This is a genomic window from Stenotrophomonas sp. Y-13, assembly GCF_046267925.1.
Lineage (GTDB): Bacteria > Pseudomonadota > Gammaproteobacteria > Xanthomonadales > Xanthomonadaceae > Stenotrophomonas > Stenotrophomonas acidaminiphila_A.
In genome coordinates this window covers 527,501-585,171 of record NZ_CP176501.1, presented here as the reverse complement: position 1 = coordinate 585,171, position 57,671 = coordinate 527,501, and the positions used below count along the sequence as shown (strand labels likewise).

Here is a 57,671-nt window from a genome sequence, read left to right as displayed (position 1 = left end):
CCGATCTTCGAAGTGGCCGACATCGGCCTGGTGGGCGACCTGTTCACCCTCCTGCCGGAGCTGGAAGCGGCGCTCTGACGCCGCGCGTGGCGGCAACCGGAAGCGGTTGCCGCCACCGTCATGCCGCCGGATCGCGCGGGCGCCTATACTTTCGCGTCGCTGGGTCCGTCTGCGCACGGACGAGGGCATCGCGCCCCCAGGTCCGACCTCCCTGATAGATGGCGCCGAGGCCTTATATTCCATGACCGCTGCCCCAGTCCCCATCACGCCGCCAATCGAACTGTCGGTCGTGGTTCCCGTCTATGGCTGCGTGGGCTGCCTGGAGGAACTGGCCGACCAGGTCCAGGCGGCGGTGGGAGGCATGGATATCGCGTTCGAGCTGATCCTGGTCGACGACGCCAGCCCGGATGGCGCCTGGCGGCGCATCCAAGAACTGGCGGCCACCAGGACATGGCTCACCGGTCTGCGGTTGTCGCGCAACTTCGGCCAGCATTCGGCCATCTCCGCCGGCATCGAGCATGCACGCGGACACTGGACCGTGGTGATGGACTGCGACCTGCAGGACGTGCCGGCGGAAATCCCGCGGCTGTACCGCAAGGCCCTGGACGGGAACTACGAAGTCGTGTTCGCCCAGCGCGTGGAACGCCAGGACACACCGCTCAAGCGGCTGTCGTCGTGGGGCTTTTTCGCCACCTTGGGCTGGCTTACCGGCGTGCCGCAGGATCCATCCACCGCCAATTTCGGCATTTTCCACCGCAAGGTGATCGATGCGGTCTGCACGATGCCCGAGCGGGACCGTTCGTTCCCGTTGATGGTGAAGTGGGCCGGCTTCCGCACCGCCAAGCTGCCCGTCCGCCACCAGCAGCGCGCGCAGGGCGAGTCGTCCTACACCCTGCGCCGGCTGCTGCGGCTGGCCATGAACATCGCGCTGGGCTATTCCGAAAAACCGCTGCGCATGGTGGCCGGCACGGGCATATTCTGCGCGCTGGTCGCCTTCGTGATGGTCGCCATCAGCGTGCTGCGCTGGTGGGACGGCGACATCCAAGTGGCGGGATACACCTCCATCATCGCCGCCATCTGGCTGATCGGGGGCCTGATGATGTTCTCCATGGGGGTGGTCGGGCTGTATGTCGGCCAGGTGTTCCGCAACGTGCAGCGGCGACCCTATTACATCGTCGCCGATACCACCGCGGAGACCGGGCGTGACTGAGCTTTCACTCCGGCACGAGGACGCATGCCTGCAGGCGCGGCTGACCCCATGGGACGAGCGTGCACTGGGCTTTGCCACCGCCGAGATCACCAGCTTCGAGGCGCGCAGCGCCCATAGTGCGTCGCGTCTGCTCGCCCAGGCGGAACAGTGGGCCCATGGCCTGGGCGTGCGCTACCTGTTCGGCCGCGTCGATGGCAATGCGCATCTGCTGCGCGGCGTGTTGCTCGCGGGTGACTTCCAGTTCGTGGAAACGTCATTGACGGTCTCGCGCAGTGGCATGGGCAACCTGCCGCCGGTTCCACGCGGCATGCTGCCGACGTTGCGCCCCGCCGTCGCCGACGACATCCCGCTGCTGCGCGGCATCGCCCACGACGATTTCGGCCATGGCCGCTTCCTCGAGGATCCGGCGATCGACCCGGCGCACGCGCGGAAACGCACCGCCAACTGGATCGAAGACCTGGTCAACGGCGGCCTCGCCTATACCGCCGAGTCGCGCGGCCGCGTCATCGGCTTCCACGCCGAACGCGTGCACGCCAGCGAGCATCGCGCCGAACTGCTGCTCACGGGCGCGGCAGCCCCCTATGCGATGCTTGCGATGCCGCTTTGGGTAACGGCGCTCGAATCACTGGCCGCGCGCGATGTCCAGCGCTGCACCACGCTGGTGTCTGCCGCCAACACCGGCATCATCAACCTGTATGCGCGGCTTGGCTTCCAGTTCAACACTTCCCTCACTGGTTTCCGGAAATTCCTATGAACAACCCCTCCCACGAAGACCAGGTCGTCGCCGTTTTCGCCCGCGTGCTGGGCATCGATGCCGCCCAGGTCACCGACGAGCTGCGCTACAACACCATCCCGCAGTGGGATTCGATCGCCCACATGTCGGTGGTCGCCGCGCTGGAAGAGGCCTTCGGCGTGATGATCGACATGGACGACGTGATCGACATGAGCTCGGTCGGGAAAGCGCGCGAGATCCTGCGCAAGCACGGCGCCGCGCTCTGACGATGGGTACCGCCGATGCCCCCGTCATCCTGGTCACCGGCGCTTCGCGCGGCATAGGCAGGGCCATCTGCGAACGGCTCGCGGCACAGGGCGCGCAGCTGGTGATGGTGGCGCGCGATGGCGAAGCGCTGCAGACGCTGGCGACGGAGCTGGCCGCCCACGGCGCGCCGGAGCCCATGAGCGCAGCGCTCGACCTGGCCGACGCCGACGCGGTGGCGGGGCTGTTCAAGCAGGTGTTCAGCCGTTTCGCCCGCCTCGACGGCCTGGTCAACAATGCCGGCGTCTTGCACGAAGGCCTGCTCGGCATGATCCGCGCCGACGATATCGACCGCGTGCTGGCGGTAAACGTGAAGGCACCACTGATGGCGATGCAGTACGCGGCGCGGCTGATGTCGCGCACGCAGCGCGGCAGCATCGTCAACCTGGTGTCCATCATGGGCGTCAACGGCGCCGCGGGCCTGAGCCTCTATGCCGCCAGCAAGGCCGCCCTGGTCGGGGCGACGCGTTCGGCCGCCAAGGAACTGGCCGCCAAGGGGATCCGCGTCAACGCGGTCTCGCCCGGGTTCATCGACACCGACATGACCCGCACCATGGCCGAAGCCGCCCATGCCAGGCGCGTGGCGTCGATCGGCATGGGCCGCGCCGGCACACCGCAGGAGGTGGCGGAACTGGTCGCGTTCCTGCTCGGCGATCAATCGACCTACGTCACTGGCCAGATCATCGGCATCGACGGGCAGATGGTGGTCTAAGTGCGCTTCTGGCAGTTGCCCCACGGAGAACGCACGGCCCTGGTCGAAGGGGCGCGCACCCTCAGTTACCGTGAGCTGGCCGGACTGGCCGACGACCTGGCCAGCCTGCTCCCGCCCGGCCGCGGCATGGGCATTCTGGCGATGCCCAGCACGACCGAGGCCGTGGCACTTTACCTAGGTGCGCTGCGCAGCGGGCGCCAGGTTCCGTTGCTGGTGCAGGCAGATACCGATCCGGAACTGCTGGCAACGCTGGTCGCGCGTTACACGCCCGAGTGGCTCGCATTGCCCGGCCCGGCCCCGTACGGCTACACGACCGTGCATGCCGGCCAGCGCCTGTGCCTCCATATCCGCGACGCAGACACCGCCGCCGCCGCGCCGCACCCGGACCTGGCCGTGTTGTTGAGCACGTCCGGCAGCACCGGCTCGTCGAAGCTGGTGCGGCTGTCCGCACAGGGGCTGGCCAGCAACGCCGCCTCGATCGTCGCCTACCTCGGCCTGAGCGCCGACGACCGCGCCATCACCACCTTGCCGCTGGCCTACTCCTTCGGCATGTCGATCCTCAACAGCCACCTCGCATGCGGCGGCTGCGTGGTGCTTAGCGAGGACAGCCTGATGACGCGCGAGTTCTGGGAAGCCGCGCGTGGCAACGCCGTCACCTCGCTCTCTGGGGTGCCGGCCACCTACGAAATCCTGCGGCGCATGGGCCTGGCGCGACTGCAGCTGCCGAGCCTGCGCATGCTGACCCAGGCCGGCGGGCGACTGCGCGACGAACTGGTGCGGCATTTCGCCGAGTCCGCCCGCGACCACGGCCTGCGATTCTTCGTGATGTACGGGCAGACCGAGGCCTCCCCGCGGATCAGCTACGTGCCACCGGACCGCCTGCTGGACAAGGTCGGCAGCATCGGCATCCCGATTCCCGGCGGGCGCATGCGCATCGACGGCGACAGCGGCGAGCTGGTGTACGAGGGTCCCAACGTGATGATGGGCTATGCCACTTCGCGCGCTGGACTGGCCGCTGCCGATGAACAGCACGGCGTGCTGCGCACCGGCGACCTGGCCCGGGTCGACGCCGACGGCTTCCACTACATCACCGGCCGTGCCAAGCGCTTCCTGAAGATCTCCGGCAACCGCGTCAACCTGGACGAAGTCGAAGCAATGTTGTCGGCGGCGCTGGGCCGGCAGATCGCCTGCTCCGGCAGCGATGACGACCTGGTGGTATTCAGCCACGGGGGCGACGCCGCGCCGCAGGAGGAGGTCCGCCGCCTGGTACAGGCGCGCTACAAACTGTTTGGCGGATTGGTGCGCTGCATCCATCTGCAGGCCCTGCCACTGCTGTCCAATGGCAAGACCGATTACCCGTCGCTCCGGCAACTGGCCGGGGAAGGAGCCGGAAAGTGAACATGGCACCCACGACGCCACTGGCCGCGGCCGCACTGGACGTCGATGTCTTCGGCCTGGATCGCCGGGCCAAGCGCGAATGGCTGCTGCACGGGCTGCAGTCGCTCACCCGCCACCACCACGCGCATTGCGCGCCCTACGCGGCGATGCTCGACGCGCTCTGGCAGGGCGGCGCAGCCGACAGCCTCGAGGCGCTGCCGTGGTTGCCCGTGCGGCTGTTCAAGCAGCTGGACCTGAAGAGCGTCCCCGACGACCAAGTGCTGCGCACGCTGGTGTCCAGCGGTACGACCGGCGCGGCGGTATCGCGCATTTTCCTCGACGCCGAGACCGCACGCGCGCAGACGCGCGCCCTGACGCGGATCTTCTCCCACTTCGCCGGCAACCGCCGCCTGCGCATGCTGGTGGTCGACGACGACAGCTTCCTGCGCGACCGCAGCCGCTTCAACGCGCGCGCGGCCGGCATCCTGGGCTTCTCCAACTTCGGCCGCGATCATCTTTACCTGCTCGATGAACAGCTGCAGCCCGACTGGGACGCGCTGGCGCAGTGGTTGTCCAGGGCGCCCGAGGAACCGGTACTGCTGTTCGGATTCACCTTCATCGTCTGGCAGTCGTTCGTCCAGGCCGCGCGGCGCGACGGGGTGGAGCTGCGCTTCCCGGCCGGCAGCATGCTGGTGCATGGCGGCGGCTGGAAGAAGATGGACGAACAGAAGGTCGACAACGCCGCCTACAAGGCCGCGCTGTCCGCCGCGTTCGGCATCGAACGGGTGCACAACTACTACGGCATGGTCGAACAGGTCGGATCGATCTTCTTCGAATGCGAGCACGGGCACCTGCACGCACCGGCCTACGCCGACGTCATCGTCCGCGACCTGCAGGATCTTGCCCCGGTCGAGAACGGCACCATCGGCGCGATCCAGGTATTGAGCCTGCTGCCCGGCAGCTATCCCGGGCACAGCCTGCTCACCGAGGACCTGGGCGTGATCCACGGCGAGGACGACTGCCGGTGCGGGCGCCCGGGCAAGCATTTCGGCGTGCTCGGCCGCATCAGGAACGTCGAAGTACGTGGCTGCAGCGACACAAGGACGGTACCGACCGCATGACCCGCATCCTGTTCTCCGTCGACGGCAACGCGCCGCTCGATGCGCAGCTGGCACGTATTGCCGGCCTGGCACCATTGCCCCCATTCAGCACGCAGGCGCGCGCCTTCGTGGCCGACTTCGCGCGCCGGGTATTTGCCCTGCCGGTACTGCGCGACCATCCGGAACTCGCCACCCTGGCCCACTGGTTCCGGCCAGCGGCGCAGGAACATCTTTCCCGCCGCCTGCAGGCGCCGGCCAACGAGCACTTGCTCGCGCGCGGCCTGGTTTTCCATCTTGCGCCGGCCAATGTCGACGTGCTGTTCGCCTACGCCTGGCTGATGTCGGTGCTTGCCGGCAACCGCAACGTCGCGCGCCTGTCGCAGAAGCCCAGTGCACAGCGCGAGGCGCTCGTCTCGATCCTGCACGCGATGCAGGCCGAAGGCCTGCACGGCGAAGTCCTGCAGCGCAGCGTGCTGTTGACCTATCCGCACGACGATGCGGTGACCACGCTGCTGTCGCGCCATTGCCACGCGCGCATCATCTGGGGCGGCGACGCGACAGTGGCCAAGATCCGCTCGCTGCCGCTGGCGCCGCTGGCGCTGGAACTGGCCTTCCCCGACCGGTTCGGGGTGGCAGCCATTGACGCGGCGGCGGTCGCCGCGGCCGAGGACGTCGAACTGCAGCAGCTCGCGCACCGCTTCATCAACGACGTGCTCTGGTTCGGCCAACAGGCCTGTTCCTCGCCGCGCACGCTGTACTGGGTCGGCACGGCGGACACGGTGGACGCCGCGCGCGCGCGCTTCTGGCCGGCCGTGCGCGCGCAGTCCGGGCAGGTCGCGGACGAACCCGCCGCGCTGATGGCACGGGTCACCGACGCACATCTGATGGCGGCGCTCACCCCGGGCCTGCACGCCAGTAGCGCGCTGGGCAACTACCCGCTGACCCTGGAGGCCGGGCACGCCGATGGACGGCTGCGCGAACTGCAGAGCGGGCACGGGCTGGTGGTGGAAGTCCGGCTCGATTCACTCCCGGATCTCGCCCCGCAGTTGGACGACCGCGACCAGACCCTGGCCCAGCACGGCTTCTCCCGCGACGCCCTGGTGGCCCTGCTGGACCAGCTTGGCAACCGCGCGCTGGACCGCATCGTGCCGTTCGGCCGGGCATTGGATTTCCATCCGGTCTGGGACGGCACCGACCTGCTGGACGTGCTCACCCGCAAGATCACCCTGCCTGGAAACTGACCCGATGAGCTATGTATTCATCGCCCTGACCATCATGTTGACCGTCTACGGCCAACTGATCCTGAAATGGCAGGTCGGCGTGCATGGGCACCTGCTGGCGGCCCCGCTGCAGCCATTGAACCTGGTGCAGCTGCTGCTCAAGCCGTGGGTGATTTCCGCCTTCGCCGCGGCGTTCGGCGCCTCGTTGTGCTGGATGGCGGCGATCAGCAAGCTGCCGATCAGCCGCGCCTATCCGTACATGGCGATCAACTTCTTCCTGGTCGCGCTGCTGGCGGTGGCGATCTTCCATGAGCAACTGGATGGCTACAAGATCGCCGGCACGCTGATCATCATGCTTGGCGTGGTCGTACTTTCGCGATCGGTCGCCTGAACCACCTCAACGCACTCCGCGAGGCCACCCTTGATTCCCTTCAACAAGCCTTTCATGACCGGCCGCGAGCTGTGGCACATCGCCCAGGCGCATGCCAACGGCCATCTGTCCGGCGACGGCCAGTTCACCAAGCGCAGCCATGCATGGCTGGAGCAGCGTACCGGTGCCCAGCGCGCGCTGCTCACCCACAGCTGCACCGCGGCACTGGAGATGGCGGCACTGTTGCTCGACCTGCAACCCGGTGATGAAGTGATCATGCCGTCCTACACCTTCGTCTCCACCGCCAATGCCTTCGTGCTGCGCGGTGCGGTCCCGGTGTTCGTGGACGTGCGCGAGGACACCCTGAACCTGGACGAGCGCCTGGTCGAGGCCGCGATCACCCCGCGTACCCGCGCCATCTGCGTGGTCCACTATGCAGGCGTGGCGTGCGAGATGGATACGCTGATGGACATCGCCGCCCGCCACGGCCTGGTGGTGGTCGAGGATGCGGCACAGGCCATCATGTCCACCTACAGGGGACGCCCGCTGGGCACCATCGGCGAACTGGGCGCGCTGAGTTTCCACGAGACCAAGAACATCATCTCCGGCGAAGGCGGTGCACTGCTGTGCCGCGACGCGCGCTTCGGCGAGCGTGCCGAGATCCTGCGCGAGAAGGGCACCAACCGCAGCCGCTTCTTCCGCGGCCAGGTCGACAAGTACACCTGGGTGGACGTGGGCTCGTCGTTCCTGCCCGGTGAGATCACCGCGGCATTTCTGTGCGCGCAGATCGAGGAGGCCGAGCAGATCACCGCGCGGCGCCTGGCCATCTGGGAACGCTACCACCAGTGGGCGGAGCCGCACGAGAAGGCGGGCCGGCTGCGTCGCCCGGTGGTGCCGACCGACTGCGAACACAACGCGCACATGTACTACATGCTGTTGCCCGACCTCGAGACGCGGACCCGCTTCATCGCGGAAATGAAGGCCCGCGGCGTGCAGACGGTGTTCCACTACATCCCGCTGCATTCAGCGCCGGCGGGCCTGCAGACCGCGCGCAGCCATGGCGAACTGCGCAATACCGACACGCTCAGCGAGCGCCTGGTGCGGATGCCATTGTGGATCGGGGTGGAAGAGCATCTCGATGCTATTCTTGCCGCGGCCGACCAGGCGTTGGGTACTGTCGGATGAAGGCACTGCTTGAGTACCCCGGCAGCACCAAGTGGGTAACCAACGTTGCCTTCCTCCTGATCATATTCGTCTGCGGCAATGCGGTGCTGTTCAGCCTCGCAGCCGCGACGCCGCTGATCCAGGCCGATGGCTGGTACTTTCTCGAGTACTTCCTGCCGCGATATTTCGATGGATCGCTGGACATTCTCGACCTGTTCATGAAGCGGAACGGCGTCGACCATGCACAACCGCTGCAGAAGCTCGTATTGCTTTTCCATACGCGATTCTTCGATATGGACTTCCGCATCGAAGGGTTGATTGGCGTCCTGATCGGCATTCTATGGTGCGCGATCATCGCCAGGGAGCTCTACCGCCAGCCGGTCGGGTCTCTCGGGGAGCGCGCTGCCACCGCCTTGGGCGCGCTGCTGGTCTTCGCACTGGGTCTGTCACTGAATAGCACCAACGTATTCACTTGGCCTCTGGTAACGCTCGGCTACATCGCCCTACTGCTGGGCACGGCATATTTCGCGTTCGCCATGACCAGCTACAGCCGCCCGCGGCCATTGCTGGCCCTGGCGTCCACCGCAGTTCTGGGCATATGCATCGATTCTCAGGCGATCGTGACTTTGCTGGCGACCCTGATGGCATTGGCGCCGATGCGGACCGGCAACAGGCGCGCAGCATGGCTACAGGTCGCAGCGGCATTAGCCGGCCTCCTGGTCGCGCGCCTCTGCCTTTGGCTGATTGCCCGGCATGCTGGCTTGGAAGGAGGCTCAGGCGTCGACATACGCGCCTTTGCTTCCGCCTTCGCGGAGCCTGATGCGATCACTGGATTGCTGATTCCCTTTTCCGACAGCCTGATCCACGTCGAGCATCTCGCCAGACATTTCCCTGAAACATATCCGCGCTTGATGATCATCTGCGCGGCCATCGTCGTCTTGCTGCATGCATGGTTCTGGATCCGTGCCTACCTTGCTTGGCGCAGCGATCGGTATGACCGGGTCATCGCCATGTCGGTTTTCCTCATGCTGCTGGCCTACGGCATGACCGCTGCCATCATCATCGGCCGGGTGCCGATGTTCGACTGGAACTATCTCCACCAGCCACGCTACGTCCATTCCTATCAGGTATCCCTCGTCGCTCTCGCAATCATGCTGCAAGCCACGATCCGCGAACCACGCCCCATCCGCTTCCCACGCCTGCTCGAGCTCACCGCCAGCATCATCGTATGCATTGGTCTGCTGTCCGTGCAGTTCATGGTTTCGCGTGACTCCTGGATACTCCCGCATTACCTGACCCCCTACTGGCAGAATGCCGCACTGGTCATGCAACGCTTGGCCAACGCACCGCAAGCCGATCCTGGGCAATGCCCCGACATCATGGTGGTATGCGAGTACGCGCCGGATCGCCGCAAGCAGGTTATGGATATGCTGGTGCAACGCAAACTCAATGTGTTCTCTCGGGACTTCCAGATGCGCAACCGGCTCTATCCCGAACTGGCTGCCATTCCAGGATTCAGTGGCGGCGATGCTGCACAGGCTCCTGATGAAACCATCCTCGATGCGGAGCATCCGGCAATACTGAGCATCAGCCACAGAGACCGCTGCGCGATCCGCGGAACCCCATTGGATGTATCCATCGAAATCCAGACCGCCGGACTGGCCACCAACGGTATCCAGCTATGGGCGGAGACTATCGGCGGTCACAGGCAACTGCTGGACACCATCGCACCGAATCCTGCGGCCTCGCTGCGCCTAGACAAGCAGTTGCCCAACCGCTCGCATCTGACCCTGGTGCGCAATGGCGACGATAGCATCTTGGCACAGGCGGACCTGGATCTGGCCGACTGTACTGCGACAGCTCCGTGATGGACTGCGGCTGCCCGGCCAGATGGGCCTGGCAGCCTTCCTTTACGTCACTCAGGCAAAACGACATAGGCCCGCAGCACAGCCGCTTCTACTCTTCAGCGATCCGCCTGCAGCTGTGCCTCCAGCACCTGCCATAGCGCCTGCACCGAATAATTGCCGGCAATGAAGTCCGTTGAAGCCCGCGATACCTGTCGCCAGTATCTGTCGTCCGCCAGCAGCCGGCAGATCTCATCGGCCAGCGTCGCGGCATCGTCCGAGTGCGGCAGGAACGTGGCTGCCGCCAGGCCCTGCACGCCCACCGGCGTAGTAACCATGGGCAGGCCATGGCGCATGCTCTCCAGCACCTTGCCCTTCATGCCACCACCAAAACGTAGTGGCGCCACGGCAACCCGGCAGCGCGCATAGTAGTCCTCGAGCACCTCGTCACTGACGTATCCGGTGACGTGCACGTCCGCCCCCGCCAGTTCCCATACATCGGCCGTCGGATTGGAGCCCACCAAGTACATATGCACCCCGGGGTGCCGCTCACGCACCCGCGGCAGGATGTCATGCACCAGCCAACGGGCCGCGTCCACGTTCGGCGAGTGGGCGAAGCCGGCCACAAACAGCATGTCGCGGCGTCCGTCGGGCCCAGCCCGGTGGGCCTGCACCACATCCGAGTAACCATACAGGGGCACGGTCAACGCCTGGGCATGACCCGCGTTGGCCCTCAGCCATTCCTTTACATGTGCGGTTTCATCTTCGGAGGGATACAACACCGCGTCGGCGTCACGCCACAAACCCCACTCCTGTCGGCGCACCTGTTCCATTTCCCGCTGGAGGCCCGCGTCGGCAGCAAGCCGCAGCTGCTGCTCGAGGCGAAGATGGTGGATGTCATGGCCGTAGTACAGCACGCGGGCCTTGCTGTGTTCGCGCAGCGCACGCAGGTAATTCACTGCGATATGCGGACGGTTGAGGATGGCTGCGTCGAGATACCCACCATTTTCGCTCACCCAGTCCTCAAAGCACCCTGCGTATTCCGCCCCGTGCATCACCTCCACTCCCAGCGCCTGCAGGGCGGGAGCATATGCCGGGTCATAATTGAGGTTGTCGGGCCAGAACTTGACGTTGCAGCCTTTAGCGACAAGCAGCTCCATTACCTGCCAGGTCGCACGTGAACCCGCATCCCGGTCCGGCTGCGGTACGTAGTGATCCACGACCAGCACGGTCGAACGGCGGAACTGGCCTCTATCACGCGCAAGGAACACGTGCTGGCCATTGTCGAAGTGCCCCTGCTCGAGCACCGCGCGCCAGCGTTCCAGGAACTTCCGGCCGTTGCTGACCTGATGGGCCTTTATGCCGCTGCCTTCGTCCGTGCCGTTGGAGATGCCCTCGAAATGCATCACCACCGATGACGGCTGCAGGTAGACCTGCAATCCCGCTTCCCGCACCCTGAACGCGATATCCGTATCTTCGTAGTACGCAGGCACGTAACGCTCGTCGAAGCCTCCCAGCTTCTCCCATAGCGTACGCGGCAGCATGATCGAAGCGCCGGAAACATAGTCGACGGTTTTCAGGTAGCCATACTGTGCCCTGGCCGGATCATCCAGTCGCCCATGATTCCAGGCACTGCCATCCCTCCAGACGATGCCGCCGGCCTCCTGCAGGCGGCCATCGGGATAGACGAGCCTGGATCCAACCAGGCCGGCATCGGGCTTGCGCAAGAACACATCCAACAGCGCGTCCAGCCAACCCGCGGTGACCTGCGTATCGTTGTTGAGCAGATAGACGTATCGCCCCTTTGCAAGCCTGGCGGCCGCATTGCAGGAACGCACGAAGCCCAGGTTGGACGGATGGCGCCGATAGACCAGCCCCGGGACCTGCGCAAGGCGATCGATCTCCGTATCGCCGGAAGCATCCTCGGCAACGATCACCTCCACTGCCGCCGATGGCAGGTTGTCGGCAATGGAGCGCAGGCAGGCCGCCGTATAGGGAAGATTGCCGTAGGCGGGGATGATGATCGACACCTCTGGATCGGCGACGTCCGGGAACGACAACCCCGTCAGGTCCACGTCCATGGCAGGCGGCGGCACATTCACCTGCCCGCACGCAGGCGGGTGATCCTGCACCAGAATCCGCCGGCCGAGCGGACGCAGGAGCGCCATCCCCGGCAGTCGCGCCAGGCGACTCTGGCGGAATACCCGCGCCAACGATTGCCAGTCACCACGCAACAGCCGCGCCACGCCGCGCAGTGGCCGGGTCAAGCGCCACGAGCGCGAGCCCAGCACCTGCGCAAGCAGCCGTTCCTGGTGCTCGATATGCCGTTGTTGCACCTGAATCGTGCGCACCGATTGCGCTTCGTTTTCCGCACTGCGCAACTCCAGCGCCGCGTGCGTGGCGCGCAGCGATTGCAGGTCCGCATCCAGTTTCCTGGCCCAGTCCGTGCGCGCTTCCAGTTCGCGGTTGACCCGGTCAAGTTCCGTGCCTGCCGTTGCCATCGCCGATTCGAGCTCGTCCACGCGATGGCCATATTGCTCGCAGCGTGATGCGTACTGCTCGCATTGCATCTGCAGCCGTCGCGTCTGCTCGTCCGCCTCCGCCAATGCGCGCCGCTGCGCCGCGTGCAAGCCGGCGTATTCAGCCAGCGCACCGGCCAAAGGCCGGCTCTCCATCGCGATGGCCGATGCGGCCGCCTGGAGTTCGTCCCAAGGCGCCGGCTGCCGCAGCATCAACTGGTAGAGGGCTACCGCTGCCTGCCATTCCGGCGCGGGATCGGCTTCGGCCTGGTGATGCCGATCATCGCCACTGATGAAATCACGGATCCGTGCGGCGTGGCCTTCCGCCGGTGCCGGTGCCGGCAGCCGCAACGTATCGACCAGCGCTTCGATCTCCCCAGCCGGATCGGCCAGCAGCCGCGGGTAGGCCAATATGCGCCTCGCCAGCGGTGCACTGTCGGCGATCGCATCGGAGAGATGCCGCACCCACAGTTCACGCGAAAGCGCTCCTGGCCAACGATTGCGCGCCCAGAGCGAGGCGGCGACTTCACGCGGATCCCGCGCCACCACCACCGCACTGGCACCGATTCCCAGTTCAGCCAGCAACGGCAACCACAACGGCAACAACCGGCACAGGCGAGGGTCTTTCATCGCCCACAATGGCTGTCCGCCAAACTCGGCCAGCAACAGGTCGCGCAGTTGTCCACGGGCCATCGCGGTTGCCGGCGCATCCAGCCACCCCTCCGGCAGCGGACGCGGATCGTCCCAGCTGCGTTCGAGTGCATCAAGCAGGCGTTCGTGGATATCCACCACACCGGCGTGCTCCCAGAACCCCTTGGGGTTGTCCGGACCGGGGGGCATCAGGTCCTGCCCCAGGAACACGCCCCGTAGTGCCAGCGCTCCCGTGACCGCAGATGTGCCGCTGCGATGCATGCCCAGCACCAGCAGAGCGTGCGAATTGCGTCGATTCATTTCCTGTCCTTCATGCATGCCGGGGCCATCATCGATGGCGGAACAGCCCCATCAACCTGTTGCTTCCTGCACCTTTATTCCGGGCGATATGCCGAAATCCACCATGCCCGTAGCCAGTGAACTCCGCTTCGCCAGAACCCGGAACATCACCGCATCGACGATGCGGGCAAGATATTTTTCCTCGTCTCCGAGAATGGTGACCACGCCGGCATTGAGGAAGTAGACGCCCGCCTCCATGGCTGCACGGAAGCGGAAGCGGACCTCCACCACGCTGCCGCGCACGAAAAATTCGTGGGATGCGCCCGCCGGCATCGAGACGCCGCCTCCCAGATCCAGGCCACGCATGGTGCGGATCATCATGCCGAAGCGGACGGCAGCGGCCGCAGCCTCGAAATGAACCTCGTAGGCATAGACGTATTCTCCTCCGCCTGCCAGCACATTGACCTTGCGCCCATCCAGGCGCAGCAGACGCGGCGAAAGTATCCGGCAATCAAGCGAGGGGTAGTCCACCGCGGTGGTCGATACCAAGCCCGGATCCCAGAAGGCCTCGTCATCGACGGCAATCTCGGGCATGACGACGGCATCGCCGCTCCCGGCGACTTCCTCCGCATCGGTTGCGGCAACCGGACCCACCTCGCCCTCCAGCTTCGCTGCGGCGTGGATCATACGGTGGTAGGTGGAAACGATCTTCTTCGGCTCGCCTTCACAGACCAGCCGACCCTTGTCGATCAGCAGCGCGCGGTTGCATACCTCGATCACATGACTCGCCGAGTGCGAAACGAACAGCACCGTGGCACCCGCGTCCCGCAGCGATTGGATCTTGAGATTGCACTTGCGCTGGAAAGCCTCGTCGCCCACCGACAGGGCTTCATCGACCACCAGGATTTCCGGATCGACATGCGCGGCCACCGCAAACGCCAGCCGCATGTACATGCCGCTTGAATAATTCTTCACCGGCTGGCTGATGAACTCGCCGATATCGGCGAATGCCAATATCCGCTCGTATCGCTGTTCCATCTGCTGCCGGTCCAGGCCCAGTACGGCTCCGTTGAGGAACACGTTCTCGGCTCCACTCAACTCGGGGTTGAAGCCCGCGCCGAGCTCAAGCAGCGCCGCCACCCGGCCATTGACCCGCACACTGCCTTCGGTCGCCGCCAGCGTGCCGCAGATGATCTGCAGCAGGGTCGACTTGCCCGCGCCATTGCGACCGACGATTCCTACCTGGTCACCCCGGCGCACCTGGAAGCCGACGTCGCGCAACGCCCAGAATTCGCGGAAGTAGCGGCGTTCGGCCATCCCCGCCAGCGAGGCCAGGCGCGGCAGTACGAACTGTTTGAGGCGGTCGGAAGGATGGCCATAGAGGTGATAGCACTTGCCCACCCCTTCCACGGAAACGGCGTAATCGTCACAGGACATCGGCGAACCCCTTGCGGGTGCTCTGGAACCACCAGAAGCCCACCCAGGCCAACAACACGCTCGCGGACAAGGCCAGCAGGTAACCGGTCAGGTCCGGCAAGGTGCCGAACACCATCACGCCCCGCGCCATATCGACCATGTAGCCCACGGGGTTCAGCCGTATCAGGCCGCGCACGCTTTCCGGCACCGCATCGATCGGGTAGAAGATCGGCGAAAGGAACAGCAGGCCGGTCACCGCCACACCGACCATCTGCCCGACGTCGCGCAGGTATACCCCCAGCGCGGACAGCAGCCAGCCCAGTCCCAGCGTACCGATCAGAAGGGGCAGCAGCACCAGCGGCAGCAGCAATGCCGTCAGCGGCGGCGGCCCGATCAGAAGCCACGACGCCACCACCCAGACCAGCATGCTGGCCACGAAATGGAACAGCGCCCCGCACAGCGTGATGACTGGCAGCAGCTCAAGCGGGAACACCACGCGCTTGACGTAGTTGGCATTGGCCACGATCAGGCCCGGCGCCCGGTTGACGCACTCGGCGAACAGATTGAACACAGCCAAACCTGCGAACAAGACTACTGCAAACTTCGCCTTGTCAGTATCGCCACCACCTCCCCATCTCGACTGAAACACGACCGCAAACACAAAGGTATAGACCGCCAGCATCAGCAAAGGGGTGATAGCCATCCATGCTACTCCCAGCACGGATGCCCGGTAGCGCCCGGCGATCTCCTGCCAGGCCAACTGGCGTATCAATCCGCGGTTGCGTACCAGTGTCGCAACCAAGGCGGTGGGGGCACCGGAATGCGGTTCAACCATGCCCGCCTACACCGGAAAGCGCGCCCTTGAGATCCTCGCGCAGGTCTTCGACGTCCTCAACCCCCACACTCAACCGCACCAGCGCGTCACTGATGCCCAGCTGCTGGCGGCGGACCGGCGGAATCGAGGCATGGGTCATCACCGCAGGGTGGTTGACCAGGCTTTCCACGCCGCCCAGTGACTCGGCCAGGGTGAACAGTTCGGTGCGTTCGCAGAAGCGCCTGGCGGCTTCGAACCCGCCCTTGAGCACGATGGAGACGATGCCGCCGTAGCCGCCCATCTGCCGGGAGGCCAGCGCATGCTGCGGGTGCGTGGCCAGCCCCGGATAGATCACCTTCTCGACGGCGGGATGGGTCTCCAGCCACTGCGCCAGCTCCAGCGCGTTGGCGCAGTGGGCCTTCATGCGCAGCGGCAGCGTCTTCAGCCCGCGCAGGGCCAGGAAGCTGTCGAACGGCCCCTGCACGCCGCCCACCGAGTTCTGCAGGAAGGCCATCTGTTCGGCCAGTTCGGCGTTGTCGCCGACGACGACCATGCCGCCGACCATGTCCGAGTGGCCATTGAGGTACTTGGTGGCCGAGTGCACGACGATGTCCGCGCCCAGCTGCAGCGGACGCTGCAGCATCGGCGAGGCGAAGGTGTTGTCCACCACCACGATCAGGCCATGGCGCCGGGCGATGGCCGCGACCGCGGCGATGTCCACGATCTTCAGCATCGGGTTGGTGGGCGTTTCGATCCACACCATCTTCGTCTGCGGCGTGATCGCCGCCTCGAACGCGGCCGGATCGGTCAGGTCGACGAAGCTGAAATCCAGCCCGGCGGTACGGCGGCGCACGCGCTCGAACAGGCGGAAGCTGCCGCCGTAGATGTCGTCCATCGCCACCACGTGGCTGCCGGCATCGAGCAGCTCGATCACGGTCGAGGTCGCGGCCATGCCCGAGGCGAACGCATAGCCGCGGCTGCCGCCTTCCAGCGCGGCCACGCAGCGCTCGTACGCGAAACGGGTCGGATTATGGGTGCGCGAATACTCGAAGCCCTGGTGCACGCCCGGGCTGGACTGCGCATAGGTCGACGTCGCGTAGATCGGCGGCATGACCGCGCCGGTGCTGGGGTCCGGCGACTGGCCGCCGTGGATGGCCAGCGTTGCAAGGCGGTGTGTCATGGACCCGCTCCGTTCCTGTGGGAAACGGCCAATGATACCCGAGCCCTTCCCGCCCTCGCGCCGGGCACGACATCGCATGGTAGCGGCTATTCACCGCCGATGTGCCAAGGGTCGCTCTTGCCGTGCAGACACGCTTGCACCATAACGGACTTCCCGCCAGGGGCGCTCGAACAGCAGGAACGATGCCATGGCCACCAGCAGCATGGAGACCAGCAGCAGGAACAACCCGGGCCAGCCCCATGCGCGCACGCCCAGCGCATCGGCAACCTGCAACACCGGCATGTGCCATAGATAGGCGCTGAAACTGACTACGCCTACCAGCCGCATGGGAGTGCTGGCAAAAAAGCGCTGCAGCAATCCGCCGCCCCACAACACCGACAATAGCAGCAGGGCCCAGCCGACGCCGAAGGTCATGAACCAACGGCTGTTGAAGCCCGGGTTGAATTCCCCCCCGCTCAACAGGGCCCACAGCGAGGGAGTAATCAGCACCAGACCGCCCAGCAATACCCAGCCCAGCGCCCGCCAGCCAAGCCACCAGCAGGCCAGCCCTGGCCACCCCTGTTGTATCCAGGCTGCGGCGACACCGCTCAGGAACAGCACCAGATAGGGACCAAGCTTCACGCCATTGCCAGGCGCCTGTGCGGCCGGCCAAAGCCAGCTTGCCAGCAGCGCCAGCACGACCAGCAGCGCCAGCCCCCGCCAACGCGCCCCTGCTTTGCCACGCAGCGCGCGCAGCACCAGCACGATCAGCGGCAGCCATAGATAGAAGGTGAATTCCACCGGTATCGACCACAGCACGCTCTGCCCCTCACGCAAGGCCAGATGGTTTACGAGTGTGGTGGTGTCGATCTGGTAATGCCAGGGAACGCCGGCGCGATTCAGCGCCCAGCTCAGCAACAGGATCGCCAGGTAAAGCGGCCAGATACGCAGCACCCGGCGCAGGGCATAGTTAAGCCAGTAGCGCGCACTGGACAGCCCTCCCGGCGGGCGGGCCAGCATCGCATGGGACAGCAGGTAGGCGCTGAGTACGAAGAACAGGTACACACCGCTCTTGCCGATACCCGACAGATTGGGCACCGGCAACCAGCCGGCATTGGACAGGTGCGAGCCGATGACGATCAGCACCGCCAGGCCACGCAGGCCGTCCAGCGCCTGCACATGCGCCACGCCTCCCACCGCCTGCAGGAACAACGCCCGTATCCCCTTGCCCATATGCCTCCAGCCCAAGATCAGGTCGCGATGCAGGATAGCGTGATCGCTGCAGCCTGTATCGCAGGAGCCCCGTATGAAGCACAAAAAGAAAGGCCCGCCGAAGCGGGCCTTTCCATGTTGCTTTCAACCAATCCGAGGATTAGTTGGTGCCCGGGCGAACCAGGACGTGGTTGGTAGCCGAACCCGAGGTCGGGTTGACCAGCTGGTACAGACCCTGGATGGAGTTGTTCGGACCGGCCACCGAGACATTCAGGGTAGCGCGGTTGTGGCCCGAGAACACGGTGTCCAGGTTATCGATCACCTTGGTGCCATTGGCCGGGATCTCGCCGGTCAGGTTGCCGGTGGTCACGGTAACGCCTTCTTCGGTCATCACCGAGATGGTGTACGGACGAGCAACGCCACTGGTGTTGGTCAGCACCAGACGGCTGTACCAGCCACCCGGGATCTGCGCCAGCGGAGCCTGCAGTTCGGTGCCATTACGGGTGATCGCGCCCACCACGGTCGTACCGCTCAGCGACGGAGCGTTGTACAGGGTCGTATCAGCCGAGACAGCATTCAGCTTGGCGCTGTACTCGCTGGCAGCGATGACCGGGTTCCAGGTGGCACCCACCAGCTTGGTGACTTCGAAGTCATCAGCCAGAGCGCCGATCGCGAACTCAGCCTCGGTAGCCGAGATATCGGCAGCAGCACCGCCGAACGCCGTCACGCGACCAGCAGCGGCAGCGTTGAACGGCGTGGCACCGGCACTAGCGACGAAGGAGAAGTCACCACTGATGGTGACGCTGGAATCGGTCAGATCCAGCACGTCGGCGACGGCCAGAACATTGCTGTCCTTGTCGGTGGTGCCGGTCACATCAATGCCCAGACCGGTATTCAGCGTGGCAGCCACGTACGGAGCAGTACCCGAGGTGCTGGTAGCAGCGGTGAACTGGGTGAAGCTCGGGTTCGCTTCAACGTTGGCCACGGCGGTTTCGGCAGTGCCGACCCACTTCAGGGTGTCAGCGAAGGTGAAGTACTTGCCCGACACGGAACCGCCGGCGATCAGACCGGTGGTGCCGCCGGCCTGAGCCTGCGACGGCTGGTCGTACAGCGAGACCTTGATGTCGGAATCAGCGATGGCGAGCAGCTTGACCTTCGCCGGCAGGGTCAGCACTGCGGAGCCGTCCACCGCGCCACCAACGGCGGTAACCGAGAAGGTGATCACGTTGGTGCCCACGCCATTGACGGCGCCCGGGGTCAGCGTACCGCCACCCACGCCGCCAGTGGCAGTCGGGGTAACAGCCTGAAACAGCACGTGCGGAGCCGCTTCAACGCGGACATAACGCACTTCGGTGTCGGAGTAGGCATAGCCGCTCTTCCACTTGACCGAGACGCCGTTACCCGTGAACAGGGTAGCAGTGGAAGCGCTGCCCGTGGTCTTGATTTCCTTAGCGAACTTATTGACGGTGGTCGCCGGCGAGGCGACGGTGAAATCGACGGCAGCAGCGTTGCCGGCAGCGAACAGGCCGCCGATGACAGCGGCGACGAGAACCTTCTTGTTCAACATGTTTGAAAAACTCCTAAGCTTAGGTTTGTTGTTTGCATACAACAGCATCACTGGACACCACACGCCGCTCGCATGCACGTGCCGGCGCCGGCACTTGGTACCTGGAAGCACAGTCAGGAATCCCCCTGAATCGTCGCCCCCTGGCACCGTTTCTGCGCATGCCGTTAACCGTGCGCAGTCCCCAGTGCAGCAGAACTATAGGATGGGGTTAAGCCACCGTCAATAGTCCTAAATGCGACGGGGATGGCGCATTTCCATTCATACTTATTGCACCGGCTGCGCAGGTGGCATCTCCACGTCAGGCTGATGTACGGGTGGCCGTTCCGGCTGCGGCACCGCACGCTGGCGACGCATGTCCTCGCCCCAGCTTTCGCCAGCGCCAAAGCGGCTGCGGATGGCGTCGGTGATGGCCCGGGTCTGTGCGGCGTCCTCCACCACGTAGGGCGTAATGAGCATCAGCAGCTCGGTGCGGGTACCGGTCTGCTTGCGGCTCTGGAAGGCACGCCCCAGGATGGGAATGTCGCCCAGCAGCGGCACCTTGGTCTTGCCGTCGCTGCGGTTGCTGGAGATCAGGCCACCGAGCAGCGTGCTCTCGCCATCGGCCAGGCTCAGACTGGTCTTGAGCTTGCGACTGAATACGCTGGGGGAGGAAATTTCGCTGGTGTCGGTCGGCGTGGCCTCGCTGACTTCCTGACTGATCTTCAGATCCACGCGTTGCCCGGAATGGACCACCGCCTCGATATCCAGCAGCACACCGGTCTTGCGGTACTGCACCGACTGCAGGATGGAACTATTGCCGCCGGTACTGGGCAGGTCGGGCGCAGTTGCCTGGCTGGTGATGATGGGCACTTCCGTACCCACGTCGATGCTGGCCGACTCACCGCTCTTGACGAGAATGCGAGGGGTGGAAAGGATGGAAACACGGCTGTCCTTGGCGAACAGATTGAGGATGGCCTTGACCTGGCCGGAAGAGGACAGCCCCTGCCATACCAGTCCGCCGCCACCGGTACCCGCCAACCCCTGCAGGGCCGTGACAGGACCGGACATGCCATTGATACTGATGTTGCGCAGCGCCCACTCCACGCCGTGACTGAATTCGTCGGTCATGGTGACTTCGGCCACGGTGACCTCGATGACCACCTGCCGCGCCGGCTGGTCCAACCGCGCCAATACGCCCTGGATGGCACGCCAACGCTGCGCCTCGCCCTGGAAGACGATGACGTTGCGGATCGGGTCCACGGCTACCTGGCCGTTTTGGCCGGAGATGGAGGTGGCGGCACCGCCGCTTCCACCACCGCTACCGGCTGCCCGCCCCCCGATCTCACTTGCCCCAGATGCAGCTTGGCCCGGCCCCGCGCCGGTACCGGCGCGGGGAACGCCACCAGCACCGGTACCCGCACCAAGCAGGGACTCCAGTACTGGCAGCAACGTCTGTACCGTGGTGTGACGGGCGGCATACAGATACATGCCACCTCCGGCGCTGTCCTCGCTGGGCTGGTCGAGACGGTCGGCCCACTCTTGCGCCGCCTTGAGCGCGGCCTCCGACTCACTGAACACCAGGAGCGCGTTAGCAGAGGAAACGGGCACGAACGACACCACACCACCGGTACCTGCGCCTCCCTTGACGGCGATTCCCTGCCCGGTCAACACGTCCCGCAGCTCCTTGGCCAGCAGATCCGCAGGCAAGTAGAGCGGATTGATGCGCAGCGAGCGTTTGCCGATCAAACCACCACCATCCAGGGTCATGACCGCGCTCATGGCCGCGCGCACAGCGTCTCCTGGACCACTGATGAGCAGGGCATTGGCTTCGACCAACTCGGTGAAGTTGACCTGATGGGCGCCGAACAGATTGCGCACCTGCGCCGCAACGGCACCCGGCTGGGAAATCTCCAGCGGCATGGCAACGAATACGGTGCGCTGCCCTGCCGGCACATCCGGCAACGAACGTGTCGCGATCAGGGCAGGCAGATCGCCACCGCCCCGTCCTCCCTGATTGGCAGGCTGGAATTGCAGTACACCCCCCAATTCATTGATCTTGACCCCATACGCCCCCAGGACTTCCTGGGCAATCGTGTAGGCCTTAGCTGGCGCTTGCGGCTCGGTCAGGCTCAGGCTCAGCAGTTCCGGGCGCGAACGCAGCGACTGGTCGATCTGCACGCCGAAGCCCAGCTCCATGCCAAACACGACATTGATGAATGACTCGATGGAGACACCCTCGAGCACGATCGCAACCGGACGCTTGCGCGGAATGACATCAGGCACCGGACTCGGAGCCTGCTTCTTTTCGCCGTTGGATGCGCTTGCTTTGGGCGGAGCAAGCACCGGCCCCTCCTCGACCAACGGCCGCTTGCGAACGGCAGCATTTTCCCCTTCCAGCACTTCATTGCTGCCCGCCGCCTCCTTGGGTGGACGCAGCGGTTCCGGGAACTTCACCTCGGTACTGGCGCAGCCGGCCAGCAGGCTGAGCAGGAAGACCCCAAAAAAAACGCGCCAGGCAGCAATCCGGCTGCGCGACAGGTCCCCATGCGACCGATTCATCATGCTGGTACTCACCTTGTTCGAAGCTTGCGCAAAGGAGCGCCGGATGCGGCCAACCCGTCCCGGACGATGCACGGGAAAGATCATTGCCCACCCTGGAATTCATTGAAGATTTCACGCTGCTGCCGCTTGCCGTCGGCATCCAGCCAGACGACACGGCGGCCGCTTACCTGCAACACATGGCCTCCATCTGGCAAGCGGCCTCCGGCACGAAGGCGAATTACGCCGGTGCCGTTGACCTGGAAGATGGCCGTATAGTTCCGCCCGTCCTTGGAGACCCCTACCGGCATCGGAGGTGGCGGGACGGGGGGAGGCGCCTCCACAGGCGGTGCCGGGGGCGCCCCCCAAGGAGTGCGTTCCTGCCATGTTGCACCAGCGGCAAGCAGGTCGTCATCGCCGCTCCATCCATCGCGCCATGCCTGCACCGGCGGCTCCAGCGGCTGCACGGCTACGGGAGAAACACCGAACCAATAATTGGAGAGCCCCCCCAGAAGCAGGGCCAGCAGAATCACGGCGACGGTACGCAAGTTGGATTTCATCGTGCCTGGTCCGCCGCATCGGGATTATTGGAGACAGCGTCCTGCCGGTTCGACGCCTGATGCGGCTGGACATCGCCGTCCGCCACCCCCTTGCGGTAGTAGCTGCGGAACGTCGCCACGACACGAGGCGTCTCGCCCTCGCCAACCTCGATCCGCTCCACCTGTATCCATGGCAATGCCTCAGCCAGCGCGCGCATGAAGGCTTCATGGCCATGGCTGGGCAGATTGCCCTCCAGCCGCGAGATCACTTGCCACATGTCGGGGTAGCCATCCACGTCCACGGTGTCCTCCACCTTCACGCGCGATTCGCCCACCCGCTGCTCGGCCGCCAGGCGGGTCAGCCACGCCTGCGATTCGGCCTGGGCCATGCCCTTGCCGGTGACTTCTGGAATTCTCCCGGTAACCGCCTCCAGCAACTCGGCGGCCTTGCTAGCGCGTTCCGGCCACCAGGTTTCCTTGCGCACTCCTTCCAGACGGGCCAGCATTTCCATGTCGCTGGCATAGGCAGTCATGCGCTCGCGTACCTGGTCCGACAGCATGAACACCCCCTGCATGCCAAGGATGGCCACGATCACCATCGCGCCATAGCGCAGACGCGGATTGCTGCGCCATTCATCACGCAGCTGCTGCCACCGGTGACGATCACTCATGGCCTTCCCCCTTCACTTCCGCGGCATGGGCCACGGGCAACTCGAACGCCAGCTGCATCGTGCCATTAGCCAGAGGAGTCACAGCGACATCGGACAGGCGCGCATTCCCTTCGAATGCGACGACAAACGCGCGCGGATCGGTTTCGCTGCTGCGCACGGTGGCCTGCAGCTTGCCCGCATCCCGCCGCCAGGTCGCCAGGGTACTGCCATCGGGCAAGTGTGCTGCCACATCGGCCATCAGTACGTAATCATCATTGAGCGTGCGCAGGGCCCCCAGATGTTCCAGCTCGGCCTGCGCCTGTTCGGCCCGCTCCCTGGCCGCCAACAACGGCCCCACTTCATCGCGCAGGCGCTCCACACGGACGGACAGCTGGTCTCCCGCCATCTGCCAGCGCAGCAGCGCGCAAACCTGCCACGCCAACCCAGCGGCCAGTGCAGCGAAGAGCAGCAACCATGCGGTCTTTTCGTCAAGCAGGCCAGCCAGTCGCTGCGCCCAACTGATCTCGCCCCAGGGCTGCCTCGACCAGGGCAGATGGATGGGCTCGGGAACATCCTGGAGGGCCACCGGATCCAGCCCGGCAGAACGGACAAAGCGCAGCCAAGCCTCGCCGGCAGGCGCTTGTTCCCACCATTGGCTGCCCATAAGCACGCCCTTCTGCCAGCATTGCGCCTCGTAGCCCTGCGAGAGCCTCAGCAGTCGTACGCCATCGGCGGCCGGCGGAGCCAGCAACAGACTCTCCGGCATCCAGCGCCGCTCGCCTGCCGCATCGCTTTCCGCAGGCGTGGTCCAGAACCAGAAGTGGGCAATGCCACCGGTCCATGCCAGATAATAGAGTGCGGCAGGCGAAGGTCTGTGCCGGGCCATGGCCAGCTTCGCCGCCTGCAGGCGCTTGCGCGTTGGCAATGCCTGCAGGTCCTCACGCCGGTACTGACACTCGCCCCGGCTTACCACCCACTGCTGGCCCCCGAATGGACCACCACGCAAAACGCTGCCCTGGTCATCATTCACCAGGCGCCTTGTCGGCAAAAAGAGGGCTGCCAGTTTGTTCCACAGGTTCATTGGATGAGGGGCGGGCGATGGGATAGGCGGCCAGGATCGACCAAGGGCCCTGCTGGTCCGCAAGGGGCGTCAATCTTACATGCATCCGCCAAGCCGCGCCCGTGCGCCGCCAAAGGGTGATCCTCACGGTATCGTCGGCTACGTAGCGATAGTCCAAGGCATCGTCACCCGGCACGCGGACGGCCAGCCGGCTCTGCAGATCGACAGTGGATGTGAAGGGACGCAATCGACGCTGCTCAACGAGTCGCCGGCAAGTCTCGGGGCAACCCGGAATACGTAGCGGCAGCAGATCCTCGGGCATGGTATTAGGGTTTATGCCCCCGGCGTAGTAGGGCGTGAGGTGTTCGATCATGGCAGAGAGCTTTTCCGGCGGCAGGCTACCCCACCCCATTACCATGGCTAGTTCACCTGGAACCAGAAGACGGCGGTTGGGAGGCGGCCTACGCCCTTCTCGCTCGTATTCACGGACCTCAGCACCATTGACTCGCGTCAGGTCGTCGGGATCGACGTAATCCAGCAAAGTATCGCGCAGCCGCGCCCACTGCTCCGGCCTGACGCCATACAGATTGAGGAACCGATCCAAATCTGACGGATTCGGCAAGACTACAGCGAACAAACCCGCCTCATCCTGAAGTGAAAAGGCGCTACTTGCCCGCCCTTTGTAGGGATGTCCATCCAGCCGCAACTCCCCTCCAATCGGCTCCCGCGAGAGACCGCCGAATTCGCTGAGCCGGCGATAGGCCACCTCAGCGTCGCTTAACGCCCGGGTGGGTTGGCCCGCCAAGGTTTTTTCCCTCGTTGCCATGAGGTACAACAAGGTGTCCCGCGTCTCATATAGCGAGGCTTCATCCTCGAACTGTCCGCGCGCGACCTGCGCGTCCTGCACCTGCGAAACCGCCCACAACGTCATGAGCGCTACGGCGATGGTGATGCCGGCAAGGATCCATAGGGTAACGGCCAGGATGAAACCGCCAGGTCTCGTCATTGAGCGGGAGCGATCAAATGCCACTGGTGTGACTCTCATCCAAAAGCTTCATGTCCTCCGGATCCAGCCCATCGGCCATGATCGGCACCAGCCAATCCAGTGAGCCACGCGCCGTGCTGGCGGTGAAGCGGACCATCCTGGGCGGCGACTTGTGGTCCTTCCATTTCCATTCGTCCACCCAGGCACCGCCCTCGTCCAGATACGAGAAGGCCGCATCCTTGAGGGGGCCTTGAATTATCACAACATCCGGTACCTTCCCGTCGGCATAGTGCAGGCTGCCGTTCTCCAGCCACCAGCGCACACCCGAGAACCCTTGCGCCGCCAACGGCGACGGCGTCGAATACTCCAGCGACTCGCGGGTCCCCAGCGTCCCGTCCCCCAGCTCTTCCAGGTCCCGCTGCAGGCCGGCCACCGTCTCCCGGAACCACGCTTCCTGCAGGCCGGCAACGCGGTTTTCGCCGTCGAAACGCAGCAGGCGGGTGCGCAGGCTCATGGCCTGGCCCAACGCCTGCATCAGGATGGTAACCAGCAGGGAAACGATCACCAGGGTGACGATCGCCTCGAGCAGGGTGAATCCCCGCTGGCGCGCACCGGATGTGCCGAGGCTAGCGGCGCTCATAGTTGAGCAGGCTCCCTGACCTGTTTGTACCCCACCTTGCGCAGGCGGAAGGAAGCGGACACGCCATCCTCGCTCCGCACATCCACGGTCACGTCGTATAGCCCTACCTGGTAGAGGCCTGCCTGCAGATAACCAGTCATCGCATCCCGGGGTGGCTCGACGGGCTCCGACTTCCATTCAAGCACCATCCCACCCAGCCGCTTCTCGCCACTGGGCGTCTGCCCGGGGTTCACGACCTCCATCCAGGCCAGAGCATTGCGCATGGCAGTGTCGCTCTTGCGTGCGGTCTCCGCCCTCAGCGCCATCTGGATGGACTGGTTCATCGCCGCGAACAGCGCAAGCCCCGCGGTGGCGACGATCGCGAGCGCGACGATGGCCTCCAGCAGGGAAAAGCCTCTCGGCAGATCAAGGCGGCGCATCGGAAATCCTGCAATCGGGCGTACCCAGCATCCAGCGCTCGTTTCCTGCCGGCGTGGTGACGTCAAGCAGCGCCGGCGCACAGTAACCATTGGCGGCGACCTGCAACCGATCGATCACCTGGACGCTCCAGCCCTGGGGAAGTTCAACACCGGGCATGGACAGCGCCTGCCCCTTGTCTACCGCCAGCGGCGTACCCTCGCGCCGCGCCAGCAGCGGCAACCGCTCCAGCTGCCTCACGGCATCCGCGCGTTCGCCGCTGCGGCTGATGGCGTCCACCGTGTTCTTCAGGCGCGGGGCAACCAATGCCGTCATGAATGAGATCAGCGCGAGGACGACCAGCAACTCCAGCAACGAAAAGCCCCCGTACGGGGCCCTCGTCGCCGAACCGTCACTGCCCCTGCGGCAGGAAGCCCACATCGGTGTCGTTACCTTCGCCGCCGGCCTTGCCGTCGGCTCCAAAGGAATAGATGGCGAACGGCATCCCGTCGCGCCCCGGGATGGCGTACTGGTAAGGGTTGCCCCAAGGGTCGGCCGGAACCCTTTCATCCAGATAGGGACCACGCCAGCGCGCCTTCGAACGATCGTCCGCCGGTGCGGTGTAAAGCACGGCCAGGCCTTCCTCTGCGGTCGGCAGGCGCCCCACCTCCAGGCGGAACGTCTCGATCGCACCACGCAGCAGGCGGGTCTGGGTTTCGGCCACCTGCACCTTGGAACTATCCACCCGGCTGAACAGGCGCGGGCCCACAAGGCTGGCGATGAGGCCGATGATCACCAGGACCACCAGCATCTCCAGTAGGGTGAAACCCCGCATGCGTCGATATCCGCGCAACTTCATCTTTTTCTCCGGATCTTCAAAGTGGAACATCGTTTACGCTCGTGATCGCAAGAATGATCGCCGTCATGATCACGCCGACCACGACACCGATAAGGATGATCGCCAACGGCTCGATCAACTGCAGGGCGCGCTTCATGCGGTCGCGCCCTGTCGCTTCATACAACCCGGCCAGCGCCGACAGCAGCTTGGGCAGTTCGCCGCTGGCCTCGCCCACCGCCACGAGATCATAGCCAGTCGGGTTGAGCGCACGGTGTTCGCGCAGGGCAGCCGACAGGGTCATGCCGCCCTTGACGCCCTTGACCACCGCTGAAAGCCGGTTGCGCAGGAAGCCAAAGCGCACCGCCGCCGCCGACAGCCCCAGCGCGCGCACCAACTCGACTTTGCCTTCCAGTAGCGCGGCCAGTGTGCTGGCCCAGCGGCCAACCTCTGCCTCCAGAACCCATTCTCCGACGACGGGCAGCTTGATGAGCGTCTCGGCCAGTTTTTCCCGGAATCCGGGAAGAGCGAACAGCGCGCGGACCACCGCAGCGACGGTGATCACCGCGCCGGCAACCCACCAGGCGTGGGAACTGAGCCACACCCCAGTGCTGATGACCCAACGCGAAAGGGCGGGCATGCTTTCCCCGTGCTGGGTCAACAGGCCGCCGAAGCGCGGAACGACCCACATGAAGATGATGCCGACGGCCGCCACGCCCGAAAGCACCAGCACCGCCGGGTAGATCATCGCTCCGGTCATTTCCTGACGGACGCGCTGGTCGTACTCGAACTGGCGGACACCGCCGCGCATCGACTCGGCCATGCGCCCCGTCGCCTCGCCGGCCTGCATCAACTGGTGCAGGTACTCGGGTACGGGGAGCTTGGATTCGCGCAGCGCGGTGCTGAAGCTCTCGCCCCGGCGCACCGCCTTCTCCATCGAGGCGAAGGCATTGGTCAGGGAGGGATGGTGGCTGGACTTGGCCAAGGACGAGAGACAGGTCACCAGTCCGACCCCGGCTTCCAGCAGCGCGGTGAACTCCTGCAACACGAGCTGCAGTTCGCGCGTCGAAGCGGTCCTGCGCCGGCTGGACAGCGATCGCCCCCCCTTGATTTGCTTCAGGGAGTAGGGGGTCAAGCCCATGGTCGCCAGACGCCGAGCCGCATCCGCTTCGGAGGAAGCGTCCACGGCGCCGGTCAGTTTGGTGCCGCTGCGGTCCAGAGCCTCGTAGCGGTACTGCGACATGTCACTCATCGGATGCCAGGCCACCGGTGACGCGCACGACTTCTTCCACGGTGGTCAGGCCGGCGCGTGCCTTCAGCAGTCCGTCGTCGCGCAGGGTTCTGCCCCCTTGGGCATTGACCAGGTTGCGCATCTTCTCGGCGGTCGCGCCGGCGATGACCAGTTCCTGCAGTTCGGGCGTCACGTCCACCAGCTCGTAGATGCCCAGCCGACCGCGGTATCCCGTGCCCTGGCAACGCGGGCAGCCTACCGCTTCCTTCCAGCAGGCCTCGGCGCCTTCGCCGGCAAGCGGGCCGGCCATCTGCTCGAATACCGGCAGTACCGCGGCCGGGCGGCTGCAGTGCGGGCACAGCCGGCGCACGAGGCGCTGGGCCTGTACCGCGCGCACGCTGGTCGCCACGAGGAACGGCTCCACGCCCATGTCGACCAGGCGCGTGAACGCGCTCACCGCGTCGTTGGTATGCAGGGTCGAGAGAACGAGGTGACCGGTCAGGGACGACTGGACGGCGATCTCCGCCGTTTCCAGGTCGCGGATTTCGCCAATCATGATGACGTCCGGATCCTGGCGCAGGATGGCGCGCAGCGCCCGCGCGAACGTATAGCCGATATCCGAGTTGGCCTGGATCTGGGTGACGCCCTCCACCTCGTATTCCACCGGATCCTCAACGGTGATGATCTTTCTGTCCCGCTGGTTCATTTCCTCCAGCGTCGCGTAGAGCGTAGTCGATTTGCCCGAGCCAGTCGGGCCGGTCACCAAGACCACGCCATGCGGCTCGGCGGCCCAGGTGCGGAACAGGGCAAGGTCTCGCGCTGAGAACCCCAGCCGCTCCAAGCTGAGATCGTCCCGCTCCTTGGGCAGCAGACGCAGCACAATCGACTCGCCATGCACGGCCGGCACAGCAGAGGCGCGTACGTCCACCTCCTGGCCGCTGACGCGCACACTGAGGCGCCCGTCCTGGGGCAGGCGGCGTTCGGCGATGTCCATCCCCGAGATCAGCTTTACCCGTGAGGCCACCGCCGGGTACCGGCTGGCCGGCAGAACCATGCGCGTATGCAGCATTCCATCCGTACGCAGGCGCACGTTAAACACCGATTCTTCCGGTTCAATATGGATGTCCGAAGCGCGCTGATCCATTGCCTGGGCAAGGATGTTGTTGACCAGCTCTATGACAGGCGCTTCCTCGGCGAGTTCACGCAGGTGACTGACGTCATCGTCCAAGTCCATGTCGCCCCGGGAACGGGAATTGCCGACCATGTCGATCAGCCTTTCCGTCTCCTGCGAGCGTGCCAAGCGCCATGCCCACGTCTGCCCAAATGCCTTGTCCAGAGCCTCGTTCACCAACGGGTCGAGCGGGTCCCGCGCCACGGCCAGCACCTTGCCCTCGGCGAACTCCCAGGCAACCACGCCGTTGTCCAGCCACCATTCCAGGCTGTAACCGGCACCACCGAGCACCGAGCGCACGGCATCGCCGCTCGCCGGCCATTCGTCGCCGCCCAGCATTGGAATGCCCAACTGGTCGGACAGCACCGGGACCAGGGAATCCTCCGACAGCGCCCCCAGCCGCACCAGCACACTACCGATCCGTCCGCCAAACTGTGCCTGGAAGGCCAGCGCCTTCTGCACGTCGCCCGCGCTGATCAGTTGCCGGTCGATCAGCAACTCGCCCAGCAGGCGATACTGCACCGCTGTTGTATGGCCCGCCTGCACACTGCTCTGCATTGTCGCCCCAGTCACTCGAAGGTCCAGACCTGTCGTTCCACGCGCGCCGCGCTCACTGCACCCGCCGCCGCAGGTAGTTCAGCAGGTCGATGCGGGTGATCAGGCCGAGGAAGTCGTTGCCGTCCATGATGATGGCGACCTGGCCACGGTCGAATACCGGCAGCAGCGCCTCGATCGGCGACTTCACGTCCAGCCGGTCGAGCTTGCTGACCATGGCGATGGCCACCGGATCGCGGAACCGCGCTTCGTCGCCGTAGACATGCAGCAGCACGTCGCTCTCGTCGATGATGCCGACCAGGCGGTCGCCATCCATCACCGGCAGCTGCGAGACGTCGTACAGCTTCATGCGCTGGTAGGCGGTGGTCAGCAGGTCGTTGGGGCCGACCACCACGGTGTCGCGCTGGCTGTACGGGCGCAGGATCAGGTCGCGCAGGTCGCCGTAGCGCGGGCGCTCGAGGAAACCGTTGTCCAGCATCCAGTAGTCGTTGTACATCTTCGACAGGTATTTGTTGCCGGTATCGCATACCAGCACCAGCACCTTCTTCGGGGTGGTCTGCTCGCGGCAGTACTTCAGCGCCGCCGCCAGCAGGGTGCCGGTGGAGGAACCGCCGAGGATGCCTTCCTTGCCCAGCAGTTCGCGCGCGGTGTGGAAGCTCTCCGCGTCGCTGATTGCATAGGCCTTGCTGACCCGGCTGAAATCGGAGATCGACGGCAGGAAATCCTCGCCGATGCCTTCCACCAGCCAGGAGCCCGACTTCTCGTTGAGCGTGCCCTCGTTGATGTACTCGGCCAGGATCGAGCCGACCGGGTCGGCCAGCACCAGTTCGGTCTTCGGCGACAGCCGGGCGAAGGCGCGCGACAGCCCGGTCATGGTGCCGGAACTGCCGCAGCCGAACACGATGGCGTCCAGGTCGCCGTCCATCTGTTCGAGGATCTCCGGGCCGGTGCCGAATTCGTGCGCGGCCGGATTGTCGGGGTTGCCGAACTGGTTGACGAAATAGGCACCCGGGGTGCGCTCGGCGATGGTCTTGGCCAGGTCCTGGTAGTACTCGGGGTGGCCCTTGGCCACGTCCGAGCGGGTCAGCACCACTTCGGCGCCCATCGCCTTGAGGTTGAAGATCTTCTCCCGGCTCATCTTGTCCGGGACCACCAGGATCAGCTTGTAGCCCTTCTGCTGGGCCACCAGCGCCAGGCCCAGCCCGGTATTGCCGGCGGTGCCTTCCACCAGTGTCGCGCCCGGCTTGAGGTCGCCGCGCTTCTCCGCCGCCTCGATCATCGACAGGCCGATGCGGTCCTTGATGGAGCCGCCCGGGTTGGCGCTTTCGAGCTTGAGATAGAGCTCGCAGACACCGGCATCCAGGCGCTGGGCCTTGATGATCGGCGTGCGCCCGATGAGTTCGAGTACGGAGGAGTGGATTGCCATCGATATGCTTGGGATCGCGCCGCGCCGCGGCCGGAGCCCGATTATCCGATGGATATGCGCGAAAGTCAGGCGACGATCGGTTGTTGGATCATTGCCAGTGCGCCTTTGCGCAAGCGACGCGGGCAAGGGCGGCCGACGAGGAGGCCGCCCTTGCCCGCGACGGAAAGTTTTCAGCGTGGGGAAGGTTCAGTTGAGCCGGTTTTCATACATCCGCAGCAGTTTCTGCTTGGCCAGCAGCTTTTCGCGTTTCATCTGCCCCAGGGTCACATCGTCGATGGGAAGTACTCCCAGTTCCGCATCCATGCATTTCTTGTTCAGCTTCTGGTGCTGCTGATAGAGCTGCTTGAACTCGGGGTTGACCTTGATCAACGCGTCGATCTCACTCTGCGGCTGCCCTTCGAACATGACTACCTCCTACATGCGGAAACACGAACGCCCCGGCCTTGCGGCACGGGGCGCTCTGGGATGGAGGTCCGGACGGGGCACGGCCGAACCCGAGGCCGCATTCCGGCGCACTGCCCGGAAGCTGTCTGCTGCTGGTTCGCGCCACGGTTGCACTGGCCCGGTCCTCCGCTGTCCGGGCGACGAAAATGCCGCCCGGACAATTGACCCTACGCCTGAAAAATAGTTCCGGCAAGCGCGCTGGATGGAGTCTGAAAAGGTTCAGCAACGGGCGCACATTCAGCGGCAACGGCGGCGCCGCGCCGTGGCCGGTAGCGGATACCGGCCGACCACAAGCAGTAGTGCCGGAGCGGGGTGGGACCCCACTCCATGGGTGCCGGCGGCGCCGTCAGGACATCACGGCGCGACGATCACCTCGGCGGAGCGGGCGCGGGTGGCGGCCGCCTTCTTGCCGCTGGCCTGGATGCGGTTGGCGCCGACACCGGCCGCCACCAGGGCGTCCTTCAGCGCCTGCGCGCGGCGCTGGCCGACCCCGTTGGCGCTGTCGTACCCCTCGATGGTCACCCGCCCCTTCCTGCCGATGTTCAGGTACTCGGCCAATGCCTTGAGCTGGTCGCGCGCGGCAGCCGACGGGGTCGCCTGGCCGGCGGCGAAGGCGTCGCCGGCCAGGGTGAACACCTCGCCGCGATTGTCGAACCTGGACGGCGGCAGCTTCTTGCCGGAGACCAGTTCGGCTTCCTCGCGGGCCAGCTTGGCGGCGTTCTGCTGGGCCGAGCTGACCCGCGCGGCCTGCTTGCCGGCCACGCTGGTCAGCGCTGCTTCGGCGTCCTGGCGGGCCAGGGTCTCGGCCTCGGCCGCCTGGCGCAGGCGCTCGGCTTCCTCGGCCTGGATCTGCGCCTGCACCCGCAGCCGCTCCGCCTCCTGGCGGGCACGGGCGGCCTCGCGCCGGCTGGCCTCGACCAGCAACTCGCTGCGGGTGCGTTCGAGCTGGTCGACCTCGCGGCGGGCGGCTTCGGCACGGGCGCTGGCCTCGGCGATCGCCACCCGGCGCTCGGCCAGGTAGCGCGCCTGGTCCAGTTCCTTGCGCTTGGCCTTGGCCAGCACGGCGATCGCCTGCTGCGCCTGCAGGCGCTCCAACGCCGCCAGGTCGGTGGTGCGCGCGTCGGCCTGCAGGCTGACCAGGCGCTGGTTCAACATCGCCACCGCCGGATCCTCGGCCGCGGCGACGAGCAGCGGCGCGGCCAGCAGGCCGGCCACGAGCAGGATGCGGATGCCCATCAGTGTCCCTCCCCGGTCGCCAGCTGGCGTTGCAGGCGCTCCACCTCGGCCCTGCGCTGGGCGAGCATGGCCAACGCCACCGCCTCCTCGCTCTGGGCCCGCGCCAGGTCGGCGTCGACCGCGGCACGCTGCGCCAGCAGGGGCGCCTGCTTGCGCTCGCGGCGGTCGCCGGCCGCGCGCTGGGCCTGTTCCAGCTGCTGCCGCGCCAGGGCGATGGTGTCCGGCGCGTACTGGTCGGCATCGGCGCGGTCGGCGCGTTCGACCGCCTGCTGCGCGGCAAGCAGGTCGGCTGCGGCCGGATCCTGCGCCATGGCGCTGGCGCAGAGCGCAGATGCGCACGCGGTCACATACAGGAGACGTCGTAAGTGTGCGAAGCTAGGTTTCATTGGGGAGCCGTCGCGGAAAGGTGAGCACGGCCATTGTCGTCAAGGCCGCCGCGTGCTTGCAACGTTGGGCGGCGAATGCCTGGGGAATCATCCATGGATATCGGCTATTTCCTGAAGCTGATGACCGAAAAGAACGCATCGGACATGTTCCTGACCACGGGGGCGCCGGTGCACATCAAGATCGAGGGCAAGTTGTACCCCCTGGGCAATACCGGCCTGCCGCCGGGCATGGTCAAGAAGATCGCCTACTCGCTGATGGACGAGGGCCAGGTGCCGCAGTTCGAGCGCGACCTGGAGCTGAACATGGCCATCGCACTGGCCGATGTGGGGCGGTTCCGGGTGAACGTGTTCAAGCAGCGCGGCGAAGTGGGCATGGTCATCCGCGCGATCAAGAACCGGATCCCCTCGATCGAGGAGCTGAAGCTGCCGGACGTGCTCAAGGACGTGATCATGACCCCGCGCGGGCTGGTGCTGGTGGTCGGCTCCACCGGTTCGGGCAAGTCCACCTCGCTGGCGTCGATGATCGACCACCGCAACGCCACCACCACCGGGCACATCCTCACCATCGAGGATCCGATCGAATTCCTGCACCGGCACAAGCAGTCCATCGTCAACCAGCGCGAGGTCGGGCTGGACACCCACGCCTTCCACAACGCGCTGAAGAACGCGATGCGCGAGGCGCCGGACGTGATCCTGATCGGCGAGATCCTCGACGCCGAGACCATGGAGGCGGCCATCGCCTTCGCCGAGACCGGCCACCTGTGCCTGGCCACGCTGCACTCCAACAACGCCGACCAGACCATCGAGCGCATCCTCAACTTCTTCCCCGAGAGCGCGCACCGCAACGTGCTGATGAACCTGTCGCTGAACCTGCGCGCGGTGATCAGCCAGCGCCTGGTCAAGGGCACCGACGGCCGCCGCCGGCCCGCGACCGAGGTGCTGATCAACACGCCGATGATCCGCGACCTGCTGCGCCGCGGTCAGGTGCACGAGATCAAGCAGGCCATGGAGCAGTCGCTCGAAGAGGGCATGCACAGTTTCGACCAGTGCCTGTTCCGGCTGGCCAAGGAGGGCGTGATCGAGCAGGAGGAGGCGCTGCGCGCGGCCGATTCGCGCGATGGTCTGGCGCTCAAGTTCCGGCTGTCCGAGGGCGCCAGCGGCGAGCACGACCCCTATGCGGATTTCTCGGCGGCGGCACCGGCGTCGATCACCCACGGGTTCTGAGGCGCGGCGCAGCACTGGCCCTCCACGAAGCCCCGCCGCGGCGGGGCTTTTTCGTGCTTCCGCTGTTGCCGTGCGGCGGGGTCAGGCCGCGTCCGGCTGGTTCTCCGGCCGGGCGGCATCGAAGGCCGGCAGCGCCAGGCAGGCGGATTCGATCCGCCGCAGGGTCGGGAATGCGTCCAGGTCCAGGCGGAAGCGGCGCGCGTTGTACAGCTGCGGCACCAGGCAGCAATCGGCCAGCCCGGGCGCGTCGCCATGGCAGAAGCGGCCGGTCTGCGCCGCGCCCGCCAGGGTCGTTTCCAGCGCCGAAAGGCCGGTGCGCATCCAGTGCAGGATCCAGTCGTCGCGCTCGGACTGCGGTACGTGCCATTCCTGGTCGAAGAACTGCAGCACGCGCAGGTTGTTGAGCGGATGGATGTCGCAGGCCACCAGCTGCGCCAGCGCGCGCACCCGCGCGCGGTCGCCCGCCGCCGCCGGCAACAGCGCCGGCTGCGGGTGGGTTTCTTCCAGGTACTCGAGGATCGCCAGCGACTGCGTGAGCACGCGTTCGCCATCGCACAGCGTCGGCACCAGCTCCTGCGGGTTGAGCGCGGCGTAGGCCGGGGCGTGCTGCTGGCCGCCGTCGCGCACCAGGTGGACCGGCACGGTCGCGTACTCCAGCCCTTTCAGGTTCAGGCCGATGCGTACCCGATAGGCGGCGCTGGAGCGCCAGTAGCTGTAGAGCGTCAATCCCTGTTGCATGTCCGTTTCCTTGTGCCTGCAGGCCACCATACCCGGCGGCGGCGGGAGCGCCCGCGCCGCCGGTCGGTCCATCGTGCCGCCGGCCGGGAAGCCGCCGCCGCTGCCGTGGGCATCCGTCCGCGGACCGACGGGCCGTGCCGCGGTCAGGGCCGCGCGGCCTGCTCGATACGCTGCTCGATGGCGCCGAAGATGCTGTTGCCGGCGCGGTCGAACATTTCGATCCGCACCACGTCGCCGAAGCGCATGAACGGCGTCGACGGCTTGCCGTCGCGCAGCGTTTCCACGGTACGGCGCTCGGCGAAGCAGGACGCGCCCAGCGCGGTGTCCTCGTTGGCGATGGTGCCCGAGCCGACGATGGCGCCGGCCGACAGCGGACGGGTCTTGGCCGCGTGCGCGACCAGCTGGGCGAAATCGAACTGCATGTCCACGCCGGCTTCCGGGGCGCCGAACCATTCGCCGTTGATGTGGGTCACCAGCGGCAGGTGGACCTTGCTGCCCTGCCACGCCTCGCCGAGCTCATCGGGGGTGACGAATACCGGGCTCAGTGCCGAACGCGGCTTGGACTGCAGGAAGCCGAAGCCCTTGGCCAGTTCGGCCGGGATCAGGTTGCGCAGGCTGACGTCGTTGACCAGGCCGACCAGCTGGATGTGGCCGGCGGCCTGCTCCGGCGTCACCGCCATCGGCACGTCGTCGGTGATGACCACGATTTCGGCCTCCAGGTCGATGCCGTAGTCCTCGCTGACCACCTTGACCGCGTCGCGCGGGCCGTAGAAGCCGGCACTGGTCGCCTGGTACATCAGCGGATCGGTGTAGAAGGTCTCCGGAACCTCGGCGCCACGCGCCTTGCGTACCCGCGCCACGTGCGGCAGGTAGGCGCTGCCATCGACGAACTCGTAGGCGCGCGGCAGCGGCGCGGCCAGCGCCTGCATGTCCAGGTCGAACACGCCATCGGCATCGCCATGGTTGAGCGACTCGGACAGCGCGTTCAACCGCGGCGCGACGTTGGACCAGTCCTCCAGCGCCTGCTGCAGGGTGGCGGCGATGCCGGTGGCGCGCACGGCGCGGGCCAGGTCACGCGAGACCACGATCAGGGTGCCGTCGCGGCCACCTTCCTTCAGGGAACCAAGCTTCATCGGAGCGTCCAGTCCAGGGGCGGGAAACAAGTTTCGATTGTAACGAATAGTCCGGCGGCGACCAGCGCCGCGCAGGCGGCGCCGGTAATCCCCCCGATCACGCGTCGCGAGGGCCCCGCCACGACCGGAGACGGTACCGCGCCCTGCCAGCCGACCGGGAGCCCAGGTCACCCGACCATACCTGAACAGGGATTTTTGTGCCGTTCCCGAACATCCCTTAGACTATCGCGGTCTGCCAGCGGCCGTCCGTTTCCCTTCCGGGACCGCCGGCGGCGCAGGACCGCAGGCCTCGTCGCCCGGTCCGCCCGCCCGCCCCCATTCCGACGCCTTTCGTCTCGCATTCCGGCCAGCGCGCCTTGCGCTGGTCGCACCCATGATCTCGCAGCGCGGTTTTACGGGAACGCTCCGAGCCGACCGGTCGCCACGACCGGCAGCGCAGGCCCATCCGGGCCGGCGCTTCCCCATATTGCGGAGTTTCCATGTCGTTCGAAGATCTGGGCCTTGCGCCCTTCCTGCTGCGCGCGCTCGCCGAGCAGGGTTACGAAAACCCCACCCCGATCCAGCAGCAGGCCATCCCCCTGGTGCTGCAGGGCCACGACCTGCTGGCCGGCGCGCAGACCGGTACCGGCAAGACCGCCGCGTTCGGCCTGCCGCTGCTGCAGCACCTGGCCACCTCGGCGCAGGAAGTGCGCAGCGGCCCGCGCCGGCCGCGCGCGCTGATCCTGACCCCCACCCGCGAACTGGCCACCCAGGTGCATGACAGCCTGCGCGGCTACAGCAAGTACCTGCGCATCCCCAGCACCTGCATCTACGGCGGCGTCGGCATGGGCAACCAGTTGGACGTCCTGCGCCGTGGCGTGGACCTGCTGGTGGCCTGCCCGGGCCGCCTGATCGACCACCTGGAGCGCCGCAGCATCGATCTGTCCGGCATCGAGGTGCTGGTGCTGGACGAGGCCGACCGCATGCTCGACATGGGCTTCCTGCCCTCGATCAAGCGCATCCTGGCCAAGCTGCCCAAGCAGAACCGGCAGACCCTGCTGTTCTCGGCCACCTTCGCCGACCCGATCAAGCAGCTGGCGCTGGAGTTCATGCGCAATCCGCGCGAAGTCATGGTGACCCCGCGCAACACCGTAGCCGAGACCATCGCCCACCGCGTGCACCCGGTCGACGCCGGGCGCAAGCGCGAACTGCTGCTGCACCTGCTGAGCGCCGATTCGCGCGAGCAGACCCTGGTGTTCGCCAAGACCAAGCACGGCAGCGACAAGCTGGCCACGTTCCTGGACAAGTCCGGCATCAAGACCGCGGCGATCCACGGCAACAAGAGCCAGAGCCAGCGCCTGCGCGCACTGGGCGACTTCAAGGCCGGCCGCGTCACCGTGCTGGTGGCCACCGACATCGCCGCGCGCGGCATCGACATCAACGAGCTGCCCAAGGTCATCAACTACGACCTGCCGATGGTGGCCGAGGATTACGTGCACCGCATCGGCCGCACCGGCCGCAACGGCGCCAGCGGCCAGGCGGTTTCGCTGGTGGCGCAGGAAGATGCCAAGTACCTGCGCCAGATCGTGCGCCTGCTGGACCGCGACATGGATATCCGCGACGTGCCGGGCTTCGAGCCGCACACGCCGATCCGCTGGGGCAACAGCGCCCCGGGCAAGGCCGAGCAGCCCGGCGGCGAGCGTCCGCCGCGCCGTGGCAGTGGCGGCCATGGCCCGCGCCGGTCCAATGGCGATGCACCGCGTGGTGGCCGCGGCGGCCAGCAGAAGCCGGGCGGCCAGCGCAATGCGGGCAGCGGCCAGCAGCGGCGCGACGGACACCCCGGCGGTGGCCAGCGGCGCGGTGGTGGCCGGGGGCAGAGCCGTACCACGGCCTGATTCCGGGCTGCCGGTTTGAGGTAACTGAAAAGCCGACGCGCTGCGTCGGCTTTTTCTTTGCTGCGGTGTTCTGGACGCCAACCTCCCCGCCGCGTCACTCCCCGCGCTGTTTCGGCGTGTTGAGGTGGTTGCCCTGCAGCAGCGCATTGAGCAGCAGGCGCTCGGTGCCATGCCAGTACTTGCGGTGCGCCGGGTCGTCGGCGAACAGCACCCCGTTGCCGCTGCCGCTCGGCACCACCTGCAGATAGCTGGAGCCGGCCACGCGGGCGCGGTTGGCATCGGACAGGTAGCCGTTCACCACCGGCTGGCGGTCGATGTTGACCACATTGAGAAAAGCGTTCTTCCCCGGCTCGAACACCAGCCCGCTCTCCTTGTTCACCCAGATCCGCCGCTGCTGCACGCCGAACCCCAGCGGATGGGTGGGATCGATATCGGCACTGAGGATGTTGCCGCTGACCCGGCCCAGCGCGAACACGTCGCGCACCGTGCCGAAATCCAGCCGCTGGTCCTCCTCGCCCTTGCCGTCCCCGCGCAGCTTGGCCTCGACCAGGCCCTTGTCGATCGCCCAGCGCGCGCCGCTGCCGTACACCACCAGCGAGCCGCCGGCGGCGATCCAGCGCTTGAGCGCCGTCACGCCCGCCTCGCCGACCGTGCCGTAGCTGCCAGCGGACAGCACGATGGAGGTGTAGCGCGACAGGTCCACGCTCGCCAGTTGTGCGGGATCGAGCTTGCTCGCAGGCAGGCCCAGCGCGGCATCCAGCGCAAACCAGGCCGAGCCGATCTCGGTGGCCGACACCCCCTCGCCCATCACCAGCGCGATGCTCGGCGCACGCAGCACACGCACGTTGTCGCTGCCCAGGTCGATGCCACTGGCGGTACGGCCGCTGTCCAGTGCATGCACGGTGACGCCGGCCTCCTGCGCACGCGCCAGCACCCGGGCCTGCAACGCCCCGGCATCCAGCGTCTGCCCGGCAACCGGGATCACCACCGCGCCATGGCCGAACGCCACCTCACCGGCAGCCGTGGCGGCGGTAAACGGCTGATGCGCGGTGCGCACGCGCACGCCGTCCCGCAGCAGGCCACCCAGCAGGCGGTAACTGCCGAAGTCGCGCGCATCGGCCACATAGGCGAAGCCGGCACGTCCGCCATGGATACCGCCCTGTGCCGCCGGCGCCGCTTCCACTTTCGCGCCCGTCGGCAACGCCCCGCGACTGGCGGCATAACGCAGGCCATAGGCCGGCGCGACCGCGTAGGAGGTGCCGCTGTAGAACACATCCCCCTTCACCGGCGGGGTGAATTCGAAGATCGCATGGGCAAGACGGAACTGCGGCTGCCGCACCGGCACCACATAGGCCGAACCGGCGTGGAAGCGCTTGCCATCGACTTCGACATCACGCGCCAGCGCATGCACCTGGATGCGGTGCTGCAACAACAGGGCAAGCAGCCTGCGGGTGAGGGTCGCATCGGCGGCATCGCCGAACACCCAGTCGCGTACCGGGTAGGCGGCCGCCTGGGCCAGGGCACTGCGGAAGAACGCCTTCTGCAGGACGAACAGGCGCATGCGGTCCTCCACCGCGCCGCGCACGCTGGCAAGGCCGGTGGCCACCTGGTTGCGGATGGTGAAGTCGAAATGCAGCGGCCCGTTCACCGACTCCTGCACACGTCCACGCGAGCTGGCCTGCTCCACGGTCACGCCGACCGCGCCATGGAAGTCCCGGTACGTGGAGCCATAGATCGGCGAGAAGTTGTCGAAGTTCTCGCCGGTGTAGTACAGCGAACCCAGCGCGTCCAGCGCCTGCGCGTGGAAGCGCGCCAGCCAGTGATTGGCCTCGTACGAGGACCTGGGCAGCAGGGGGCTTTCCATGCTCTTCGGCGAGGGCTCGAAGTAATAGGTGCTGTCCTTGCCCATCTCGTGGAAGTCGATCTGGATGTTTGGGTACCAGCGATGGAACTGCGCCACCTTGGGCCAGCTGTCGGCCTGCGCCAGCGCCAGCCAGTCGCGGTTGAGATCGGTGAAGTAGTGATTGACCCGCCCCGTGGGGAACGGTTCGACATGCTCCCTGTCGGCGGGGTCCGCCGAGGGCGGGCGCGAACCCCAGGCGTTGTGCCAGTTGCTGGCGCGGTCGCGGCCGTCCGGGTTCTGCGCCGGGTCGATCACCACCACCGCATTCTCCAGCCAGCCCGCGGTTTCGGCATCCTGGTTGGCGGCAAGGTAGTAGGCGGTGAGCATTGCCGCCTCTCCACTGGAGGTTTCATTGCCATGCACGCTGTAGCCCAGCCACACCACCGAAGGCGCGTCATCGCCGGGCAGCGGTTGCGCAGGGTCGACCAGCGCCTGCCGCTGCGCGGCGATCTGCGCGCTGCGTGCGTGGTTTCGCGGCGAGGTAATGGTCACCAGCAGCAGCGGGCGCTGTTCGTAGCTCTGGCCGATCACCTCCACCCTGACCCGGTCGGAGACGCGCGCCAGTTCGTTGAAGTACGCCACCAGCCGGTCATGCCGCGTGTAATGGCTGCCGATGTCGTAACCAAGGAACTGCTGCGGCGATGGCACCCGTGCATCGAACTGCCGCGCGGCGGGAAAGTAGTAGCTGTTCTGGGCCAAGGCGGGCATGGCACCGATTGCCAGCAGCAGGGCCAGGGCGAGAAAACGGAATGACATGGGTCGGAACTCCCGTTGCACGGCCAGCCGACGGGCCGCCGTTGCGGATTCTTCGTGATGTGCCCATTCGACGGATGGGCCTGGCCCCGCTCCTTGGCACAGGAGCGGGGCTTCAAGGTCAGAAGCGGTAGTCGAAGCCCACCGTGTAGTAGCGCCCGCGCAGGTCGTACTGGCTGAAGTCGTACGGCGCGCGCACACCGGGGAAGGTGGCATCGTGCGGCGGCTGGCGGTTGCCGATGTTCTGCACCTTGGCGTACAGCGAGAGCCTGTCGATGCCGGTGTAGCCCAGGTACAGGTCGAACTGGCTGTAGCTGGCCACGTCCTTCTGCACGGCCTTGGCGGCGACGCTGCCTTCCTGGTCGTAACCCCCGGTGTAGTACCAGGTCAGCGCCGTGCGCCAGTCACCCAGGGTCCAGTCCAGGGTGGTGGTGGCCTTGATGTCCGGCAGCGATGGGCCGAGGTTGGAACCGGCGTAATCCACCAGCGGACCGTCAATCACCTGCGGGCGCTTGTAGTCGATGACGTAGGTCAACGCGGAGGACAGGCCGAAATCGCCGGCACTGGCGCTGGACCAGCGCTGGCGCAGTTCCACGTCGATGCCCGAGGTCTGCAGCTCGCTCAGGTTCTGGTAGCGGTTGTAGACGGCCAGCAGCTTGCCGCGCGCATCGCGCAGCACGCTGGCCGGGTCGTTCTCGGCCACCAGCGTGGTGGTGTTGCCGCTGCCGATCAGGTTGTCGAGCCTGACGCGGTAGTAGTCCACGCTCAGGCTGGTGTTGGCCCACGGCGACAGCACCACGCCGGCATTGAAGCTGCGCGTGCGCTCCGGGTCGAGAGTGCGGTTGCCGACGGTGAAGAAGGTCGGGGTCTGGCGCGAGCCGGGCACGTCCGGGTCGTGCGGGTCCACCACCGAGCCGTAGGCGATGTTGGTCGAGGCCGAGTTTTCCGACAGCGACGGCGCGCGGAAGCCGCGCGAAGCGGCGGCGCGTACCAGCAGCCCGTCCAGAGGCTGCCAGCGCAGGCCCAGCTTGGGCGAGAACGCATTGCCGAAATCGCTGTAATGGTCGCCGCGCGCGGCGGCCTGCAATTCCAGCGTGCCATGCAGCGGCACGTTCACTTCGGCATAGGCGGCGGTGACCTTGCGCTCGCCATGCACCTCGGCGATGGCCGGGCGTACCTGCAGGCCGGCGTCGATCTGCCACGGATTGTCCGAATCCAGCTTTTCCTGCCGCCATTCCACGCCGGCGGCAAAGCCGACCTGCCCCGCCCGGGTTTCGCCCAACGTGCCGGACACCTTGGCGTCCAGCCCCTTGAGGATCGAATCGGCCGGGCGCAACGTGCTCAGGCCGATGGCCTTGAGCACCGCCGGATCGGTGGCCGACGGCTTGAGCAGGTTGTAGCTGCCCGTGGCCAGCGCGTCGTACAGTGCCCAGCGGTTGGCGAAGCCACCGGAGACCGTTTCGCGCTCCTTGCTCGCCGCCTGGAACGCGCCCACTTCCCAGTCCCATTTCTCACCCTGCCCGCGCAGGCCGACCAGACCACGATAGGCCTGCGAGCGGTTGGTCTTGATGGTGCCGCCAAGATTGAAGAAGGTGTACTCGATCGGCACGTCCACGCCATACGGGTTGTAGGGGCTGGCCGCCGGCAGGGTGGAACGCACCGGCTCGGCAAGGCCGGTATCGGCGTTGAGTGCGAAGCGCCCGTTTTCCAGGGTGAAGAATGGACTGGAGCCGAACCAGGACACGCCCTTGATGTCGCTGTAGAGCACCTCGGCGAAGGCATCGACCGAATCGTTCAGGCGCAGCGTGCCGTTGAGGTAGGCCTGCCAGCGCCTGGTCGAGGGGATCAGGGTGGTGTACGGCGCCTGGTTGAAGGCGCAGGTGTCGCCGGCCAGCCCATCGATCGGCGCGCTGGCGGTGAGCACGGTGCCCTCCGGGCAGTTGCCGGCAGCGTCGAGCATCGGCACGGACCTGCCATTGACCAGGAAGCGCGCGCCCTTCGCCGACCACCCGTTCCAGCGCCCACCGGCCTTGTCGGTGTAGATGCCCGAGCGGGTCAGGTCACGCTGGTTCTGGTCCAGCCGGTCGCGGTTGTAGCCTTCCAGCGACACCAGGAGGGTGTAACCATCGTTCTCCAGGTCGCCGATACCGCCGACAAACTTGACGTTCTGCTGGTCCAGGCCGCCGGCGTCCGAGGTACCGCCGCTTGCGCCCACCTCCGCGCCCTCGAAGCCCTGGCGGGTGATGATGTTGACCACGCCGGCCACCGCATCGGAGCCGTACACAGCAGAAGCGCCGTCCTTGAGCACTTCGATGCGTTCCACCGCCACCAGCGGCAGTGCATTGAGGTTGACGAACGTGTCCGACAGGCCGCCGGACGGGAAGCCGTAGTTGGCCAGCCGGCGGCCATTGAGCAGCACCAGCGTGTTCTTCTGCGACAGGCCACGCAGGCCGATGCCCGCCGAACCGGACGCCCAGCCACTGTTGCTGGTTTCGTTGGCGGCGTTGCCGGTATTGGCCGAGATCGAGCGCAGCAGGTCGGCCACCGTGGCCTTGCCCGATTCCTCCAGCTGCTGGCGTTCGATCACCTGCACCGGGTTGGCGGTTTCGGTGTCGCTGCGCTTGATGTTGGAACCGGTGACCTGCACGGCCGAAAGGGTGGGACCGACGGGTGCATCGGCGGATTCGGCGGCGACGGACAAAGGCGCGGCCATGGCGGTGGCCAGGGCCACCACGAGCGGGGAGAAGTTGGACATCGGGATACGGAAGCGAGGGGGAGGAAGCAACCCGCATTCAGCCAGTCCGGCGCGATTCGGGCCAATTACGTCCCTTCATGCGCATATAACGAAAAAGAAACAACATCCCTTCATCTTGATAAAAGGATGTATTGATCCACCAAAGGATTTCCCGCCCCGGCGCTACAATCGCGGCATGGACATCTTCAAAGACTTCACCCTCGAGGCCGCGCACCGGCTGCCCAACGTGCCCGCCGGCCATAAATGCGCACGCCTGCACGGGCACTCGTTCCGGGTGCGCCTGGAAGTAAGCGGCGAGCCCGGCGCGGAGTCCGGCTGGGTGATGGACTTCGGCGACATCAAGGCCGCCTTCCAGCCACTCTACGAACAGCTCGACCATCACTATCTCAACGACGTCCCCGGGCTGGAGAACCCCACCAGCGAGCGCCTGGCGATGTGGATCTGGGACCGGCTGCGCCCCGCCCTACCGCAGCTCAGCGCGGTGACCGTGCACGAGACCTGCACCTCCGGCTGCCGCTACCGCGGCGTCTGAGCTGAACGATTCCCCGGCGGCCGCAGGCGCCGGACTTCCACGCCGCCATGGCGAACGTTATGCTGCGTCGCAACAAACGACGGAGCACGGCATGTCCGCCCGGTTCGACGAAGGTTTCGGCGCTTACACCCGGCAGTTCACCGCGCTGGCGCATCGCGCCAACCGGCTGGCACTGGAGACCGCGGAGAGCGCATTCGGGGTGCAGCTGCGCACCTTCGAGCGCAATGCCAGCGCGACCGCCGGTTTCCTCGACGAACTGGCCCGCCCCACCCCGCAGGCCGACCTGCCAGCGCTGCTGCCCAAGGGCCTGCAGGTGGCCCGGGAGAACCTGCAGCGGCTGGCCTCGGCCGGGCAGGAGATCGCCGGACTCGGGCTGCAGAGCGGACAGGCGCTGGCCGAACTGGCACGGCAGCCCTTCCAGGATGGCACCGGCAGGCGCCAGCGCGCCAGGAACGGCTGACTCCCCCTCAACAGCGCGCGGATCCCCCCTCCCCCGCGCCCTGTCCGGACCCGGCAACGCGCTCTCTCCCGTTGCCGGGTCTTTCTTTTTCCGCGCCCCGTGCACACGCCCGGGGCGATGCCGGCGGCGGTGCCGCGCGGACATCGGGCGCAGCGGTTAGACTTCGCCCCATGTTCAGTTCCACCACGCTCACCGGCAGCAAGCCGGAACAGTACGCCCAGCTGCTGGCCCAGGCCCGCGCGCTGGTCCACGGCGAAACCGACCGCACCGCCAATGCCGCCAACCTGTCGGCACTGGTGTACCACGCGCTGCCGCAGCTCAATTGGGTGGGTTTCTATTTCTTCGACGGCACCGAACTGGTGGTCGGTCCGTTCCAGGGCCTGCCGGCCTGCGTGCGCATCCCGCTGCACAAGGGCGTGTGCGGCGCGGCGGCCAGCACCCGCCAGACCCAGCGCGTGGACGACGTGGATGCGTTCCCGGGCCACATCGCCTGTGACTCGGCCTCGCGCTCGGAACTGGTGGTGCCTCTGGTCCACGACGGTGCGCTGGTCGGCGTGTTCGACCTGGACAGCCCGGTCACCTCGCGCTTCGACGCCGACGACCAGGCGGGGCTGGAGGCCATCGCCCGGGTGTTCGTCGAGGCGCTGGCGTGAGTGCGCTGAAGCTGCGCAACATCGGCCCGAAGAGCGCGGCGTGGCTGCGCCAGGTCGGGTTGCGCAGCGCCGAGGACCTGGCCGCGGTGGGCGCCGTCGGCGCCTTCGTCAAGGTCCGCCGCGCCGGCTTCAAGCCCAGCCTCAACCTGCTGTACTCGCTGGAAGGCGCGCTGGTCGGCTGCCATTGGCAGGAAGTGCCCGATGCCCGCCGCCAGCAACTGGTCTCCGAGTACGAAGCCGCGGCCGTTGGCCTGCCGGCCACGCGTGCCGGGCAGATGGCCGGTCCGGTCCACGAAACCCACATGCAGCCGCACGCGGCCGCTGACGACGGCGACGACGAGGTCGGCGAGATCCGTTTCAGCGAGGACTGACGCCCGCAGCCGGGCCGCTACGGCACCGGCAAGGCGATTCCCCCCAGCAGCACCAGCGCCAGCAACAGCAGGCTTTCGGTGACCTCGACGCTGGCGCCCAGGCAGTCGCCGGAAATACCGCCCAGCCGGCGCCGCCACCAGGCCGCGACCAGCGCCACCAGCGGCAGCGCCAGCAGCAGCGGCCAGGCCACGAAGGCGGTGACCACGGCCAGCAGCAGCGCCCACGCCCACATCGAGCGCAGGCTCAGCTGCCATGAAAAGCGTTCGGCCATGCCCGCAGCGTGCAGCGACGGCAACAACCGGCTCCACCACAGCGTGCCCCAGCGCGCCCACGCCGGCACCAGCACGATGCCGTACCACAGCGGGCTGGCGGACAGTTCGGACAGCAGCACGAACTTGAGCAGCAGCTGCATCACCAGGGTGACCACGCCGAACACGCCCAGGTGCGGATCCTTGAGCACTTCGAGGAAACGCTGCGGGTCGCGGTGCGCGGCACCGAAGGCATCGGCGACGTCGCCCAGTCCATCCAGGTGCAGCGCGCCGGTCACCCACACCCACGCCAGCAGGGCAAGCACGCCGGCGAGCCAGGGCCGGTCGCCGAGCAGGTACAGCGGCGCGGCCAGCAGCGCGCCGATGATCCCGCCGACCAGCGGGTAATACACCGCGGCGCGGCTGAGGTCGTCGTCGCGGAAGTCCTTCACCTGCGGCGTCGGCAGCCGGGTCAGGAACTGGATGGCCAGGATCAGGCGGCGCACGCTCACGGCTGGCACAGCTCCAGCAGCTCACCCCACACCTGCCCGTCCTGCGCGCGCTCCACGCGCAGGCGCACGCGGGTGCCGTAGTCGATGCGCATCGCCCACAGGGCCGCCAGCGGAATGCCGCACACGCGCGACACCGCCAACCGCAGCACCCCGGCGTGGCTGACCACCAGCACCGGCCCGTCGCCCTCGTCCTCGTCCAGCAGCCGCTGCAGCTGGGCATCGATGCGCTGCTGGAACTGTTGCCAGCTCTCGCCATTGGGCGGCACCACCGCATGCGGCGCGTCGTACAGCCCGGCCAGCAGTTCGGCGGGGATTTCATCGTAATGGCGACCGTCCCAGTCGCCGAAATCGAGTTCGGCCCAGTCCGGGTGGATTTCGCAGAACAGTTCGCGGCCGGCAAGCAGCGCGGTGGCGGTATCCAGCGCACGGCGCCGCGGCGAGGCGATCACCCGGCTCCACTGGCCGTCGGCGTGGCGCTGCAGCAGCGCGTCCACCGCGCCATCGAGCAGCGGCGGATCGCTGCGGCCGTCCAGGTGGCCCTGGCGGCCGGTGGAGGCATGGCGCATCAGGTCCAGGATCACGGCGCGGTGCTCCGCCCGGCAACCGCGGCTTCGGCGAACGTGGCCATGCCGTTGTGCAGCGCGCAGGCCAGGCGCAGCAGCGGCAGCGCCAGCGCCGCGCCGGAACCCTCGCCCAGCCGCAGGTCGAGCTGCAGCAGCGGGTCGGCCTGCAGTTTCTCCAGTACCCGCGCATGACCGCGCTCGGCGGAGCGGTGCGAAAACAGCAGCCACGGCCGCAGCGACGGATTGATGCGCACTGCCGCCAACGCGGCGGCCGAAACGATGAAGCCATCCACCAGCACCGGCACGCCGCGCTGGGCGGCGGCGATCATGGCCGCGGCCAGCGCCGCGATCTCGAGCCCGCCGACGCGGCGCAGGGCTTCGCGGCCCAGGTCGGCGGCGGCGGCGATGGACGCGCCATGCAGGGCCAACGCCTGCGCGGTCACGGCCTGCTTGTGGGCAATCCGCGCCGCATCCAGGCCGGTGCCGGCGCCCACCAGTTCGGCCAGCGGCAACGGCCCCAGCACCGCCGCAAGCGCACTGGCCGAGGTGGTGTTGCCGATACCCATCTCGCCCAGCAGCAGCAGGTCGGCACCCTCTCCGCAGGCCGCGGCCACCGCGCGCTGGCCGGCGGCGAACGCCGCGTCGAGGTCAGCCGGCGCCATCGCCGGGCCGGTACTGAAATCGTCGGTGCCGCGGCGCGGCTTGTCCCAGGTCACGCCACTGACCGGCGCATCGGCCAGGCTGCCGACGTCCCAGACATGCAGCGGCACGCCCAGTTCGCGCGCCAGCACCGCAATGGCGGCGCCACCGGCGGCGAAGTTGCGCAGCATCTGCACCGTCACTTCGGCCGGATACGCCGACACGCCCTGCGCGGCGACGCCATGGTCGCCGGCGAACACCAGCACCGGCACGCGCGTGGCCTGCGGCTGCTCGCGCCGCTGCAGCGCGGCCAGTTCGATGGCGAGGGTTTCCAGGCGCCCCAGCGCCCCCTCGGGTTTGGTCAGTTGCCGCTGGCGGGCGATGGCGTGCTGCCGGTGCGGCTGCGAGGGCGCCGGGCAGGCCCGGGTGAACCATGCGTCTGTCACGTGTATTCCGATACCGCGTTGCAATCGCGCATTGTAGGGCGCGTGCCGCCGGCGCGATGTGCCGTGGCGGGCGCCACGACGCCGTGGGCCGCCCATCGCGCGGCACGCCGGGCAGCGCCGCGGACGATGGCATAGAATGCCCGCACTTTCGGGTGACTGGCCGGACTCGCTCCGGCCGGTTGAAACGGGAAGCCGGTGCCGCGCCTGCCAGGGACATCCTGGCCCGCGCCAGTCCGGCGCTGCCCCCGCAACGGTAAGCAGGACAAGGCCAGGCATACCGCCACTGTGCATCCATCGCACGGGAAGGCGCCTGGCCGGAAGCGTCGACGCGCTTCGCCTGCAAGCCCGGAGACCGGCCCGGAAGCCGACTGGTTGCGATGCGGAGGGCATGGCGGCGGCAGTAGCGCCGTGCGCGCACTCCGTCGTGTCCCTCTCCTGGCAGCCTCCACCGTCCATCCGCGCGGGAGCGCGCGGATCCAGGAGTTCCCATGAAATTGCCTTACCACACCCTTTCCCTCGCCCTTGCGCTCGCACTGCCGGGCCTTGCCAGTGCCGAACAGGCACCGACCGAGCTCGACGACGTGGTGGTCACCGCCACCCGCACGCCGGTCTCCATCGCCGACAGCGTCGTGCCGGTGCAGGTCATCGACCGCGAGCAGATCGATCGCAGCCAGGCCACCTCGCTGCTGGACCTGCTGCGCGGCCGCGCCGGCCTGGACTTCGTCAACCAGGGCGGCCCCGGCAAGATCACTTCGCTGTTCATGCGTGGCAGCGCCTCCAGCCAGGTGCTGGTGCTGGTCGACGGCGTGCGCATCGGCGCCGCCTCCAGCGGCATGCCGGCGCTGCAGGACCTGCCCATCGACCAGATCGAGCGCGTGGAGATCGTGCGCGGGCCGCGTTCGAGCCTGTACGGCTCCGAGGCGATCGGCGGCGTCATCCAGATCTTCACCCGCGCTGCCGGCCAGGGCCTGCAGCAGAACCTGGCGCTGACCGCCGGTAGCCACAACCTGCGCCAGGCCAGCGCCGGCTTCAGCAACCGCGGCGAGCGCGGCTGGGTATCGGCGCAGGGCGCCTGGCAGAAGACCGACGGCATCAACGCGTGCAACGGCTCGGCCACGCTGTTCCAGGGCTGCTATGTCGACGAACCCGACCGCGACGGTTACCGCAACGCCTCGCTCAACGTGCGCGGCGGCTATGCGCTGTCCGAGACCCTGGGCGTGGAAGGCCACATGCTCGATGCCGCCAGCCGCAACCAGTACGACGGCAGCATCTACAGCGGCAACGAGGCCGACAACCAGCAACGGGTATACGGCGGCAAGCTGCGCTGGGCCCCGGGCGATGCATTCCGCCTGTCCGCGCAGATTGGACGCAACGACGACCAGGCCGACAGCTACTACGTCCAGGCCGGCACGCGCAGCTTCGTGTCCACGTTCGACACGCGCCGCGACACCGCCAGCGTGCAGGGCGATTTCCTGTTCGCCGAAGGCCAGCAGCTGAGCGTCGGCGGCGACTGGCAGAAGGACCAGGTGACCAGCACCACCGCCTATTCGATCGACAACCGCGACAACACCGGCGTGTTCGCCGAATACCAGGGCCGCTTCGGTGCGCATTCGCTGCAGGCCAGCGTGCGCAACGACGACAACGAGCAGTTCGGCAACCACACCACCGGCAGCCTCGGCTACGGCCTGGCGCTCGGCCACGGCCTGCGCCTGACCGCCAGTGCCGGCACCGGCTTCAAGGCGCCGACCTTCAACGACCTGTACTACCCGTGGTCGAGCAACCCGGCATTGAAGCCGGAGGAATCCACCAGCGTGAACGTCGGCATCGCGCAGTACGGCGAGGGCTGGAACTGGACCTTCAACGCTTACGAAAGCCGCATCGACCAGCTGATCGCGCTGGACAGCACCTACACCCCGTACAACATCGCCAAGGCGCGCATCCGCGGCGCCGAACTGACCGGCTTCGCATCGCTGGCCGGGTTCGACATCAACGCCCAGGCCAGCTTCACCGATCCGCGCGACCACACCCGCGGTGCGGCCAGCCACGACAACTGGCTGCCGCGTCGCGCCCGCACCAGCGGCCGCCTCGACGTGGACCGCGGCTTCGGGCCGCTGCGCGTGGGCGTGACCGCCAGCGCCACCGGCCATCGTTTCGACAACGCCGCCAACACCCTGCGCTTGGCCGGCTACGGCACCGTGGACCTGCGCGTGGAGTACGCCCTCAACGAGGCATGGAGCCTGCAGGCCCGGGCGGCCAACGTGTTCGATCGCGCGTACGAAACCGTGGCCTGGTACAACCAGCCTGGCCGCGAGTACCAGCTGACCCTGCGCTACCGCTCGCGCTGAAGCCCCAGCACGACCGCTCCATCGACGCCCCGGCCTCCCGCCGGGGCGTCATTGCATGCCGGCCGCGGCTCAGCGGCTTCATGGCCGTGGCATGTCCGGGCGTGGCCCCAGGCAGCGACAGAGGCAACATCCCCGCGCCGCGCGGAGCGGCCGGTTGCCACTCAGCAGCGTGCCGTCAGTTCCCGCAGGTCGTCGATCACCGCGACCGCACCGGCCGCGTCCAGATCCAGATCGCGCGGGTAGCCGTAGCGCACCAGGGCGATCGGCATGCCCGCGGCGTTGGCCGCCTCCAAGTCGGTGGCCGAGTCGCCGACCATCAGGCACCGTGCCGGCGCGTGGCCCAGCAGCCGCGCCGCATGCAGCACCGGCTCGGGCGCGGGTTTGCGCTGCGGCAGGGTGTCGCCACCGACGATGTGCGCGAAGTACCCGGCGATGCCCAGATGCTCCAGCAATGGCGGCACCAGGGCCGACGGCTTGTTGGTGCAGATCGCCATCGGCAGCCCACGCGCCTGCAGGAGCTGCAGGGCGTCGGTCACGCCGTCGTACAGCCGCGGGCTGCGCAGCAGGCAGTCATGGTAGTGGCGCATGAACATCGGCATCACCTCGTCCGCCGCATGTCCGCTGCCGGCGTGCGCCAGGGCGATGGCGACCAGGCGGCGCACGCCTTCGCCGATCCAGCTGCGGACGGTCGCCTCGGGCACGCGCGGCAGCGACAGCTCCTCCAGCGAGCGGTTGACCGCCTCGGCGATGTCCCCGGCGCTGTCCACCAGCGTGCCGTCCAGATCGAATACCAGCGCTGCGATGCCCACGTACCCACTCCATGACAGTGAACCGTCGATTGTACCGGGGCGCGGAAACCCGTCAGTCCACGACAACATCGCGGAACAGGTCGCCCTGCAGCGCCGTATCCTCGCGGTCGCGGAAGCCGGACAGGCCCACGCCCACCAGCCGGTAGCGCGTGTCCGGCGGCAGCTGCACGCGCTGGCACAGCGCCAGCGCGATGTCGCGCAGCTCCTCCTCCGAGGCCGGCGGCGCATCCGGCGTGAAGCTGCGGGTGAGGATCCGGAACTGGGCGGTCTTGAGCTTGAGCACCACGGTATGGCCGATGCGTTCGGTGCGCCCGGTCGCGCGCCACGTCCGCGCCGCCAGCTGGGCGATCAGCTCGTCGAACTCACCCAGCCGCAGGTCCTCGGCGAACGTATCCTCCGAGGAGATCGACTGCACCGGCTGGTCGGGCTCCACCGGGCGCTCGTCGATGCCGCGTGCGCGCCGGTACAGGCGTTGCCCGAACGTGCCGAACAGCGCCTCGAGCTGCTCCAGCGGCAGCCGGCGCAGGTCGCCGACGGTAGCGATGCCCAGCGCCGCCAGGCGCCCTTCCATGACCTTGCCCACGCCCGGTACGCGGTTGACCGGCAGCGGCGTGAGGAACTGCTCCACCCGCGCCGGCGGCACCACGAACTGGCCATCGGGTTTGCGCCAGTCCGAGGCGATCTTGGCCAGGAACTTGTTCGGCGCGATCCCGGCCGAGGCGGTGAGCGAGGTCGCCTCGCGGATCTGCGCGCGGACGGTGCGCGCGATCTCGGTGGCGATGCCGCCACAGGTCGACGACCCGGACACGTCCAGGTAGGCCTCGTCCAGCGACAGCGGCTCGACCAGCGCGGTGTGTTGCAGGAATATCTCGCGGATCTGCCGCGACACGGCCTTGTAGCGGGCGAAATCCGGCGGCACGAACACCGCGTCTGGGCACAGCCGCTCGGCGCGCACCGCCGGCATCGCCGAACGCACGCCGAACCTGCGCGCCTCGTAGGACGCCGCGCACACCACCGAGCGGGCCCCGCGCCAGGCCACCACCACCGGCCTGCCCCGCAACGCCGGATCGTCCCGCTGCTCGACCGACGCGTAGAACGCGTCCATGTCGATGTGGATGATCTTGCGCATGGCGAGCAACACGACCGCGGAACGAAGGACCGCCATCATAGCGCCGCGCCCCATACGCACCGGTACGATCTGCGACGAACGTGCCGCCTTTTGCCCGAAACACTACGGACGCGTACGGTTAAAACTGTTGATTGAAAGCCCGCGCATCATGCATGCTCGGGCGTTAACCCACGTTTTCGTGCTCCGGATTACCGCTTCGATGAACCGTCTCAATGCGTTCTCGCGCGAACAGCTGCTGGCCAGTGCCCGCGGCGAGCTGTTCGGGCCCAACAAGGGCCGCCTCCCCAACGACCCGATGCTGATGTTCGACCGCATCACCGATATCCGCGACGACGGGGGTCCACATGGCAAGGGCCTGGTGCGCGCCGAGCTCGATATCCGCCCCGACCTGTGGTTCTTCGGCTGCCACTTCATCGGTGACCCGGTGATGCCGGGCTGCCTGGGCCTGGATGCGATGTGGCAGCTGACCGGCTTCTTCCTGACCTGGCTGGGCGCCGAGGGCCGCGGCCGCGCGCTGGGCTGCGGTGAGGTCAAGTTCACCGGCCAGGTGCTGCCCAGCGCCAAGCGGGTGCAGTACGAAATCGACATCTCGCGCGTGATCAACCGCAAGCTGGTCATGGCCCAGGCCGACGCCCGCATGCTGGTCGACGGGCGCGAGATCTATACCGCCAAGGACCTGCGCGTGGGCCTGTTCACTTCCACCGAGAGCTTCTGATGCGTCGTGTCGTCATCACCGGCATGGGGATCAACTCCTGCCTTGGCAACGATCTGGATACCGTTTCCAGCGCCCTGCGCGAAGGCCGTCCCGGCATCGTTGCCCTGCCCGACCATGCCGAAGCCGGCCTGCGCAGCCAGATCGGCGGCCGCGTCGACATCGACCTGGACGCGCAGATCGACCGCAAGCTCAAGCGTTTCATGAGCGACGCGGCGGCCTACAGCTACATCGCCCTGCGCGACGCCATCGCCGACGCCGGCCTGGACCAGGCCCAGGTCAGCAACGTCCGTACCGGCCTGATCGCCGGCTCCGGCGGCGGCTCCAGCCAGTGGCAGGTGGAAGCCGCCGACCTGCTGCGCAACCGCGGCGTGCGCAAGGTCGGCCCGTACATGGTGCCGCGCACGATGTGCTCGACGGTCTCGGCCAACCTGGCCACCGCCTTCAGCATCAAGGGACTGAGCTACTCGCTGTCCGCTGCCTGCGCCACCTCGGCGCACTGCATCGGCGCGGCCGCCGACCTGATCCGCCACGGCGCCCAGGACATCGTGTTCGCCGGTGGCGGCGAGGACCTGCACTGGTCGATGAGCGTGATGTTCGATGCCATGGGCGCGCTGTCCACCGGCTTCAACGATACCCCGGCGTCGGCCTCGCGCCCCTATGACGCCAACCGCGACGGCTTCGTCATCGCCGGCGGCGCCGGCATGCTGGTACTGGAAGACTACGACCACGCCATCGCGCGCGGCGCGCACATCCATGCCGAGCTGATCGGCTACGGCGTGACGTCCGACGGCGCCGACATGGTCGCCCCGTCCGGCGAAGGCGCGGTGCGCTGCATGAACATGGCGCTGGCCGGCATCGACCGCCCGATCGATTACCTCAATACCCATGGCACCTCCACCCCGCTGGGCGACATCACCGAGCTGGGCGCGGTGCGCGAGGTCTTCGGCGAGCAGGTGCCGCCGATCTCCTCGACCAAGGCGCTGTCCGGCCATTCGCTGGGCGCGGCCAGCGTGCACGAGGCGATCTTCTGCCTGCTGATGATGCGCGACGGTTTCATGGCCGGCTCAGCGAACATCACCACGCTGGACCCACGCGCGGAGGGCTTTCCGATCCTGCGTTCGACGCAGGAAGCGCGGTTGGAGAGGGTGATGTCGAACAGTTTTGGTTTTGGGGGTACGAACGCGACGCTGGTGTTCGGGCGGGTGTGATCTTCGCGTTCTGGCGGCAATGATGGAAGAAACGGCGCCTTTGGCGCCGTTGTCGTATGTGCGGTGGGCGCCGATCAGCTTGAGGCTGCACCTGCTCCACGCCTTCGCCTGGGCGGATCGGCTCCGGTGCAGCAGCCAGGCCCGCATGGCTGCTGGCCTTTCTGTCTGTCCCGCGCCTGCAGGGCGGCCGTCGCAGTGCACTCCTGCAGATCCGAGGGCTCGCACGTAGCGCGTGAGCGAGAGGCAGGCATACAGCTGCTGGAGCGCGCGGTAACGACGACGAGGCGGTATGCATCACCGCACCCAACCTTGCCACGCGCAGGGCGGTTTACCGCCGGGCAACGCCCGCAGCAACGCTGATTTGAGGGGTGGAAAACGACAACGGCGCCGTCAGGCGCCGTTCTGGTCCATGCGACAGCCGGGTTTGGATGTCGCACAAAAGCAAACCCCCGCTGGGTGAGCAGCGGGGGTTTGGGGGTAAAGCCCCTGGCGATGACCTACTCTCGCATGGCTTGAGCCACACTACCATCGGCGCAGCTGCGTTTCACTTCCGAGTTCGGGATGGGATCGGGTGGTTCCACAGCGCTAATTTCACCAGGGAGAGGGTTGGAGGGTCGCTATCGCTTCTCTTGAAGGGTCGGCACATGGGAGTGCGTTCTCTTTCGCAGGGAAGCGCATACAAGCGCCAGCCTCTCGTAGGTTTGTGACGTAGCGTGCACTTGGGTCTATCGACATGTCATGTCGGCCAAGGCAACTTGAGGTTATATGGTCAAGCCACACGGATCATTAGTATCAGTTAGCTCAACGCGTTGCCGCGCTTACACACCTGACCTATCAACCACGTAGTCTACATGGTTCCTTCAGGGGGCTTGTGCCCCGGGAAGTCTCATCTTGAGGCGCGCTTCCCGCTTAGATGCTTTCAGCGGTTATCGCTTCCGAACATAGCTACCCGGCAATGCCACTGGCGTGACAACCGGAACACCAGAGGTTCGTCCACTCCGGTCCTCTCGTACTAGGAGCAGCCCCTCTCAAACTTCCAACGCCCATGGCAGATAGGGACCGAACTGTCTCACGACGTTCTGAACCCAGCTCGCGTACCACTTTAAATGGCGAACAGCCATACCCTTGGGACCGACTACAGCCCCAGGATGTGATGAGCCGACATCGAGGTGCCAAACACCGCCGTCGATATGAACTCTTGGGCGGTATCAGCCTGTTATCCCCGGAGTACCTTTTATCCGTTGAGCGATGGCCCTTCCATACAGAACCACCGGATCACTAAGTCCTACTTTCGTACCTGCTTGATCCGTCGATCTTGCAGTCAAGCACGCTTATGCCTTTGCACACAGTGCGCGATGTCCGACCGCGCTGAGCGTACCTTCGAGCTCCTCCGTTACTCTTTAGGAGGAGACCGCCCCAGTCAAACTACCCACCATACACGGTCCCCGACCCGGATAACGGGCCTAGGTTAGAACGTCAAGCACGACAGGGTGGTATTTCAAGGATGGCTCCACTGCAGCTGGCGCCACAGTTTCATAGCCTCCCACCTATCCTACACAGACGAACTCAACGTTCAGTGTAAAGCTATAGTAAAGGTTCACGGGGTCTTTCCGTCTTGCCACGGGAACGCTGCATCTTCACAGCGATTTCAATTTCACTGAGTCTCGGGTGGAGACAGCGCCGCTGTCGTTACGCCATTCGTGCAGGTCGGAACTTACCCGACAAGGAATTTCGCTACCTTAGGACCGTTATAGTTACGGCCGCCGTTTACTGGGGCTTCGATCAAGAGCTTCGCCTTGCGGCTGACCCCATCAATTAACCTTCCAGCACCGGGCAGGCGTCACACCCTATACGTCCACTTTCGTGTTTGCAGAGTGCTGTGTTTTTGATAAACAGTCGCAGCGGCCTGGTCACTTCGACCATCGCCAGCTATAGCCCGCATGGGCCACCGGCAATGGTGCACCTTCTCCCGAAGTTACGGTGCCATGTTGCCTAGTTCCTTCACCCGAGTTCTCTCAAGCGCCTGAGAATTCTCATCCTACCCACCTGTGTCGGTTTACGGTACGGTCTGCGTAAGCTGAAGCTTAGGAGCTTTTCCTGGAAGCGTGGTATCAGTGACTTCGTCTTAAAGACTCGTCTCGGTGCTCGGTCTTGAAGGATCCCGGATTTGCCAAAGATCCAAACCTACCGCCTTTCCCCAGGACAACCAACGCCTGGTACACCTAACCTTCTCCGTCCCTCCATCGCACTTACGCGAGGTGCAGGAATATTAACCTGCTTCCCATCGACTACGCATTTCTGCCTCGCCTTAGGGGCCGACTCACCCTGCGCCGATTAACGTTGCGCAAGGAAACCTTGGGCTTTCGGCGTGCGGGTTTTTCACCCGCATTATCGTTACTCATGTCAGCATTCGCACTTCCGATACCTCCAGCAAGCTTCTCAACTCACCTTCACAGGCTTACGGAACGCTCCTCTACCGCGCATAACAAAGTTATGCACCCCAAGCTTCGGTTCTGTGCTTAGCCCCGTTAAATCTTCCCCGCAGACCGACTCGACCAGTGAGCTATTACGCTTTCTTTAAAGGGTGGCTGCTTCTAAGCCAACCTCCTGGCTGTCTGTGCCTTTCCACATGGTTTTCCACTTAGCACAAAATTTGGGACCTTAGCTGTGGGTCTGGGTTGTTTCCCTTTTCACGACGGACGTTAGCACCCGCCGTGTGTCTCCCATACAGTCCGTCTCGGTATTCGGAGTTTGCAATGGTTTGGTAAGTCGCGATGACCCCCTAGCCATAACAGTGCTCTACCCCCGAGAGGATACATATGAGGCGCTACCTAAATAGCTTTCGAGGAGAACCAGCTATCTCCGGGTTCGATTAGCTTTTCACTCCTAATCACACCTCATCCCCTACCTTTGCAACGGGAGTGGGTTCGGGCCTCCAG

50 protein-coding genes, 2 rRNA genes and 1 riboswitch (2 of these 53 running past the window's edge) are annotated in these 57,671 nt (G+C 66.4%); of the genes, 20 read left to right on the top strand and 32 right to left on the bottom strand.

The window, feature by feature from the left end; genetic code table 11:
• The 11 genes from ACJ7VY_RS02525 to ACJ7VY_RS02475 form a co-directional block, all read left to right on the top strand.
• Positions 1–78, top strand: the 3' portion of a protein-coding gene (locus ACJ7VY_RS02525) for an electron transfer flavoprotein subunit alpha/FixB family protein (RefSeq protein WP_293762268.1). It extends 858 nt beyond the left edge of the window; only the last 78 of its 936 coding nucleotides appear in the window; its start codon lies beyond the left edge, outside the window; the stop codon is at positions 76–78.
• Positions 79–241: 163 nt separating this feature from the next.
• A complete protein-coding gene (locus ACJ7VY_RS02520) occupies positions 242–1,210 on the top strand; it encodes a glycosyltransferase family 2 protein (RefSeq protein WP_409476300.1) in 969 nt (322 codons plus the stop codon).
• The gene (locus ACJ7VY_RS02515) at positions 1,203–1,964 is read left to right on the top strand and encodes a GNAT family N-acetyltransferase (protein ID WP_409476299.1); all 762 of its coding nucleotides are present in this window, start codon (positions 1,203–1,205) and stop codon (positions 1,962–1,964) included. Before ACJ7VY_RS02520 ends, ACJ7VY_RS02515 begins: the two co-directional genes overlap by 8 nt.
• Entirely contained in the window at positions 1,961–2,209 is a 249-nt protein-coding gene (locus ACJ7VY_RS02510; RefSeq protein ID WP_054662745.1) for an acyl carrier protein, read from the top strand. Before ACJ7VY_RS02515 ends, ACJ7VY_RS02510 begins: the two co-directional genes overlap by 4 nt.
• 2 nt (positions 2,210–2,211) lie before the next feature.
• Positions 2,212–2,958 carry an SDR family NAD(P)-dependent oxidoreductase gene (locus ACJ7VY_RS02505; RefSeq protein ID WP_161615123.1) on the top strand — a complete coding sequence of 249 codons (747 nt, stop codon included), beginning with the start codon at positions 2,212–2,214 and terminating at the stop codon, positions 2,956–2,958.
• Complete coding sequence (locus ACJ7VY_RS02500; RefSeq protein WP_409476298.1) at positions 2,959–4,356, top strand: AMP-binding protein; 1,398 nt, start codon at positions 2,959–2,961, stop codon at positions 4,354–4,356.
• A gap of 2 nt (positions 4,357–4,358) precedes the next feature.
• Positions 4,359–5,456 (top strand): acyl-protein synthetase, encoded by a 1,098-nt coding sequence (locus ACJ7VY_RS02495; RefSeq protein WP_161615121.1) that lies wholly within the window; start codon positions 4,359–4,361, stop codon positions 5,454–5,456.
• A complete protein-coding gene (locus ACJ7VY_RS02490) occupies positions 5,453–6,676 on the top strand; it encodes an acyl-CoA reductase (protein WP_161615120.1) in 1,224 nt (407 codons plus the stop codon). The genes ACJ7VY_RS02495 and ACJ7VY_RS02490 overlap by 4 nt, the downstream gene beginning before the upstream one ends.
• 4 nt (positions 6,677–6,680) lie before the next feature.
• Positions 6,681–7,046 carry an EamA family transporter gene (locus ACJ7VY_RS02485; RefSeq protein WP_104937987.1) on the top strand — a complete coding sequence of 122 codons (366 nt, stop codon included), beginning with the start codon at positions 6,681–6,683 and terminating at the stop codon, positions 7,044–7,046.
• A gap of 30 nt (positions 7,047–7,076) precedes the next feature.
• Positions 7,077–8,210, top strand: coding sequence for a dTDP-4-amino-4,6-dideoxygalactose transaminase (gene rffA, locus ACJ7VY_RS02480; protein WP_161615119.1), 1,134 nt, complete (start codon positions 7,077–7,079; stop codon positions 8,208–8,210).
• Positions 8,207–10,057, top strand: a complete 1,851-nt coding sequence (locus ACJ7VY_RS02475) for a hypothetical protein (RefSeq protein WP_409476297.1) — start codon at positions 8,207–8,209, stop codon at positions 10,055–10,057. The genes rffA and ACJ7VY_RS02475 overlap by 4 nt, the downstream gene beginning before the upstream one ends.
• Before the next feature lie 95 nt (positions 10,058–10,152).
• On the opposite strand, the gene ACJ7VY_RS02470 is transcribed toward ACJ7VY_RS02475, so the two are convergent.
• From ACJ7VY_RS02470 to ACJ7VY_RS02370, 21 genes are all read right to left on the bottom strand, one after another.
• A complete protein-coding gene (locus ACJ7VY_RS02470; RefSeq protein WP_237723590.1) occupies positions 10,153–13,503 on the bottom strand; it encodes a glycosyltransferase in 3,351 nt (1,116 codons plus the stop codon).
• A gap of 51 nt (positions 13,504–13,554) precedes the next feature.
• Positions 13,555–14,919: an ABC transporter ATP-binding protein gene (locus tag ACJ7VY_RS02465; RefSeq protein WP_161615117.1), complete on the bottom strand. Its 1,365-nt coding sequence runs from the start codon at positions 14,917–14,919 to the stop codon at positions 13,555–13,557.
• Positions 14,909–15,733: an ABC transporter permease gene (locus ACJ7VY_RS02460; protein WP_161615116.1), complete on the bottom strand. Its 825-nt coding sequence runs from the start codon at positions 15,731–15,733 to the stop codon at positions 14,909–14,911. The genes ACJ7VY_RS02465 and ACJ7VY_RS02460 overlap by 11 nt, the downstream gene beginning before the upstream one ends.
• Positions 15,726–16,892 carry a cystathionine gamma-synthase gene (locus tag ACJ7VY_RS02455; RefSeq protein ID WP_161615115.1) on the bottom strand — a complete coding sequence of 389 codons (1,167 nt, stop codon included), beginning with the start codon at positions 16,890–16,892 and terminating at the stop codon, positions 15,726–15,728. Before ACJ7VY_RS02455 ends, ACJ7VY_RS02460 begins: the two co-directional genes overlap by 8 nt.
• A gap of 90 nt (positions 16,893–16,982) precedes the next feature.
• Positions 16,983–18,104 (bottom strand): acyltransferase family protein, encoded by a 1,122-nt coding sequence (locus ACJ7VY_RS02450; RefSeq protein WP_161615114.1) that lies wholly within the window; start codon positions 18,102–18,104, stop codon positions 16,983–16,985.
• 139 nt (positions 18,105–18,243) lie between these two features.
• Complete coding sequence (locus tag ACJ7VY_RS02445; RefSeq protein WP_409476296.1) at positions 18,244–19,650, bottom strand: hypothetical protein; 1,407 nt, start codon at positions 19,648–19,650, stop codon at positions 18,244–18,246.
• A gap of 264 nt (positions 19,651–19,914) precedes the next feature.
• Entirely contained in the window at positions 19,915–22,275 is a 2,361-nt protein-coding gene (locus ACJ7VY_RS02440) for a secretin N-terminal domain-containing protein (protein ID WP_313249380.1), read from the bottom strand.
• The gene (locus ACJ7VY_RS02435) at positions 22,272–22,727 is read right to left on the bottom strand and encodes a hypothetical protein (protein ID WP_313249382.1); all 456 of its coding nucleotides are present in this window, start codon (positions 22,725–22,727) and stop codon (positions 22,272–22,274) included. The genes ACJ7VY_RS02440 and ACJ7VY_RS02435 overlap by 4 nt, the downstream gene beginning before the upstream one ends.
• On the bottom strand, positions 22,724–23,377 hold the full coding sequence (locus tag ACJ7VY_RS02430; protein ID WP_313249383.1) for a hypothetical protein: 654 nt from the start codon (positions 23,375–23,377) through the stop codon (positions 22,724–22,726). Before ACJ7VY_RS02430 ends, ACJ7VY_RS02435 begins: the two co-directional genes overlap by 4 nt.
• Positions 23,370–24,437 carry a hypothetical protein gene (locus ACJ7VY_RS02425; protein ID WP_409476295.1) on the bottom strand — a complete coding sequence of 356 codons (1,068 nt, stop codon included), beginning with the start codon at positions 24,435–24,437 and terminating at the stop codon, positions 23,370–23,372. The genes ACJ7VY_RS02430 and ACJ7VY_RS02425 overlap by 8 nt, the downstream gene beginning before the upstream one ends.
• Complete coding sequence (locus ACJ7VY_RS02420) at positions 24,379–25,422, bottom strand: hypothetical protein (RefSeq protein WP_409476294.1); 1,044 nt, start codon at positions 25,420–25,422, stop codon at positions 24,379–24,381. Before ACJ7VY_RS02420 ends, ACJ7VY_RS02425 begins: the two co-directional genes overlap by 59 nt.
• Positions 25,423–25,435: 13 nt before the next feature.
• On the bottom strand, positions 25,436–26,041 hold the full coding sequence (locus ACJ7VY_RS02415; RefSeq protein WP_161615297.1) for a type II secretion system protein J: 606 nt from the start codon (positions 26,039–26,041) through the stop codon (positions 25,436–25,438).
• A complete protein-coding gene (locus ACJ7VY_RS02410; RefSeq protein WP_161615296.1) occupies positions 26,038–26,460 on the bottom strand; it encodes a type II secretion system protein J in 423 nt (140 codons plus the stop codon). The genes ACJ7VY_RS02415 and ACJ7VY_RS02410 overlap by 4 nt, the downstream gene beginning before the upstream one ends.
• On the bottom strand, positions 26,447–26,812 hold the full coding sequence (locus ACJ7VY_RS02405; protein WP_161615295.1) for a type II secretion system protein: 366 nt from the start codon (positions 26,810–26,812) through the stop codon (positions 26,447–26,449). Before ACJ7VY_RS02405 ends, ACJ7VY_RS02410 begins: the two co-directional genes overlap by 14 nt.
• Before the next feature lie 37 nt (positions 26,813–26,849).
• Complete coding sequence (gspG, locus tag ACJ7VY_RS02400; protein WP_237723608.1) at positions 26,850–27,326, bottom strand: type II secretion system major pseudopilin GspG; 477 nt, start codon at positions 27,324–27,326, stop codon at positions 26,850–26,852.
• Positions 27,313–28,515, bottom strand: coding sequence for a type II secretion system F family protein (locus tag ACJ7VY_RS02395; protein WP_161615294.1), 1,203 nt, complete (start codon positions 28,513–28,515; stop codon positions 27,313–27,315). Before ACJ7VY_RS02395 ends, gspG begins: the two co-directional genes overlap by 14 nt.
• Position 28,516: 1 nt before the next feature.
• Positions 28,517–30,232 carry a GspE/PulE family protein gene (locus tag ACJ7VY_RS02390; RefSeq protein ID WP_161615293.1) on the bottom strand — a complete coding sequence of 572 codons (1,716 nt, stop codon included), beginning with the start codon at positions 30,230–30,232 and terminating at the stop codon, positions 28,517–28,519.
• Between the two features lie 52 nt (positions 30,233–30,284).
• Positions 30,285–31,655 (bottom strand): pyridoxal-phosphate dependent enzyme, encoded by a 1,371-nt coding sequence (locus tag ACJ7VY_RS02385; protein WP_104937972.1) that lies wholly within the window; start codon positions 31,653–31,655, stop codon positions 30,285–30,287.
• A 186-nt stretch (positions 31,656–31,841) separates the two neighbouring features.
• Positions 31,842–32,060, bottom strand: a complete 219-nt coding sequence (locus ACJ7VY_RS02380; RefSeq protein ID WP_054662668.1) for a YdcH family protein — start codon at positions 32,058–32,060, stop codon at positions 31,842–31,844.
• A 393-nt stretch (positions 32,061–32,453) separates the two neighbouring features.
• The gene (locus ACJ7VY_RS02375) at positions 32,454–33,335 is read right to left on the bottom strand and encodes an OmpA family protein (protein WP_161615292.1); all 882 of its coding nucleotides are present in this window, start codon (positions 33,333–33,335) and stop codon (positions 32,454–32,456) included.
• A complete protein-coding gene (locus ACJ7VY_RS02370) occupies positions 33,335–33,721 on the bottom strand; it encodes a DUF4398 domain-containing protein (RefSeq protein ID WP_054662662.1) in 387 nt (128 codons plus the stop codon). The genes ACJ7VY_RS02375 and ACJ7VY_RS02370 overlap by 1 nt, the downstream gene beginning before the upstream one ends.
• A gap of 93 nt (positions 33,722–33,814) precedes the next feature.
• Between ACJ7VY_RS02370 and ACJ7VY_RS02365 the strand changes: the two genes are divergently transcribed.
• On the top strand, positions 33,815–34,945 hold the full coding sequence (locus ACJ7VY_RS02365; RefSeq protein ID WP_054662659.1) for a PilT/PilU family type 4a pilus ATPase: 1,131 nt from the start codon (positions 33,815–33,817) through the stop codon (positions 34,943–34,945).
• Between the two features lie 81 nt (positions 34,946–35,026).
• Here ACJ7VY_RS02365 and maiA read toward each other — a convergent pair whose 3' ends face one another.
• The gene (maiA, locus tag ACJ7VY_RS02360; protein WP_161615291.1) at positions 35,027–35,683 is read right to left on the bottom strand and encodes a maleylacetoacetate isomerase; all 657 of its coding nucleotides are present in this window, start codon (positions 35,681–35,683) and stop codon (positions 35,027–35,029) included.
• 143 nt (positions 35,684–35,826) lie between these two features.
• Positions 35,827–36,816: a fumarylacetoacetate hydrolase family protein gene (locus ACJ7VY_RS02355; protein ID WP_161615290.1), complete on the bottom strand. Its 990-nt coding sequence runs from the start codon at positions 36,814–36,816 to the stop codon at positions 35,827–35,829.
• 479 nt (positions 36,817–37,295) lie between these two features.
• Between ACJ7VY_RS02355 and ACJ7VY_RS02350 the strand changes: the two genes are divergently transcribed.
• Positions 37,296–38,690, top strand: coding sequence for a DEAD/DEAH box helicase (locus ACJ7VY_RS02350; protein WP_161615289.1), 1,395 nt, complete (start codon positions 37,296–37,298; stop codon positions 38,688–38,690).
• A gap of 94 nt (positions 38,691–38,784) precedes the next feature.
• Here ACJ7VY_RS02350 and ACJ7VY_RS02345 read toward each other — a convergent pair whose 3' ends face one another.
• Together ACJ7VY_RS02345 and ACJ7VY_RS02340 are read right to left on the bottom strand one after the other, a co-directional pair.
• Positions 38,785–41,349: a M14 family zinc carboxypeptidase gene (locus tag ACJ7VY_RS02345; protein ID WP_161615288.1), complete on the bottom strand. Its 2,565-nt coding sequence runs from the start codon at positions 41,347–41,349 to the stop codon at positions 38,785–38,787.
• Positions 41,350–41,467: 118 nt separating this feature from the next.
• The gene (locus tag ACJ7VY_RS02340; RefSeq protein WP_161615287.1) at positions 41,468–44,101 is read right to left on the bottom strand and encodes a TonB-dependent receptor plug domain-containing protein; all 2,634 of its coding nucleotides are present in this window, start codon (positions 44,099–44,101) and stop codon (positions 41,468–41,470) included.
• A gap of 175 nt (positions 44,102–44,276) precedes the next feature.
• On the opposite strand from ACJ7VY_RS02340, the gene queD reads away from it, so the two are divergent.
• From queD to ACJ7VY_RS02320, 4 genes are all read left to right on the top strand, one after another.
• Positions 44,277–44,633: a 6-carboxytetrahydropterin synthase QueD gene (gene queD, locus ACJ7VY_RS02335; protein WP_409476293.1), complete on the top strand. Its 357-nt coding sequence runs from the start codon at positions 44,277–44,279 to the stop codon at positions 44,631–44,633.
• 91 nt (positions 44,634–44,724) lie between these two features.
• Entirely contained in the window at positions 44,725–45,093 is a 369-nt protein-coding gene (locus tag ACJ7VY_RS02330) for a phasin family protein (protein WP_161615286.1), read from the top strand.
• Positions 45,094–45,263: 170 nt separating this feature from the next.
• Complete coding sequence (locus ACJ7VY_RS02325) at positions 45,264–45,746, top strand: GAF domain-containing protein (RefSeq protein ID WP_104937962.1); 483 nt, start codon at positions 45,264–45,266, stop codon at positions 45,744–45,746.
• Entirely contained in the window at positions 45,743–46,117 is a 375-nt protein-coding gene (locus ACJ7VY_RS02320) for a TfoX/Sxy family protein (protein WP_409476292.1), read from the top strand. The genes ACJ7VY_RS02325 and ACJ7VY_RS02320 overlap by 4 nt, the downstream gene beginning before the upstream one ends.
• 17 nt (positions 46,118–46,134) lie before the next feature.
• Here the strand turns inward: ACJ7VY_RS02320 and cobS are convergent, their stop codons facing one another.
• The 3 genes from cobS to cobT are packed head-to-tail and all read right to left on the bottom strand — an operon-like array spanning position 46,135 to position 48,526.
• The gene (gene cobS, locus ACJ7VY_RS02315; RefSeq protein WP_313249400.1) at positions 46,135–46,878 is read right to left on the bottom strand and encodes an adenosylcobinamide-GDP ribazoletransferase; all 744 of its coding nucleotides are present in this window, start codon (positions 46,876–46,878) and stop codon (positions 46,135–46,137) included.
• Positions 46,875–47,459: a histidine phosphatase family protein gene (locus ACJ7VY_RS02310; protein ID WP_104937959.1), complete on the bottom strand. Its 585-nt coding sequence runs from the start codon at positions 47,457–47,459 to the stop codon at positions 46,875–46,877. The genes cobS and ACJ7VY_RS02310 overlap by 4 nt, the downstream gene beginning before the upstream one ends.
• Positions 47,456–48,526: a nicotinate-nucleotide--dimethylbenzimidazole phosphoribosyltransferase gene (gene cobT, locus ACJ7VY_RS02305; protein ID WP_409476291.1), complete on the bottom strand. Its 1,071-nt coding sequence runs from the start codon at positions 48,524–48,526 to the stop codon at positions 47,456–47,458. Before cobT ends, ACJ7VY_RS02310 begins: the two co-directional genes overlap by 4 nt.
• A gap of 133 nt (positions 48,527–48,659) precedes the next feature.
• A riboswitch (cobalamin riboswitch) is annotated at positions 48,660–48,902 on the top strand.
• A 112-nt stretch (positions 48,903–49,014) separates the two neighbouring features.
• Between cobT and btuB the strand changes: the two genes are divergently transcribed.
• Entirely contained in the window at positions 49,015–50,871 is a 1,857-nt protein-coding gene (gene btuB / locus ACJ7VY_RS02300) for a TonB-dependent vitamin B12 receptor (RefSeq protein WP_409476290.1), read from the top strand.
• Between the two features lie 161 nt (positions 50,872–51,032).
• Here the strand turns inward: btuB and gph are convergent, their stop codons facing one another.
• The gene (gene gph, locus ACJ7VY_RS02295; RefSeq protein WP_293762370.1) at positions 51,033–51,680 is read right to left on the bottom strand and encodes a phosphoglycolate phosphatase; all 648 of its coding nucleotides are present in this window, start codon (positions 51,678–51,680) and stop codon (positions 51,033–51,035) included.
• A 52-nt stretch (positions 51,681–51,732) separates the two neighbouring features.
• Complete coding sequence (gene dinB / locus ACJ7VY_RS02290) at positions 51,733–52,809, bottom strand: DNA polymerase IV (protein WP_104937955.1); 1,077 nt, start codon at positions 52,807–52,809, stop codon at positions 51,733–51,735.
• Positions 52,810–53,008: 199 nt separating this feature from the next.
• On the opposite strand from dinB, the gene fabA reads away from it, so the two are divergent.
• Both fabA and fabB read left to right on the top strand, forming a co-directional pair.
• A complete protein-coding gene (gene fabA / locus ACJ7VY_RS02285) occupies positions 53,009–53,524 on the top strand; it encodes a 3-hydroxyacyl-[acyl-carrier-protein] dehydratase FabA (RefSeq protein ID WP_312348757.1) in 516 nt (171 codons plus the stop codon).
• Entirely contained in the window at positions 53,524–54,732 is a 1,209-nt protein-coding gene (gene fabB, locus ACJ7VY_RS02280) for a beta-ketoacyl-ACP synthase I (protein ID WP_321989897.1), read from the top strand. The genes fabA and fabB overlap by 1 nt, the downstream gene beginning before the upstream one ends.
• 484 nt (positions 54,733–55,216) lie before the next feature.
• Here the strand turns inward: fabB and rrf are convergent.
• A 5S ribosomal RNA gene (rrf, locus tag ACJ7VY_RS02275) occupies positions 55,217–55,331 on the bottom strand.
• Positions 55,332–55,497: 166 nt separating this feature from the next.
• A 23S ribosomal RNA gene (locus ACJ7VY_RS02270) occupies positions 55,498–57,671 on the bottom strand; it runs 704 nt beyond the window's last position.

Coding starts and splice junctions, on each gene's coding strand:
- fabB (WP_321989897.1), top strand. CDS start 53,524: ATGCGTCGTGTCGTCATCACCGGCATGGGGATCAACTCCTGCCTTGGC.
- ACJ7VY_RS02490 (WP_161615120.1), top strand. CDS start 5,453: ATGACCCGCATCCTGTTCTCCGTCGACGGCAACGCGCCGCTCGATGCG.
- ACJ7VY_RS02460 (WP_161615116.1), bottom strand. CDS start 15,733: ATGGTTGAACCGCATTCCGGTGCCCCCACCGCCTTGGTTGCGACACTG.
- ACJ7VY_RS02470 (WP_237723590.1), bottom strand. CDS start 13,503: ATGAATCGACGCAATTCGCACGCTCTGCTGGTGCTGGGCATGCATCGC.
- ACJ7VY_RS02440 (WP_313249380.1), bottom strand. CDS start 22,275: ATGATCTTTCCCGTGCATCGTCCGGGACGGGTTGGCCGCATCCGGCGC.
- ACJ7VY_RS02465 (WP_161615117.1), bottom strand. CDS start 14,919: ATGTCCTGTGACGATTACGCCGTTTCCGTGGAAGGGGTGGGCAAGTGC.
- ACJ7VY_RS02385 (WP_104937972.1), bottom strand. CDS start 31,655: ATGGCAATCCACTCCTCCGTACTCGAACTCATCGGGCGCACGCCGATC.
- btuB (WP_409476290.1), top strand. CDS start 49,015: ATGAAATTGCCTTACCACACCCTTTCCCTCGCCCTTGCGCTCGCACTG.
- fabA (WP_312348757.1), top strand. CDS start 53,009: ATGAACCGTCTCAATGCGTTCTCGCGCGAACAGCTGCTGGCCAGTGCC.
- queD (WP_409476293.1), top strand. CDS start 44,277: ATGGACATCTTCAAAGACTTCACCCTCGAGGCCGCGCACCGGCTGCCC.
- ACJ7VY_RS02325 (WP_104937962.1), top strand. CDS start 45,264: ATGTTCAGTTCCACCACGCTCACCGGCAGCAAGCCGGAACAGTACGCC.
- ACJ7VY_RS02485 (WP_104937987.1), top strand. CDS start 6,681: ATGAGCTATGTATTCATCGCCCTGACCATCATGTTGACCGTCTACGGC.
- ACJ7VY_RS02445 (WP_409476296.1), bottom strand. CDS start 19,650: ATGTTGAACAAGAAGGTTCTCGTCGCCGCTGTCATCGGCGGCCTGTTC.
- ACJ7VY_RS02330 (WP_161615286.1), top strand. CDS start 44,725: ATGTCCGCCCGGTTCGACGAAGGTTTCGGCGCTTACACCCGGCAGTTC.
- ACJ7VY_RS02455 (WP_161615115.1), bottom strand. CDS start 16,892: ATGACACACCGCCTTGCAACGCTGGCCATCCACGGCGGCCAGTCGCCG.
- ACJ7VY_RS02450 (WP_161615114.1), bottom strand. CDS start 18,104: ATGGGCAAGGGGATACGGGCGTTGTTCCTGCAGGCGGTGGGAGGCGTG.
- ACJ7VY_RS02345 (WP_161615288.1), bottom strand. CDS start 41,349: ATGTCATTCCGTTTTCTCGCCCTGGCCCTGCTGCTGGCAATCGGTGCC.
- maiA (WP_161615291.1), bottom strand. CDS start 35,683: ATGCAACAGGGATTGACGCTCTACAGCTACTGGCGCTCCAGCGCCGCC.
- ACJ7VY_RS02415 (WP_161615297.1), bottom strand. CDS start 26,041: ATGAGCGCCGCTAGCCTCGGCACATCCGGTGCGCGCCAGCGGGGATTC.
- ACJ7VY_RS02395 (WP_161615294.1), bottom strand. CDS start 28,515: ATGTCGCAGTACCGCTACGAGGCTCTGGACCGCAGCGGCACCAAACTG.
- ACJ7VY_RS02375 (WP_161615292.1), bottom strand. CDS start 33,335: ATGGGCATCCGCATCCTGCTCGTGGCCGGCCTGCTGGCCGCGCCGCTG.
- ACJ7VY_RS02370 (WP_054662662.1), bottom strand. CDS start 33,721: ATGAAACCTAGCTTCGCACACTTACGACGTCTCCTGTATGTGACCGCG.
- ACJ7VY_RS02505 (WP_161615123.1), top strand. CDS start 2,212: ATGGGTACCGCCGATGCCCCCGTCATCCTGGTCACCGGCGCTTCGCGC.
- ACJ7VY_RS02495 (WP_161615121.1), top strand. CDS start 4,359: ATGGCACCCACGACGCCACTGGCCGCGGCCGCACTGGACGTCGATGTC.
- ACJ7VY_RS02425 (WP_409476295.1), bottom strand. CDS start 24,437: ATGAACCTGTGGAACAAACTGGCAGCCCTCTTTTTGCCGACAAGGCGC.
- ACJ7VY_RS02520 (WP_409476300.1), top strand. CDS start 242: ATGACCGCTGCCCCAGTCCCCATCACGCCGCCAATCGAACTGTCGGTC.
- ACJ7VY_RS02410 (WP_161615296.1), bottom strand. CDS start 26,460: ATGCGCCGCCTTGATCTGCCGAGAGGCTTTTCCCTGCTGGAGGCCATC.
- ACJ7VY_RS02340 (WP_161615287.1), bottom strand. CDS start 44,101: ATGTCCAACTTCTCCCCGCTCGTGGTGGCCCTGGCCACCGCCATGGCC.
- ACJ7VY_RS02510 (WP_054662745.1), top strand. CDS start 1,961: ATGAACAACCCCTCCCACGAAGACCAGGTCGTCGCCGTTTTCGCCCGC.
- gspG (WP_237723608.1), bottom strand. CDS start 27,326: ATGTTCCACTTTGAAGATCCGGAGAAAAAGATGAAGTTGCGCGGATAT.
- ACJ7VY_RS02420 (WP_409476294.1), bottom strand. CDS start 25,422: ATGACGAGACCTGGCGGTTTCATCCTGGCCGTTACCCTATGGATCCTT.
- ACJ7VY_RS02390 (WP_161615293.1), bottom strand. CDS start 30,232: ATGCAGAGCAGTGTGCAGGCGGGCCATACAACAGCGGTGCAGTATCGC.
- ACJ7VY_RS02475 (WP_409476297.1), top strand. CDS start 8,207: ATGAAGGCACTGCTTGAGTACCCCGGCAGCACCAAGTGGGTAACCAAC.
- ACJ7VY_RS02435 (WP_313249382.1), bottom strand. CDS start 22,727: ATGAAATCCAACTTGCGTACCGTCGCCGTGATTCTGCTGGCCCTGCTT.
- ACJ7VY_RS02350 (WP_161615289.1), top strand. CDS start 37,296: ATGTCGTTCGAAGATCTGGGCCTTGCGCCCTTCCTGCTGCGCGCGCTC.
- ACJ7VY_RS02430 (WP_313249383.1), bottom strand. CDS start 23,377: ATGAGTGATCGTCACCGGTGGCAGCAGCTGCGTGATGAATGGCGCAGC.
- dinB (WP_104937955.1), bottom strand. CDS start 52,809: ATGCGCAAGATCATCCACATCGACATGGACGCGTTCTACGCGTCGGTC.
- ACJ7VY_RS02380 (WP_054662668.1), bottom strand. CDS start 32,060: ATGTTCGAAGGGCAGCCGCAGAGTGAGATCGACGCGTTGATCAAGGTC.
- ACJ7VY_RS02365 (WP_054662659.1), top strand. CDS start 33,815: ATGGATATCGGCTATTTCCTGAAGCTGATGACCGAAAAGAACGCATCG.
- ACJ7VY_RS02355 (WP_161615290.1), bottom strand. CDS start 36,816: ATGAAGCTTGGTTCCCTGAAGGAAGGTGGCCGCGACGGCACCCTGATC.